General features: G+C 63.8%; 41 protein-coding genes (1 of these 41 cut by a window edge). 16 read left to right on the top strand and 25 right to left on the bottom strand.

Annotated elements, in window-relative coordinates; translation table 11 throughout:
• Positions 1-409 precede the first annotated feature (409 nt).
• On the top strand, positions 410-1,360 hold the full coding sequence (locus B8446_RS10245; RefSeq protein ID WP_048849262.1) for an aldo/keto reductase: 951 nt from the start codon (positions 410-412) through the stop codon (positions 1,358-1,360).
• Positions 1,357-2,604, top strand: a complete 1,248-nt coding sequence (locus B8446_RS10240; RefSeq protein ID WP_048849260.1) for an SMP-30/gluconolactonase/LRE family protein — start codon at positions 1,357-1,359, stop codon at positions 2,602-2,604. The genes B8446_RS10245 and B8446_RS10240 overlap by 4 nt, the downstream gene beginning before the upstream one ends.
• Before the next feature lie 130 nt (positions 2,605-2,734).
• On the opposite strand, the gene B8446_RS10235 is transcribed toward B8446_RS10240, so the two are convergent.
• Positions 2,735-3,616, bottom strand: a complete 882-nt coding sequence (locus B8446_RS10235; RefSeq protein WP_048849258.1) for an SDR family oxidoreductase — start codon at positions 3,614-3,616, stop codon at positions 2,735-2,737.
• Between the two features lie 104 nt (positions 3,617-3,720).
• Between B8446_RS10235 and B8446_RS10230 the strand changes: the two genes are divergently transcribed.
• Positions 3,721-4,644, top strand: coding sequence for an AraC family transcriptional regulator (locus B8446_RS10230; protein ID WP_048849256.1), 924 nt, complete (start codon positions 3,721-3,723; stop codon positions 4,642-4,644).
• A 243-nt stretch (positions 4,645-4,887) separates the two neighbouring features.
• Here B8446_RS10230 and B8446_RS10225 read toward each other — a convergent pair whose 3' ends face one another.
• The 5 genes from B8446_RS10225 to hpnD all read right to left on the bottom strand — a co-directional run bounded on the left by B8446_RS10225 (position 4,888) and on the right by hpnD (position 11,889).
• Positions 4,888-5,883: an MIP/aquaporin family protein gene (locus tag B8446_RS10225; RefSeq protein WP_084712253.1), complete on the bottom strand. Its 996-nt coding sequence runs from the start codon at positions 5,881-5,883 to the stop codon at positions 4,888-4,890.
• A 1,031-nt stretch (positions 5,884-6,914) separates the two neighbouring features.
• Entirely contained in the window at positions 6,915-7,535 is a 621-nt protein-coding gene (locus B8446_RS10220) for a phosphorylase family protein (RefSeq protein WP_048849254.1), read from the bottom strand.
• Between the two features lie 116 nt (positions 7,536-7,651).
• Positions 7,652-9,682: a squalene--hopene cyclase gene (shc, locus tag B8446_RS10215; RefSeq protein ID WP_084712249.1), complete on the bottom strand. Its 2,031-nt coding sequence runs from the start codon at positions 9,680-9,682 to the stop codon at positions 7,652-7,654.
• Positions 9,683-9,749: 67 nt separating this feature from the next.
• Positions 9,750-11,027, bottom strand: a complete 1,278-nt coding sequence (hpnE, locus tag B8446_RS10210) for a hydroxysqualene dehydroxylase HpnE (RefSeq protein ID WP_048849253.1) — start codon at positions 11,025-11,027, stop codon at positions 9,750-9,752.
• 16 nt (positions 11,028-11,043) lie between these two features.
• Complete coding sequence (gene hpnD / locus B8446_RS10205) at positions 11,044-11,889, bottom strand: presqualene diphosphate synthase HpnD (RefSeq protein WP_241767739.1); 846 nt, start codon at positions 11,887-11,889, stop codon at positions 11,044-11,046.
• Between the two features lie 175 nt (positions 11,890-12,064).
• Here hpnD and B8446_RS10200 point away from each other — a divergent pair, with 175 nt between their 5' ends.
• Positions 12,065-12,508, top strand: coding sequence for a cupin domain-containing protein (locus B8446_RS10200; protein ID WP_048849298.1), 444 nt, complete (start codon positions 12,065-12,067; stop codon positions 12,506-12,508).
• Between the two features lie 495 nt (positions 12,509-13,003).
• On the opposite strand, the gene B8446_RS10195 is transcribed toward B8446_RS10200, so the two are convergent.
• Positions 13,004-14,197, bottom strand: a complete 1,194-nt coding sequence (locus B8446_RS10195; protein ID WP_048849251.1) for a pyridoxal phosphate-dependent aminotransferase — start codon at positions 14,195-14,197, stop codon at positions 13,004-13,006.
• Positions 14,198-14,607: 410 nt separating this feature from the next.
• Between B8446_RS10195 and B8446_RS10190 the strand changes: the two genes are divergently transcribed.
• The 3 genes from B8446_RS10190 (at position 14,608) to B8446_RS10180 (ending at position 20,048) form a co-directional block, all read left to right on the top strand.
• Positions 14,608-16,029, top strand: coding sequence for an MFS transporter (locus B8446_RS10190; RefSeq protein WP_048849297.1), 1,422 nt, complete (start codon positions 14,608-14,610; stop codon positions 16,027-16,029).
• A gap of 336 nt (positions 16,030-16,365) precedes the next feature.
• Positions 16,366-18,627 (top strand): PQQ-dependent dehydrogenase, methanol/ethanol family, encoded by a 2,262-nt coding sequence (locus B8446_RS10185; protein ID WP_048849295.1) that lies wholly within the window; start codon positions 16,366-16,368, stop codon positions 18,625-18,627.
• Positions 18,628-18,653: 26 nt separating this feature from the next.
• Positions 18,654-20,048 (top strand): cytochrome c, encoded by a 1,395-nt coding sequence (locus B8446_RS10180; protein ID WP_048849249.1) that lies wholly within the window; start codon positions 18,654-18,656, stop codon positions 20,046-20,048.
• Positions 20,049-20,306: 258 nt separating this feature from the next.
• Here the strand turns inward: B8446_RS10180 and B8446_RS10175 are convergent, their stop codons facing one another.
• From B8446_RS10175 to rfbB, 11 genes are all read right to left on the bottom strand, one after another.
• Complete coding sequence (locus tag B8446_RS10175; protein ID WP_048849246.1) at positions 20,307-21,557, bottom strand: cation:proton antiporter; 1,251 nt, start codon at positions 21,555-21,557, stop codon at positions 20,307-20,309.
• A 299-nt stretch (positions 21,558-21,856) separates the two neighbouring features.
• Entirely contained in the window at positions 21,857-23,029 is a 1,173-nt protein-coding gene (locus tag B8446_RS10170; RefSeq protein ID WP_048849245.1) for a GAF domain-containing sensor histidine kinase, read from the bottom strand.
• A 301-nt stretch (positions 23,030-23,330) separates the two neighbouring features.
• The gene (locus B8446_RS10165) at positions 23,331-24,737 is read right to left on the bottom strand and encodes a carbohydrate porin (protein ID WP_241767738.1); all 1,407 of its coding nucleotides are present in this window, start codon (positions 24,735-24,737) and stop codon (positions 23,331-23,333) included.
• Positions 24,738-24,812: 75 nt separating this feature from the next.
• On the bottom strand, positions 24,813-25,616 hold the full coding sequence (locus B8446_RS10160) for a 2-keto-4-pentenoate hydratase (protein ID WP_048849244.1): 804 nt from the start codon (positions 25,614-25,616) through the stop codon (positions 24,813-24,815).
• Positions 25,617-25,743: 127 nt separating this feature from the next.
• Positions 25,744-26,274 (bottom strand): VOC family protein, encoded by a 531-nt coding sequence (locus tag B8446_RS10155; RefSeq protein WP_048849242.1) that lies wholly within the window; start codon positions 26,272-26,274, stop codon positions 25,744-25,746.
• A gap of 13 nt (positions 26,275-26,287) precedes the next feature.
• Positions 26,288-26,749 carry a cupin domain-containing protein gene (locus B8446_RS10150; protein ID WP_373277144.1) on the bottom strand — a complete coding sequence of 154 codons (462 nt, stop codon included), beginning with the start codon at positions 26,747-26,749 and terminating at the stop codon, positions 26,288-26,290.
• Positions 26,750-26,918: 169 nt separating this feature from the next.
• Entirely contained in the window at positions 26,919-27,869 is a 951-nt protein-coding gene (locus B8446_RS10145; protein WP_048849293.1) for a glycosyltransferase family 2 protein, read from the bottom strand.
• A gap of 87 nt (positions 27,870-27,956) precedes the next feature.
• The gene (rfbD, locus tag B8446_RS10140) at positions 27,957-28,844 is read right to left on the bottom strand and encodes a dTDP-4-dehydrorhamnose reductase (protein ID WP_199484094.1); all 888 of its coding nucleotides are present in this window, start codon (positions 28,842-28,844) and stop codon (positions 27,957-27,959) included.
• A 14-nt stretch (positions 28,845-28,858) separates the two neighbouring features.
• Entirely contained in the window at positions 28,859-29,416 is a 558-nt protein-coding gene (rfbC, locus tag B8446_RS10135) for a dTDP-4-dehydrorhamnose 3,5-epimerase (RefSeq protein WP_048849291.1), read from the bottom strand.
• A 39-nt stretch (positions 29,417-29,455) separates the two neighbouring features.
• Positions 29,456-30,361, bottom strand: a complete 906-nt coding sequence (gene rfbA / locus B8446_RS10130; RefSeq protein ID WP_048849238.1) for a glucose-1-phosphate thymidylyltransferase RfbA — start codon at positions 30,359-30,361, stop codon at positions 29,456-29,458.
• 113 nt (positions 30,362-30,474) lie between these two features.
• Positions 30,475-31,527, bottom strand: coding sequence for a dTDP-glucose 4,6-dehydratase (rfbB, locus tag B8446_RS10125; RefSeq protein ID WP_048849236.1), 1,053 nt, complete (start codon positions 31,525-31,527; stop codon positions 30,475-30,477).
• 200 nt (positions 31,528-31,727) lie between these two features.
• Between rfbB and B8446_RS10120 the strand changes: the two genes are divergently transcribed.
• Positions 31,728-33,845: a hypothetical protein gene (locus B8446_RS10120; protein WP_048849235.1), complete on the top strand. Its 2,118-nt coding sequence runs from the start codon at positions 31,728-31,730 to the stop codon at positions 33,843-33,845.
• A 3-nt stretch (positions 33,846-33,848) separates the two neighbouring features.
• Positions 33,849-34,547, top strand: coding sequence for a histidine phosphatase family protein (locus tag B8446_RS10115; protein ID WP_048849234.1), 699 nt, complete (start codon positions 33,849-33,851; stop codon positions 34,545-34,547).
• 331 nt (positions 34,548-34,878) lie between these two features.
• On the opposite strand, the gene B8446_RS10110 is transcribed toward B8446_RS10115, so the two are convergent.
• Complete coding sequence (locus B8446_RS10110; protein ID WP_048849289.1) at positions 34,879-35,271, bottom strand: nuclear transport factor 2 family protein; 393 nt, start codon at positions 35,269-35,271, stop codon at positions 34,879-34,881.
• 28 nt (positions 35,272-35,299) lie between these two features.
• Here B8446_RS10110 and B8446_RS10105 point away from each other — a divergent pair, with 28 nt between their 5' ends.
• Complete coding sequence (locus B8446_RS10105; RefSeq protein ID WP_084712246.1) at positions 35,300-35,920, top strand: TetR family transcriptional regulator; 621 nt, start codon at positions 35,300-35,302, stop codon at positions 35,918-35,920.
• Positions 35,921-36,082: 162 nt separating this feature from the next.
• On the opposite strand, the gene B8446_RS10100 is transcribed toward B8446_RS10105, so the two are convergent.
• The 5 genes from B8446_RS10100 to B8446_RS10080 form a co-directional block, all read right to left on the bottom strand.
• A complete protein-coding gene (locus tag B8446_RS10100; RefSeq protein WP_048849233.1) occupies positions 36,083-37,732 on the bottom strand; it encodes an electron transfer flavoprotein-ubiquinone oxidoreductase in 1,650 nt (549 codons plus the stop codon).
• Between the two features lie 158 nt (positions 37,733-37,890).
• Complete coding sequence (gene trmB / locus B8446_RS10095; RefSeq protein ID WP_241767737.1) at positions 37,891-38,634, bottom strand: tRNA (guanine(46)-N(7))-methyltransferase TrmB; 744 nt, start codon at positions 38,632-38,634, stop codon at positions 37,891-37,893.
• Positions 38,618-39,802 carry a methionine adenosyltransferase gene (gene metK, locus B8446_RS10090; RefSeq protein ID WP_048849231.1) on the bottom strand — a complete coding sequence of 395 codons (1,185 nt, stop codon included), beginning with the start codon at positions 39,800-39,802 and terminating at the stop codon, positions 38,618-38,620. Before metK ends, trmB begins: the two co-directional genes overlap by 17 nt.
• A gap of 237 nt (positions 39,803-40,039) precedes the next feature.
• Positions 40,040-40,798 carry a 4-hydroxy-tetrahydrodipicolinate reductase gene (gene dapB / locus B8446_RS10085; protein ID WP_084712244.1) on the bottom strand — a complete coding sequence of 253 codons (759 nt, stop codon included), beginning with the start codon at positions 40,796-40,798 and terminating at the stop codon, positions 40,040-40,042.
• Positions 40,799-40,968: 170 nt separating this feature from the next.
• Positions 40,969-41,796, bottom strand: a complete 828-nt coding sequence (locus B8446_RS10080; protein WP_048849285.1) for an oxidoreductase — start codon at positions 41,794-41,796, stop codon at positions 40,969-40,971.
• 95 nt (positions 41,797-41,891) lie between these two features.
• On the opposite strand from B8446_RS10080, the gene B8446_RS10075 reads away from it, so the two are divergent.
• The 6 genes from B8446_RS10075 (at position 41,892) to B8446_RS10050 (ending at position 47,440) form a co-directional block, all read left to right on the top strand.
• A complete protein-coding gene (locus B8446_RS10075; RefSeq protein ID WP_048849230.1) occupies positions 41,892-42,797 on the top strand; it encodes an AraC family transcriptional regulator in 906 nt (301 codons plus the stop codon).
• A 517-nt stretch (positions 42,798-43,314) separates the two neighbouring features.
• Positions 43,315-43,755, top strand: coding sequence for a glycoside hydrolase family protein (locus B8446_RS10070; protein ID WP_048849229.1), 441 nt, complete (start codon positions 43,315-43,317; stop codon positions 43,753-43,755).
• Positions 43,755-44,189, top strand: coding sequence for a hypothetical protein (locus tag B8446_RS10065; RefSeq protein ID WP_048849228.1), 435 nt, complete (start codon positions 43,755-43,757; stop codon positions 44,187-44,189). Before B8446_RS10070 ends, B8446_RS10065 begins: the two co-directional genes overlap by 1 nt.
• A gap of 181 nt (positions 44,190-44,370) precedes the next feature.
• A complete protein-coding gene (locus tag B8446_RS10060; RefSeq protein WP_048849227.1) occupies positions 44,371-44,853 on the top strand; it encodes a GNAT family N-acetyltransferase in 483 nt (160 codons plus the stop codon).
• Between the two features lie 205 nt (positions 44,854-45,058).
• Complete coding sequence (locus B8446_RS10055) at positions 45,059-46,807, top strand: alpha-glucosidase (protein WP_048849226.1); 1,749 nt, start codon at positions 45,059-45,061, stop codon at positions 46,805-46,807.
• A gap of 66 nt (positions 46,808-46,873) precedes the next feature.
• Positions 46,874-47,440: an RBBP9/YdeN family alpha/beta hydrolase gene (locus tag B8446_RS10050; RefSeq protein WP_048849225.1), complete on the top strand. Its 567-nt coding sequence runs from the start codon at positions 46,874-46,876 to the stop codon at positions 47,438-47,440.
• 75 nt (positions 47,441-47,515) lie between these two features.
• Here B8446_RS10050 and dnaJ read toward each other — a convergent pair whose 3' ends face one another.
• On the bottom strand, positions 47,516-48,084 hold the 3' portion of the coding sequence (gene dnaJ / locus B8446_RS10045) for a molecular chaperone DnaJ (RefSeq protein WP_048849224.1). 568 nt of this gene lie beyond the right edge of the window; only the last 569 of its 1,137 coding nucleotides appear in the window; the start codon falls outside the window, past its right edge; its stop codon occupies positions 47,516-47,518.

Here is a 48,084-nt window from a genome sequence, read left to right as displayed (position 1 = left end):
AAGCAGCAGGATATGAACCGGATTAACGTGGAACGGCTCTAGCATGGCCCAACAATACTGCGGCCGAGCCTCTCGCTTTCGATAGTCCGGAAATAAGCCTACCCCCGATATCCGAGCCGTCGGCCGGACCGAAGGCGGTCACCCATTCGAGGTTCAGGTGCATCCACAATAACCTTGCCTGCCTTTCCGCCCCTGATGCTCAAGCCGGATTGATCGGGGCAGCCCCATTCCACCGGCGCTGGACCAGCCTGTGCCGTCCCTCCGCCCGGAACGCCTCGCGCCGACCATGCGTTAGACCCGAACCGACAATCGCTCCGCCCGCGACCCGCCAGACGCCATGACGGCGCTCCGGCGGAACTGCGACGTCATGTCGCATGCCGCGTGGCTGCCAGACAGGAGATGACCCGCGATGCAGTCCCGTCCCCTCGGCCGCTCCGGCCTCAGCATCCCGCCGCTGGTCCTCGGCGGCAACGTCTTCGGCTGGACCGCCGATCGGGCGCAGTCCTTCCGCATTCTGGATGCGGCTCTGGACCACGGCCTGACCGCGATCGACACGGCGGACATGTATTCCGCCTGGGTGCCGGGCAACCAGGGCGGCGAGTCTGAAACCATCATCGGCGAGTGGCTGACCCAGCGCGGCAATCGCGACCGGATCACGCTGTTTACCAAGGTGGGCATGGCCATGGGCGACGGGCGCAAGGGTCTGTCCCCGGACTGGATCCGTCACGAGATCGAGGCGTCGCTTCGCCGGCTCAAGACCGATCACGTCGATCTCTACCAGGCCCATCAAGACGATCCGGACACACCGCTTGAAGAGACGCTCGAGACCTTCGCGGCCCTGATCCGGGAAGGCAAGGTCCGCGCACTGGGCGCGTCGAACTACACCGCCGATCGCCTGCGCGAAGCCCTCGACGTCAGCGAAAAGCACAAGCTGCCGCGCTACGAATCCCTGCAGCCGCATTACAACCTGATCGAACGCAGCGATTACGAATCCGGCCTCGAGAAGGTCGCAGCCGATGCCGGTCTTGGCGTCATCCCCTATTATGCGCTCGCTTCCGGCTTCCTCACCGGCAAATATCGCAGCGAAGCCGACCTGAAGGATCGCGCCCGCGCGGACGGCGTGCGGGCTTATGTCACCAGCGAGCGGGGCCAGAAAATCCTGGGCGCCCTCGATGCGGTTTCCAGCCGTCATGACGTCGACCCGACGCAGGTCGCGCTGGCCTGGGCCATCGCACGACCGAGTATCACGGCACCGATCGTCAGTGCCTCGCGACCGGAACAGATCGCGGACCTTGCCCGCGCCGGCACGCTCTCTCTCACCGCGGACGACATCAAGGCGCTCGACGAGGCCAGCGCATGAGGCGTTCGACACGCGTCTCTTCCGACCTGAAGGCGGACCGTTCCCTTTCCCGCCGCACGGCTCTTGCAAGCCTCGGCGCTGCAGCACTCACACCTGCCTGGGCCGCTCGCGCGGCCCTTCCCGCACCCCCCAGTGTCGTGTCGACACCGGCACGGCAATGGGGACCGATGGCGCCCCCATCCGCCATTCCGGATCCCGACATCATCGTGCTGGATCCGTCGTTCAAGGATCTCCTGTTCCCGAATGCGAATCTCGAGCTCGTCTGGCGCGGCGGAGGCTGGCTCGAAGGGCCGGCATGGTCGACCGAAGGACGCTTCCTGCTGCTGAGCGACACAGTCCGCAGCCAGCAATATCGCTATATTTTCGACGACGCGCCGAATGCCGACCCCGCACGTGGCCCAGACACCGGGATCGTCAGCATTTTCCGGAAGGAAAGCTTCAACGCCAACGGCAACACCTTCGACACCGAAGGCCGCCTCGTCACCTGCGAACATGGGCTACGGCGCGTCATTCGCTGGGAACATGACGGCTCCTGCCGCGTGCTGGCTGACAGCTATCAGGGGCGGCATCTGAATTCGCCCAACGACGTCGTGGCGAGCCCTGACGGCGCCATCTGGTTCACCGACCCGGCCTATGGCGACACAACGGCCGAAGGCCATCCCGATGCCGATGGTCCCGCCAATCCGCGCAAGGCGCTGCGCCCGTTCATCGGCAATGAGGTCACCAGCGAGCATGGTGGCCTGCAGCGTCAGGCCGATCATACGTTCCGCTGGGATCCCCGGAGCGGGACAATCGAGGCCGTTCTGTCGCAGGATCAGGCCCCGGGCCCGAATGGTTTGTGTTTTTCACCGGATGCGAAAACGCTTTACGTCATCTCGTCCGGCAAGGCGCCCGGGCAGCAGGGCCCTGCGGGCGACCGCAAGATCCGCGCCTTCGACATGAGTTCGGGCCGCCCGGCAAACGGGCGGATATTCACCGACTTCACGCTCGACGGGCAGAGCCTGATCCCGGACGGCATGCGCGCGGACGTGTTCGGCAATCTCTGGTGCGGCGCATCCGGCCCCTTGGGTCTGTGCGGCGTGTTTATCTACAATCCCGCAGGCAGGATGATTGGCCGCCTGCGCCTGCCGGTCGGCTGTTCCAACCTCACCTTCGGCGGCGAAAAACGTGACACCCTGTTCGCGTGCTGCGGAACAAGCCTGTTCTCGCTGACGACATCTACGCAGGGCGCAGGATTTTCCTGAAGTCCCCTTCTTCCTGAGCGGATATCCAGAAGTCACCAATTTCCCCCGGCTGGTATGAGCCGCACGGCTCATACCAGCCGAGAGAGAAAACCTGTTTCCCCTCTTCGTCAGACAAGAAGACAGACACGCGTCACCCGAAATATCCCGCATGATCGATATCCGCGATCAGACCCGGCCCGCTCGGCGTCCATTCCAGCACTTCCCGCGTCCACGCGCTTGATGCCCTGTTGTCGATCCCGGCAAACAGTGCAAACCATCCGAAATAATCGGATGCTTCCTCCGGCGAGATGGCCCGCACCGGAACATTCAGGCCTCGTCCGATAGCTGTCGCAATGTCGCGGAACGGCACGCCTTCTTCCGCCGTGGCATGATACCGCATACCGCCGACACCACGCTCCAGCGCCCGCCGATAGACCTGCGCCGCGTCCGTACGATGCACGGCGGGCCAGTGGTTGCCACCTTCCCCGATGTAAGCGGCAAATCCTTTTTCCCGCGCAATCCGGATCAGGATCGGCACGAATCCATGGTCTCCCGCGCCATGCACCGATGGCGGCAACCGGACGACCACACCGCGCACCCCGTCGGCCTCCAGTGCTGCTTCCTCGGACATGCGCGGTATCGGAGATCCTTCGGGTTTGACCGTTTCCTCGGTCGCAATGCCGCCCGGCGCGAGAAGCCCCGTCCCCGACGACACCACAAGTGGCCGCGCCGAACCCGCCAGAGCCGCGCCCATGGCCTCGATGGCCGCGCGATCGATCGCGCAGCTTTGGGCAAAATTCGCGAAATCATGAATGAAGGCCGTGTGAATCACGCCGTCCGACGCATCCGCCCCGCGCCGCAGGCCCTCAAGATCGGTCAGTTCACACCGCAGAACCTGCGCACCCGCATCCTGCAGGGCTCGCGCGCCTGCATCCGAACGCGCCATACCGACGACGTCATGTCTCGCGGCCAGCAGTTCGCTGACCACCGCCGATCCGACGAATCCCGTCGCCCCCGTTACCAGAATACGCATTGTCCGCACTCCCGATCCTTGCATGATGGGCGTGACAATCGGCGATATCTTCCGGACGATCCATGCGCTATCATCCGCATTAGCTTCGCAATCGTCCGGAACTCATGGATCCACTTTCCGACATTCTCGCGCTGCTGAAGCCTGAAAGCACAATCGTCGGCGGATTCAGCGCCGGCGGCGACTGGTCCGTGCTCTTTCCTGCGCCAAGCGGCATCAAATGCTACGCCATCCTTTCCGGCAGCGCCTGGCTTGTTGTGGACGGCGTGCCTGAGCCCGCGCGGCTTCATGCCGGAGACTGCTTTCTCCTGCCGCGCGGCCGCGACTTCACGCTCTGCAGCGACGTCTCGCTGACCCCCGTCGACTATCGAAGCTATCTTTCGCCCGCCGGGCAGACGGAGGAACGACACGGCCGCATGAACGCGATCAACGGCGGCGGCGATTTCGCATTGATCGGCGGCCATTTCCGCCTCACTGCGGCGCACGCCCGCACGCTTCTGGATATCCTGCCACCCATCGTGCATCTGCGTGATGACGCGGACCGTGCCGCCCTGCGCTGGTCACTCGACCGGATGCGTCAGGAGGTCACGGCCCCTCAGCCCGGCAGCGCGCTCGTCATCCAGCACCTTGCCGATATGATGCTAATCCAGGCCCTGCGGCTGCATCTGGCGCAGGATGCGCCGAACCGTACCGGCTGGCTGTTCGCGCTCGCCGACAGGCAGATCGGTGCGACGATTGCCGCCATGCATGAGATACCGGCCCGCAACTGGACCGTCGCCAGCCTTGCCGCAATTGCCAACATGTCCCGCACCACCTTCGCCCAGCGTTTCAGACAGACCGTCGGTACCACGCCCATGACCTATCTAACCAACTGGCGCATGCTGCTGGCCACCAGCCGGCTCCGAACCCTGCCGGTCGGGACAGTCGCGCTGTCGCTTGGCTACGAATCCGAAAGCGCCTTCAGCACGGCATTCAAACGGACAATGGGCTGCTCACCAAGACAGTACGGCCGTCCTGAAGCAGCGGCATAAAGGCCTCCGGATCGGATCTGCAAGCGCTCGTTCGCGGCGAAGCCGAAGCGACTTGCACCGACGAAGAACCTCGCGCTGCCGATATCCTGCAATGTGATCGGATCATGGCCTCCTGACAGACCGTTCCGACGATTGGGGAGACGCGAAAGAATTTTTGAAAACGATCTCGCTTGGCAGGAAGCAGCGCGACCGAAGGCTCCAGATGTGAAAGGAAATTACCTGACATCCAGAGTTCTTTCGCCATCAGATTGGAGATGTCTCAACCCCGGCAGAGGGTGTTTCGGATTCATCAGATTGTGCGCGCGCCGCCATTACGGTCTTCAGGTGTGCGGTATAGGCTTCGTAATGCTCGGGTGCCGCATGCTTGAAATGCGGATCGTCCATGTGGGGCACCCGTCCATGATGACCGAAATTCACCAGCCGCGCTTCCAGAAGATGAAGCTTTCCGAAAATGTCGCTCTGGATCGCGAGAACCGCGAGGGCAGATCCTGCAAACGGGCCCAGAAGATAGATCCAGAGATTGGTCCAGTTGCCCGCAAACAGTGCCGGACCCAGACTGCGAGCGAAATTGGCACTATTTCCGGAAAGCCACGCCGTCAGCGGGTTCATGAGAAAGAAGAAAATGCCGCCGATCCACGGCGTGATGGCCTTGAAGCGCGGATGCGCCGCAAGCCAGTACAATACGACAATCAGAAGCCCCGTCACGCCGATTTCCGACAAAAGCGCATACAGAACCGAAATATCCGTATCCGGAACCGTCGCCCCATAATGGACGGCGGCCGCCATCACACGCCAGGGCGCAAACAGCGCTCCGAGTCCATAGACGATGAGCGTGCCGGACAACGCACCAAGGACCTGGGCGATGGCATAGCCCGCCGCATCGATCCACACGATTTTCCTGGACAGCATGAAGGCCAGGGTCACGGACGGATTGAGATGCGCGCCGCTCACCTTGCCGAACGGGGTCATGGCGGCCGCCGTGCCCGCCAGGCCGAAACACAGTCCGCATAAAGCGGTCTGCAGAACAGGATGGAACGCGAGATGACTCGCCAGAAAGGTTCTCGGCGCCGTCAGCAGAATGACGCACGCCAGGCCAATGATCATGAGCACCGCTGTCGACACGGCCTCACAGGCATAGAGCCTCCAGTGAAACGGCCGGTCCGGATGAGGCTCGCCCGCGAGCGGCCGATCATGGAAGTGAATATGAAAATGCGGCCAGTGAATATGCGGTATTCGCACATGCGGAAGATGGAAGTGAGGAAGATGTGCATGAGGAAAATGAAAATGATGCCTGGCTTCAGGACTTCGTTTATCTTCCCCCGACGGTATCTTTCTCGCTTCCATGATTGTCTCTGCCCATGACCTTGCGCCCGCCATACGAAACTGGGAGCGGGCTTTCATGTCTTTTTATATAGGCCGATCCGGGCGGCAGAACGGTCACGTTTATTTTATTCCGCGTCCGGTCTGTCATCCAGCCATCGAAATGCGGCGGAGATCGGATGGCCAGGATCGTGAAGTGCCATGCATGCATCGCTGGGCGGCTTTACCGAAACCGTGCCAGAACCGGGCTATCGTTTGCGACAGGTCTGGAAGCAGGCTGTCTAAGCCCTGCGTCTCTAGCTTCGCTCTTCATCTCCTTTGATGGCAGCACGATCCTTCCGTTCACCTGACATACGAAGCGTGAGGATGCGTAAGCAGGGATGGCACGTGATACAGATCGAACAGACAAGCCTGCGCGGTTCAGACCGATAATCGGTCTCATGCATCATGGCAGGCGCTCGCCGGTCGCGAAGGCAGAGCACAACGAGAATTTCCGTAAAGCGGACAGCAGGATTCCGGATACAACAATAAAGCAAGGGGGGCGATCAGGGCTCGGCGAAATCTGCCGGTTTTTCATTGAGCATCCGGGAAACACTGTCGTGTGCGGATCCCTTCGTTCAGCAGGCAGTAGTATATCGCCGTATTTTCCCGGATCAGTCCGCCCGGCAGACCCGGAACGCGCATGTCTTTCCACTTCGCAGCGCTGATCGTGTCATCGAACATATCGATCGGTCCGAACGAAATACGGCAGAGAACCGGGCAGCCGCATCAAGGCCAGGGATGTGCAGATTATCGGCAATAAAGGCGGACATGGGTCAGCGATACGAAGTCTGCATCCGATGCTTCATGACCGGAAGATTGGCTCCCCCGATCCTTCCCCTGTCATATTGACCTGTCGCCGCCCGCCGATTTCTTCTCGGGACCAGAAGCAGGCCTGTGACGCGGCCGTATTACAATTGGGCGATTTTCTCACGCGCCCGCGCGGCATCCCGTCCCAATGCAATCAGCGCCGGCACCTGCCCCGGATCCCTCAGCAGCGAACCCAGCAACCGCCGTATGGACAACGCGCCGCCACCCTCGATCGCGACGGCCGCCGCGTGCGGCAGATCGCGCGTGCAGTCGTCGCAGATGACGCGCAAGGCGGCGAACGGCAGCCCTGCGCCGGCAACGAGGCCACTTTCCATATCCAGCGCCGCGCAATCACTCTCTTTGTAAAGACGCGCCTTTTCGACTGCCTCGGTCACCAGAACATCGCTGTGCAGAATGCCGTCATGAAGCACGCCCGGGCGGTCGGCGCCGAAACGGGCGGACAAGGCCGGGTCGGTCGGCAGACGTTCACCCGCGACCATCACGAAAGACGGCACCACGATCGTGCCGGGTCCGGCGCCCGGTTTCAGTCCCGCCGCGACGCCAAAAGAGAGCAGCCCGTCCACGCCTGCATGCAGGAGGGCACCAAGGGCCCGTTCGGCCCCTTCGCGCGTGGCGCCGCTGACGGCAATGGGCAGATCCGGCCAGCGCTTGCGAACGATCCTGGCTTCGGCCTTCAGGCCGACGAGAACACCTGTAGTCATGAAAGAAGGTTAGCGCAGGGGCATCACTCCCGCACCCCACCAAAGACCGAGCGGCTCTGGAAATCTCCAACCAGAAAGGGATCGGCCCCGTTCCGGCTGCGAGCCAGAACCCCGTCTCAGAACCCGTATTCCACGGCGCCGCTGTTGCTCGTCTGCAGGTTGCGGAACCGCGACAGTGCCATCAGCGGGAAGAACTGCCGATACCCGTGGTATTTCAGATAGAACACCTTCGGGAAACCGACTGCGTTATACGGCTGCTCGTCCCACTCACCGTCGTCCTTCTGCCGCGACAGCAGGAACGCGATCCCGCGTTTCACGGCCTCGCTGTCCCGCTGGCCGACCGCCATGAGTCCCAGCACCGCCCATGCGGTCTGCGACGGCAGGCTTTCGTCATAGACGCCCGGCGGCGCGCCCTCAAAGGTGGCGCAATCCTCACCCCAGCCGCCATCCGCTCGCTGCACCGATTCCAGCCACGCCACCGCGCGCCGGACCATCGGATCGTCATGCGGAACACCGGCGGCGTTCAGTGCGCACAGCACCGACCACGTGCCGTAGATGTAGTTCGTGCCCCAGCGCCCGAACCAGCACCCCTCGACCTCCTGCTCGGCCCGGAGATAGGCGAGTCCGCGCTCAATCACCGGACGATCTTCAGGATGTCCGAGCTGTGCGAGGAAGGAGACGCAACGCGCGGACACGTCCGCCGTCGGCGGGTCCAGCAGCGCACCATGATCGGCGAACGGAATGTGGTTGAGCAGATCGAGATCGTTGTCGATGTCGAACGCGCCCCAGCCGCCGTTGGTGCTCTGCATCCCGATGATCCAGATCCGCGCCCGCTCGATGGCCTCCGCGTTCTTCGGATCGCTCTGCCGATGCAGCAGCATGCCGACCACGGCCGTATCGTCCACGTCCGGATAGTAGTCGTTCTCGTACTGGAACGCCCAGCCGCCCGGCGGAAGATCCGGCCGGTTCACCGCCCAGTCGCCCTTCACGTCGAGGATCTGGCGGTCCCGCAACCATTCCGACGCGCCCTGCAGCCGCTCGCGCACGTCGTCCGGCGCGCTCGCATGGGAGCCCGAGCCGGCCTCCATCATGGCAAGTCCGGCAAGGCCCGTATCCCAGACCGGGGACACGCAGGGCTGGCAATAGGTCTCCGGCCCGTCTTCACCCACGTTCTCGACCAGCAGGTCCCGCACGCCGCGCCACGCCTGCTCGGCGCGCGGGTCCGAGTCCGGCACGCCGAGCGCGCGATACATCATCACGACGTTCGCCATGGCGGGATAGATCGCACCCAGGCCACCCTCGCTCAGGCGCGGCTCGATGAAATCCACGGCAGCCTTGATGGCGCGATCGCGCAATGCCTGCGGGAACCGCGCCTCGACGGGCCGCAGCACCTGATCGAGATGCTTGAACACCCGTCCCCAGACGGAGCGATACGGCCCCTTGATCCAGTCCTGCACCTCGGTCGGCGGCTTGACGAACAGTTCCTGCACGTGGACGCCGCGCGGATTGATGGCGCATGGCGCCAGCGCCCGCAGCACCAGAAGCGGCGTCATGACCGTACGCGACCAGTACGACATGTTCCACATCGAGAAGAACGCCGACCGCGGCAGGAGCACGATCTCCACCGGCATCGCGGGCGTCGCGGCCCACGGCACTTCGCCGAACAGCGCGAGCTGGAAACGCGTGAACACGTTGGAGCGCGCAGCCCCGCCATGATCCAGAATGGCCTCGCGCGCGCGGACCATGTGCGGCGCATCGACATCGTCGCCGATGCATTTCAGCGCGAAATAAGCCTTCACCGATGCAGAGAGATCGAACTTGCCGCCGTGATACAGCGGCCAGCCGCCATGCACGCCCTGAATCCGGCGCAGATACACGCCGATGCGGGCCTCGAGCGCGTCGTCGATGCGGTCCAGATAGTGCTCGAGCAGGACATATTCGGCCGGGATCGTCGCATCGGCCTCGAGCTCGAACACCCAGTGGCCGTCGTCACGCTGCCGCTCCGACAGGGCCGCCCGCGCCCGGTCCACACCTGCCGCGACCGTCTCGAGATTCACCGACGCATCCGCAGATGTGGCGGTTTTCCGCCCTTTGCGCCCCGCCTTCGACGGCGCGGGCCGATCCAGCACGTCCGAATAAATCAGCATGGCTCGTCCATTCTCAGCCGGCGGCGCAACGCCGCCTCAAAAAAATACAAAACCTTCATGGAACCGTTTACAGGATGGCGCGCGCCGCCTCCACCCCGGAGCCGATTGCTCCTTCGAGGGTCGCCGGCAGACCGGTCGCGGTCCAGTCTCCCGCCAGCACCAGATTGCCGAACGGCGTCCGCAGGGCCGGCCGTCGCCGCTCCTGCGCAGGCGTTGCGGCAAACGTCGCGCGCTTCTCCACCACGACACGCATCGCAGGCGCAGTCTCGGGCAGCCCGCCCGCAACCGTCGGCCCGACGGCCCGGCGCACCTCGCCCCAGATGCTGTGGCCCAGCGTATCCATGTCCCGGTCGAGATACCGGTTCGCCGCGCTGACCGTCACCGACAGCACGTCTCCCTTCACGAACACCCATTCGGCGATCCCGCCGACAAGCCCGACCAGCCGCGTCTGTGCCAGCACACCGCGCACATCGACGGGGGCCGGCAGACGGTAATGCACGTTCAGGATGCTCTCGAACGCGTCCGGCACGGTGAAGTCCGCCCAGTGCGACGCCAGCAGGCTCTCCGCCACACCCGGCGGCACGGCCAGAATCACCCGGTCCTCCGGCCCGATCGCCACCCGTTCGTCGCCCAGCAGCAGCGCCTGCACGCTGCCATGCTCCACCTCGAGCCCGCTCACCCGCGTCCGCGTGCGCACGTCCGCCCGCATCAGCGACAGATGCGCGAGCGCCGGATCGACCAGCGATTCCGACAGCCCGATAGCCGGAAACCACGGCCGGCACGCCATGCCGCCCTGCATCAGCGACCGGCGCACGACATTGCCGAGCAGCCGCGCGCTGCCCTCGGCGCAGGTCGTGTTGAGAACGGAGACGGCAAACGGCTCCAGCAGACGGCGCGCGAGCTGCCCCGGGCGCAGGCAGTCCGCCACGACCGCATCATCTCCGGCCTGCAACAGCGCAAACAGCGCGCCCAGCTCCGACAGGCGCATGCCGGGCACGCGCGCGCCACCCGGCAGGGCCCAGAACGGCACCCGTCCGCGAGACAGACGCAGCGTCCACGCCAGATCCGCTTCCAGATCGAAATAGGGAAAGATCGGCGACCCCGGACCCGTCAGCGTCTTTTCGGCACCGATCAGGCCGAGATAGCGGAATACGCCCTCATTGGCCGACAGGAGCAGATGGTTGCCGTTGTCGATCCGGCAGCCGAGCTTGCGATCGAAATAGGACCGTGCCCGGCCGCCACAGGCGATTCCGGCCTCATACACGACGACCGAGGCCGTCCCGGCCAGCTCGACCGCCGCCGACAAGCCCGCCATGCCGCCACCGACGATATGGACGACACCCATCAGAACCAGGCCCCCATCAGAACCATGCCCCGAGTGCCGCCACGACCCGGCGCGGCTTCACGCCACGCAACGGAAGATCCGTGTTGCGCCAGCCCCGGCGCTCCAGCGCATCCAGCACGACGCGATAGGACGCAGCCATCATCCGCGAAGGCCGCATCGCAACCCGATCGCATGACGCCATCGCAGCCGTCGCATCGCGAAACCGGTCCCGCGCCCGCGCCGCCAGAACCCGGCAGGCCGGATCGAGCCCATGCGCATAGAGCGCGCCTTCGGGATCGAGCGGCACATCATGCCGCTCCAGCAGTTCGCGCGGCAGGTACAACCGGCCTCGCGCCGCATCCTCCGACAGGTCGCGCAGGATGTTCGTCAGCTGCAATGCCCGGCCCAGATGGTGTGCGACCCGATCACCCGCATCCGACATTTCGCCGAAGGCCCGTACCGACAGGCGCCCGACGGCGGACGCCACCCGGTCGCAATACAGATCGAGCGTTGCCTCGTCGGGCGCCACGATCGGACCGGCGGCATCCATCGCCATGCCGTCGATGACCGCATCGAAATCGGCGAGCCGCAGGTCGTAGCGCGCGATCGCCGCCGAGAGGACCCGGTCCAGCGCATCGTGCGTCTCGCCGCGTGCCGCCGCCCGCACCCGCTCGTGCCAGGCATCGAGGACCGCCGCCTGATCCTCGACCTTCACGTCGCCATCGGCGATGTCGTCCACTTCACGACAGAAGGCATAGATCGCAAACATGGCGAACCGTCGATCTGCCGGCAGAACCCGCATGCCACGCGCAAACGACGTGCCGGCGCCGGTTACGATGGCTTCGACCGCCGCCAGATCCGCAGCCGCACAGCCCAGCGGCACATTTTCATCCCGATTTTTTCGCAAAACGCGCGTCACCCCGTGCCACCAAATCCGACGAAAGGACGTTGTTTAGGAGCAAATGCGCAAACCGGCAAAACCTGCCGTTCGATCATCAGGGACACAGAACAGGGAGACCGATCCGATGCACCAGAGCCCCTCAGATCATCGGGATCGGTTGCCGATCGGAACCCTGGTCGGCGCAGCGCTCGCGACGCTTGCCATTACCGCTGCAGCCGACGCCCAGACAGTCCAGTCCGGCCACAAGGACACGCTGATCGAGGCGACGAAATCGTGGAACGGCAAGCCTTATACCGGGTATCCGAAAGGACAGCCCGAACTCACCCAGATCAGGCTGACAATCGAACCGCACAGCGCCCTGCCGTGGCACACCCATCCCTATCCGAATGTCGGCTATGTGCTCAAAGGCGCACTGACCATTCACGACAAGGCGTCCGGCAAGACCGAAACCTTCCATGAAGGCCAGTCCTTCGCGGAATCGGTGGATGACGCCCATCGCGGAGAGGCCGGCAATCAGGAAACGGTCGTACTGCTGACCTATGCAGGAACGCCGGGCACACCGCCGACCATTCCGCTGCCCGGTCAGAAACCCGAATACTGAGGACATCGTATCAATACGGGATCAGGTAACCACGATGTCTGGTGCAGACTGTTCCCGGAGAGGACGCACCATGCACCAGATGGCCGGAACTCCTGCGGTTCGCGTTTAGCCGCAGCGTGCCGCTGACCCCGTCCATCGCCTTCGTGAAATGGATCATTCTCGTCAGGCAGTTACTGGCGCAGTTGCTGCCCGCCCCCGAGTCTCGACGCGATCCCGTCACGGGGCTGATATTCGAGATGGGCTTATACTGGCGGCAACAGCGGCGACCTTTTTCGCCAGCCGCCTGATCACCCTGCCGGTTTTCTTCGGAGCACTTCTGAGCAGCTGTGGCCGCCATACCCGGCTGGCGTGGATATTCCACCGGCCGAGTGCGGACATCGCATCCTGCTCCATCTGTCGACCGGCCTGACAGCGGCAGCCCTTTTCACCGAGGCCGGCTCTCGCAGGCTCATCGCGATCCGGTCGCGGACCGGATCGCGATGAGCCCGAAACCGCCTAGGCCATCACCTTGTCGAGGGCAGTGCAGAACGCCTGCATGTTCGCCATGGACCCGATGGTGATGCGTGACCGGTTCGGCCAGATCTCCCAGGACCGGCCGATCTCGACCTTCTGCGCCGCGAACGCCGCCTTCACTTCCGCGGCAGGCTTGGACCACTGAACCATGATCATGTTGGCCTGGCTCGGAATGAACGGAATGCCCCGCTTCTTCAGATGCGCGCAGGTGAAGTCACGCGCCGCGATCATCTCGTTCCGCCGCTGGACGATCGCATCCGCCATCAGCAGGCTGTGCGCACCGATGGCCTCCGACGTGACCGGCAGCATGTAGGACAGGTAGTTGCCATCATAGCGGAGCATCTTCGACAGAATGTCCGGACGCGCGAAGCACAGGCCGAGACGAAGCCCCGCCATGCCGAACAGCTTGGAGAAGGTACGCAGGACGATCACGTCCTTGCCCGCCTTCACCATCGGAATCGCACTCGGCGTGCCCGCGAAATGCAGATACGCCTCGTCCACCACAACGATGGAGCCTTTCGGCTTGTTATCCACCAGCCATTCGATGTCCTCGACCGGCGTGATCGTACCGGTCGGGTTGTTGGGCGAGCACACGTAATAGACACCGGCATGCGGATCGGCGGCCAGCATGCCGCGCACGTCCGTCGCCTGATCCCGCGCGCGCAGCGGCACCCGCGTCAGCTTCACGTTGAGCCACTTCGCGACCATCCAGGCCGCCTCGTAGGTCGGATTGGCGGTGACGACACCGCGCCCCGGACCCGCGAACGAGACGATGCTCCGGCACAGCGGATCGGACGAACCGGCCCAGGGCTGGATATGATCGACGGGCACGCCCTCGACCTGCGATGCGTTGAACAGAAGCGTCTGCCGCAGGTCGCTCGGCTCGTAGCGATTGCCCTGCGGAATGACCGCGATACCCGCCTGTGCGGCGTCCGGGAACGGCCCGGTCCAGCACTCGTTCGACCCGATCCGCACCATGTCGGGATGGCCGACGAAAGCTGCCTTGGGCCCGGCGGATGGCGCGGCGCGCGCCAGCAGGGGGGCGGCCGCGGCACCCATGCCCAGCAGCGTCGAAATGCGCCCGAAATGACGACGCGAATATCCGCGCGCCAGAAGATCGGAACGCGCGTCACCCGACAGGGTACAACACGCCTCGTCCGACAAAATGTCGCTCATCGCCCGCTGGCCTCTCACAAAAAACATGCCTGATACGAAACGACAGTAGGGAGCGCCCGGAGCACCTGTCAATTTGACTTTGCGCAGGTGCGCGAACGCACGTCCGCACACAGGATCGTCATCGCGAACACCGGTCCGTAAACCCCTTTGTGAACACGCGACTTCCCGGGACTTGGATATGACAGGACCGGTCAACGGACGTCCGGCCCGGCATGATCCGCCCGGCCCAACGGACACACGCATCGCGCGCCATCTTGGCGCTCGGCTGCCTCTTTCAGGACCAGAACGCACACCATGCCTGTGACCAATCCACTGCGCCGGACCGCGCCGGTCCGGCTCCGACGATGCGATCGTTTCTCGATCACATCCGGCCCCGTCATGATCCCAGACCTGGAAGAGCGCGCAATCCCATGACAGCACAGACTTTCGACAGCACTCTGGTGTCCGGATCCCGCGCATCGGCTGCTGCGGATACCGCCCATCAGGCGGTGGAAATCACGCCCGCGGACCTGCGGCGCGCGGCATGGACCTGTTCGCTCGGCTCGGCGCTCGAATATTACGACTTCGCGCTCTACAGCCTGGCATCGGCCCTCGTGTTCGGCCCGCTGTTCTTTCCCAGCAAATCGCCGGGCCTGGCCCTGATCGCGAGCTTCGCGACCTATTCGATCGGCTTTGCCGTTCGACCGGTCGGGGGTATCTTCTTCGGCGCACTGGGCGACAAATACGGCCGCAAGCGCGTCCTTCTGCTGACCGTGACCCTGATGGGCATCGCCTCGACGGCCATCGGCCTGCTTCCGACCTATCAGCAGGTCGGGATCTGGGCACCGCTCGCCCTCATCGGCATGCGCGTGCTTCAGGGCCTCGGCGCCGGGGCCGAACAGGCCGGGGCCGCCGTCATGATGACGGAATACGCACCACCCGGAAAACGCGGCTTCTACGCCGCCATGCCGTTCCTCGGCATCCAGATCGGCACGATCATCGCAGCCCTCGTCTACTGCGCGCTGCTCTTCGGTGGCCGCGACGTCGTCGTGTCCTGGGTCTGGCGCGTGCCGTTCCTGCTGTCGGCCATCATCCTTGCGGTCGCCCTCTACATGCGCCTGACGCTGAAGGAATCCCCGGCCTTCGCCGTCATGGAAGAGGAACGTGCCCATGAGGAACGGCCCGGCCTGTTCGGCCTGCTGCGTCAGAGCTGGAAGACGATCATCATCGGCATCGGCCTGCGCGCCGGCGAGAATGGCGGCTCGTCGCTCTATCAGGTGCTCGCAATCTCCTACATCGTGCACACCATGGGCCTGCCCGCCTTCTCCGGGACCATCGCGCTGATCTCGGCAGCTCTCGTGGGTGGCATCACCGTTCCGGTCGCCGGACGTATGTCCGACCGATTCGGCCGCGTGAAGACCTATCGGGCCTTCGCGATCCTGGAACTGGTTTCGGCCCTGCCGGTCTGGTGGGCGTTCTCCCAAGGGAATACGACGCTCGCCGCTATCGGCCTGTCGGTCGGCCTGGGGATTTCGGCATGGGGCATGTTCGGCAGTCAGGCCGCGTTCCTGCCGGAGATGTTCGGCGCCCGCCACCGCTATATCGGCGTGTCCCTGACACGAGAGGTTTCAGCCGTGGTCGCAGGCGGAATCACGCCGCTGGTCGGCTCCTTCATCATCGCCATGGTGATTCGCGAGTGGCCGAGCCATGCCGGGTCCCACCCGGGCAGCCTCGCCTGGATCCCGCTTGCCTTCTATGTGATGGCGCTGGCGCTGACGACCATCATCGCGACATTCTTCATTCCCGAATGCCGCAACCGCGATCTGCTCGACACCCGCGACCTCATCCAGTAACGAACTGAATAATCACACAAAGATCGCGCCGTCCGTCACCGGGCGGCGCGATCTTTGCTTGTACGTCATAACGACCATGACAAAAGTGCGGCTATTCCGGCACTCGGTGACACGATATGGTCGAGAAATGGAATTATATAATGCGGCTATTATATTGCCCAAGTAATTAATAGCTCTTATTTGTATAAAATAAATTTCGAAATCACCGATTTGTTAACCCCCAACTCAAAATAAAATATTACAAACCTGATATCGACCGCCATTGGCCGTTGTCCTATGTGCAAGGTACTTCATATCATGGTTTTGCGTCCGCCGACCCTGTCCGATACTTCCCGGATGCGCCCCGGCGCTCTCCTGTCCTTCTCCGCCCTTCGGAAAACACGCCAGGCACTTCTGCTGACCGCCGCACTCGTCGGCATCGCAGGTGCCGACACACGTGCGCAAGCGCAGGGAGCCGACCCGCAGCAGGTCCTCGAGAATGCCGACAGCCACCCGGGTGACTGGCTCACCTATGGCCGGACCTTCTCGGAACAGCGCTTCAGCCCGCTCGACCAGATCAACGCGAACAATGCCGGCCAGCTGAAGCTGGCCTGGCATTACGACCTCGACACGAACCGGGGCCAGGAAGGAACGCCGCTCATCGTCAACGGCGTGATGTATGCCACGACCAACTGGAGCAAGCTCAAGGCGCTCGACGCGGCGACCGGCAAGCTGCTCTGGGCCTACGATCCCCGCGTGCCGGGCAACATCGCCGACCGCGGCTGCTGCGATACGGTCAACCGTGGCGCCGCCTATTATGATGGCAAGATCTACTGGGGCACGTTCGACGGCCGCCTTCTCGCGGTCGATGCCAAGACCGGCAAGCTCGTCTGGAGCGTTAACACCATCCCGGCCGACGCAACGCTCGGCCATCAGCGCTCCTACACGGTCGACGGCGCCCCGCGCATCGCCAAGGGCCGCGTGATCATCGGCAATGGCGGCGCGGAATTCGGCGCCCGCGGCTTCGTCTCAGCCTTCGACGCCGAGACCGGCAAGCTCGACTGGCGCTTCTTCACGGTCCCGAACCCCGAGAACAAGCCGGACGGCGCACCGTCGGACAAGATCCTGATGTCCGCCGCCTATCCGACCTGGAGCCCCACCGGTGCCTGGACGCGCCAAGGCGGCGGCGGCACGGTCTGGGACTCGATCGTCTATGACCCCGTGACCGACCTCATCTATCTCGGCGTCGGCAACGGCTCGCCCTGGAACTACAAGTTCCGCTCGGACGGCAAGGGCGACAACCTCTTCCTCGGCAGCATCGTGGCGATCCGTCCGGAGACAGGCGAATACGTCTGGCACTTCCAGGAAACGCCGATGGACCAGTGGGACTACACCTCGGTCCAGCAGATCATGACGCTCGACATGCCGATCAACGGCGAGATGCGCCACGTCATCGTCCATGCGCCGAAGAACGGATTCTTCTACATCATCGATGCGAAGACCGGTCAGTTCATCTCGGGCAAGAACTATACCTACGTGAACTGGGCCACGGGTCTCGATCCCAAGACCGGCCGCCCGAACTACGTGCCTGACGCGTTGTGGACCCTGACCGGCAAGCCCTGGTACGGAATCCCCGGCGATCTCGGCGGTCACAACTTCGCCGCCATGTCCTACGATCCGCAGACCAAGCTGGTCTACATTCCGCAGCAGCAGGTGCCGTTCCTCTACAAGCCGCAGGTCGGCGGCTTCAAGCCGCACCACGACAGCTGGAACCTCGGCCTCGACATGGCCAAGATCGGCCTGATCAACGACGGCAAGCCTGAAAACACCAACATCAACAAGAAATTCTACGAGGATCTCAAGGGCTCGATCGTCGCCTGGGATCCGCAGAAGCAGGAAGCGGCCTTCACGATCCCGCACAAGGGCCCGTGGAACGGCGGCATCCTGACCACGGCCGGTGGCGTGATCTTCCAGGGCCTCGCCGACGGCACGTTCCATGCCTACAACGCATCGACCGGCCAGGACCTCTACAGCTTCCCAGCCCAAAGCGCGATCATCGCGCCGCCCGTGTCCTATACGGCCAACGGCCACCAGTATGTCGCGGTCGAAGTCGGCTGGGGCGGTATCTATCCGTTCTTCCTTGGTGGCGCCGCACGGACGTCCGGCTGGACCGTCAACCACTCGCGGATCATCGCCTTCTCGCTTGACGGCCACGACACGCTGCCGCCGCAGAACGACAAGGGCTATCTGCCGGTCAAGCCGCCTGCCCAGTATGACGCAAGCAAGACGGAAGACGGCTACTTCCAGTTCCAGACCTACTGCGCAGCCTGCCACGGCGATAACGGCGAATCCGGCGGCGTGCTGCCCGATCTGCGCTGGTCGGGTGCGATCCGCAGTCAGGCGGGCTTCTATAACGTCGTCGGTCGCGGCGCGCTGACGGCCTATGGCATGGATCGCTTCGACACCTCGATGAACCCGGCCCAGATCGAAGAGATCCGCCAGTTCCTCATCAAGCGCGCCAACGACACCTACCAGTCAGAAGTGAACGCACGGCACAACGACAGCCAGATCCCGACCAACACGGTGGCGCCGCCCGAAGCGCCTGAGGTCTCTCACTAATCGGCTGGCATCGAGGAAACGTTGCGATGAAAACCTTCTCACTCGCGCTGGCCGCAACGCTCGCGCTTGCTACCGCCCCCGTCGCGCTGGCCGAAGGGCTGGACGACCCGGACCTTGTCAAACAGGGCGCCTATGTCGCCCGCACGGGCGACTGCGTCGCCTGTCACACGTCCCTTCATGGTCGCGCATTCGCGGGCGGCCTGAAGATCTCGACACCGGTCGGCACGATCTACTCCACCAACATCACGCCTGATCCCCAGACCGGTATCGGCACCTACTCGCTCGAGGACTTCACCCGCGCCATCCGCGCGGGCATCCGCAAGGACGGCGCGACGCTCTATCCGGCGATGCCCTACCCGTCCTTCGCTCATATGTCGGACAGCGATATCCGCGCGCTCTATGCCTACTTCATGCATGGCGTGGCCCCGGTGAACCAGCCGGATCACCCCGTCGACATCTCCTGGCCGATGTCCATGCGCTGGCCGCTGGCCGTCTGGCGCATGGTGTATGCACCGAAGCCCGGCCCCTTCGTGCCGACCCCTGGTGAGGATGCTGTCGCGGCGCGCGGCGAATACCTCGTCACGGCACCCGGTCATTGCGGCGCCTGTCATACGCCGCGCGGCATGGGCATGCAGGAGAAATCCCTTGCCGCCACCGACGCGTCCTATCTCTCGGGCGGCGCACCGATCGACAACTGGGTCGCGCCCAGCCTGCGCAACGATCCCGTGCAGGGCCTCGGCACGTGGTCCGAAGACGACATCGCCCTGTTCCTCAAGACCGGCCGTACCGACCACGCGGCTGTCTTCGGCGGCATGGGCGACGTGGTCGCCTGGAGCACGCAGCATCTGACCGACGAAGATCTGCACGCCATCGCCCACTACCTGAAGACGGCGCCGGGCGTGCCGGCCTCGGGCCATTATACCTATGACCCGTCGACAGCGCAGACACTGGCCTCGACCGCCCCGTCGAACTCGAGCGGTGCGGGCATCTACGTCGCCCAGTGCGCGATCTGCCATCAGAACGACGGCAGCGGCGTCGCCCGCATGTTCCCGCCGCTTGCCGGCAACCCCGTGCTGCAGACCCAGAACCCGGCCTCGATCGTCAACGTCGTGGTCCATGGCGGCGTCCTGCCGCCGACGAACTGGGCGCCCTCGGCCGTCGCCATGCCGGGTTACCAGCATGCCCTGACGCCCGAGCAGGTCGCCATGGTCGTCGACTATGTCCGCCATGCCTGGGGCAACTCGGCAGCCGGCACGGTCAGCACGGGCGATATTCGTCGCTTCGCCAGCGTCACTCCGTCCGAATCGACGGCGGGCTGGAACACGGCCAGCAACGGCTGGGGCTTCCTCCACCCGCAGCCCTACGGCGAAGGCTGGACGTTCTCTCCGGAGACACACACCGGCGCCGACGAGGCCCAGTAACGGTCAACGCTTCGTAACGGCCGACAGGAAAGAGGCTGGCAGGACACCCTGCCAGCCTCTTCTTTTCGGGGGCCTCTCCGAACGGCACCAGCCGCCTCGCCTTCCGGCAACATTCTCTCGATACCGTTCCGTGCTGCGGGTTCCCCGGCAGAAACGCTATGGCCGCCTCCCCGGCATTGCTCCGTGCAAGATACGCGATCCGGGCGCCCTGAAGCGTCCTGCTTCCTTCGGCCTTTGCCGGCCTGAGTATCGCGGCCGTTATTCGACCACGGCCCCGGCGCCCACAGCCGGCATATCCGCCTTCCGTGCGCGCGGCGCCGTCAGCCGGAACAGCGGACCCGTCAGCGTCGTCGAAATGACGGCCAGCACCATCAGCGATGCGAATGCGAAGTCCGACAGCATGCCCTTGCCGTGCAGGATCGTCGCGGCGACGATTTCCATCAGACCCTTGCATTGCAGCAGTGACCCGAGGCCCAGCGCTTGCCGCCGCGACAATCCGGATGCCGGCGGGAACGCGTAGACCGAGCCGATCTTGGTCACGATGGAGATCACGACGAGCGCCAGCGACGCCACGACCGACGGCCAAGTCAACGCATCGCCGTCGATCCGCAGCCCGCTATGGCCGAAGAACATCGGGGCGAGCCAGATGAGCGAGAACGTGCCGACACGCTCCACCGGCAGGCGTCGCACCCAGGACGGCGGCATGATGGCACCCGCGAAATACGCGCCGATCAGTTCGTGCAGCCCAAGCTCGTGGCTCGCCCAGGATCCCGCGATCAGATACACCGGGACGCAGGCCCAGATGACCCACAGGCGCGCATGACGGAAGTGTCGTGCCGCCCAGCTGCCGGCCATTGCGAGCCCGACCAGCAGGAGGATCGCAAGCCCTTCCAGTCCGGTCCAGCCATGCAGCGCCGCCGCTCCCTTGGCCGCGAACTGTAGCAGGGCCAGCCCGATCCACAGCGCGGCATCGTCCACGACAGCCAGCTTGAGGGCGAGCTGCCCGAGGGGACGCTGGCCTGGTTCCAGCTCCCGCACGAGGCCGATCAGCACGGGCAGCGCGCTGACGGCGATGCACAGTCCGATCGAGGCCGCGGCGATCCCGGGCGACGCATGCGCCGGCGCCCAGCCATGCAACGGCAGGAAGAACGTATAGACAAGCACCGAACCGATCAGGAACGGGCCACCCAGCGCGACCGCGGCACCGGCCAGCAGGCGCCCGAGCGACGGCTGCGGCACGGACTGCACGGTACGATCTTCGCCCGGATGCTGCCACATCTCCAGACCGGCCGTGAAAGCCAGCACCAGAACCGCGGCCCAGCCGATATCGTCTCCCCAGACGGACGGTATATGGATCGCCTGCACGGGCGCATGAAGGACCGCAAGAGTAATCCCTACAAGTATAGGAAGAACCGCAATCGGTATTGCACGTCTTGCAAGTCGCCACACTCCCCATGGAAGGAGCACGAACACTGCCGCATCAGCTAGAAGCGCTGCAATATTGGTCATCGTTTTCTCCCTTTTGCGCCATGTCGGAAAAGGGTATCGGAAAGATCAGTCAAGAAGCAAATATGACATGGTGTTTCCGGATTTATAGGGCCGTTCGATCCGGACTATACGATGCAGGATTGAAGGCTGCATGTCGTTCGCGGTGCAAGGGCCATGACATCACAAGCAGTCGTACGGCCCGGCGACGCACGGTCGTTACCGGACGCCGGACGCCAATGCGCGAACAGGCGGCTGTCGAGCCTTACCCGATGGCGTGCCCGATGACACCCCAAGCTCCGACAAGCTGCTTGCGTCGGAGCCTAGACGAGTTGGAGCGGCATCCGGAACGTGAAGCACGTGGCGTCCGCCGTGGAGGCCACGGCGAGCGTCCCTCCATGCGCCTGCGCAATCTCGGCCGCAATGTACAACCCGAGGCCAAGGCCCTGCTGGCTGGCCCGTACCTGCGCGCGGAAGAAGGGCTGGAACAGGCTGCCCATCGCTTCGTCCGGAATCGCCATGCCCTCGTTCGTCACCGACAGCTCGAAGACGGCCTCGTGAATCCGGGCCATGACGTGAACCGGGCGATGAGGCGTGCCGTGGGTTACGGCATTGACCAGAAGATTGGAGAACATCTGCCCGATCCGGGCGGCATCGCACGGCACGACGGACGGCAGGTCGATCGCACAGTCGATCGGATGATCGGGATTCGTGGCCCGAACCTCCGACACGACCTGCTGCAGCAGTGCCTCCAGTGCCACATCGGGATTGATCTCGAGCGACAGGCCTCCGCCGAGGCGGCCGCGCGTGAAATCCATGATGTTGTCGATGAGGCCCGCCATGCGCTGGACACTGCGCTCCATCTGCATGAGGACCATGTCCCCTCGCTCGGGATTGCGGCGCAGAAGGCGCGTCCCGGCCTGGATCGATGCCAGCGGATTGCGCAGGTCATGTCCGAGAACCGCGATGAACTGCTCGCGCAGCTTGGCATCCTCACGCTCCGTCCGCAGCGCGGCCTGCGTCGCCTTGAGGGTCTCGTTCGAGCTGAGATGAAGACCGATCAGCTCGGCGAACAGCGTGAACGCGCCCCTGATTTCAGGTGTGTCCAGCTTGCGCGGCTTGGGATCGATCGCGCAGAGCGTGCCGAAAAAACTGCCATCCGACAGGTAAATCGGCATCGAGATGTAGCTCTGGAATTGATACATCTGCGGCGTTGCATGACCGCAGTAGATTTCGTCTTTTTCGACATGATCGATGATCACGGGGGTCCGATGCTGGCGGACCTCGTGGCAGATCGTCGTCTCGACATCGAGTTCATCGCCGGACTGCACCCCGAAGCCGATCGTGTCCTTCGTGCTGCACGCGATCCAGCGGTCTCCGGCGACCCGGGCAACCGCCACGAATCCCATGCCGGTCATATGGCTGACGACATCAAGGATAGAGACGACAGCCGGGATCCGGCCGATCGCCTCGATATCGATCCCAAGCTCGTGCACGCGTCAGCAACCTCTATCGTCAGCCCCGTACCGACGTCGGCGCTGTTCTAGCCACAAATGCCTAAAAAAGCATCCGCGGCCCTACAATGGCATGCACGGGCGCGAAAACAATGCACCGATATCATTACCATGCGTTTACATCACGCAACCCGGGTCTATGCCGGTAGTGCCTTACCTGTTCGTTCGGGTTTGACAACTGTTTCAGATTCTACCGTGAGACGCGCCTCATCACCTTCCGACGAGGCGGCGCGCGCCGGGCACTCACATCACGACGTGGAGCTTCAGATCCATCGCATCCACGTCATGCTTGTTGCGCTGCAGATTGGGCTGCATGATGTGCTGGAAATCCGGCTGGAACGCGAAGCCGTTCATGACGTGGAAATTTGTAGGTGGCTTCGAACACCTGAACCCATGATTGCGGTGCCGTGGCCGAGTTCGGCAGACTCTTGCGGCCCAGGCCGTATTCGAGATCCTGCAGGGCAATCAGTTCGGGACTTGCCTCAGTGCGCGTGAACATTACGCCGACCGTATCGAGCGGCCGCGCACGGATCACCCCGCGACCGACCAGACCGGCATAGAACTCGTAGCGGTACCCCGATGTCTGCGGTGTGTTACGGACGAATCCCGCCATCGCATAGAGCCCGTTAAGCGGGCCATGCCCATTGCGGATAAGCATCTGATCACCCTCGATCCAGAGCTGCGTCTTGCCCTGGTCCATGCGCGCCGGTTTTTTGGTCAGATAGGCGATGCCGCCCCCGTTATCGCGCAGCCAGTCGGCGTAAGGCGAGCTGTCGTATCCGACGCCAAGCTTGTAATGCCCGACCAGATGGTTGGGACCGAACGACGGGATGATTCCGACTTCGGCCGGTACGTAAAAACCCGTATAGAGATTAGTGGAAAAATTGAAGCCCGTCCGGTCATACTGGTTGGTGTTGAGATCCGGGTTCGCCCCATAGACACCGACCTGCGCATAGAACCCGTCAGCCGGCCATGTCCGGACGCGACCGCCCCAGACCGAACCCGGATAGGTTGCAAAGCCCGCAGCTCCGCGTGTGAGTGCCTTCGGATTGCCGCAGATCGATTTCGTCATGAAAGTGCAATAAAGCGGCGATGCCGAGAAATCGATGTTGACCGGCATCTTGCCCGCGGCGATCTGAACGCGGCCGCCTGCCAAATCCTGCGTGCCATAGACGTACACGAGATGCACGCCGACATTGCCGCCGCCGCCATAGATTTCCTGGATTCCGGCCAGCGACTTGTCGCCGTAATCGGCGCTCAGATTATGGCCTGCGCGATTGACGACGACAGCATGCGTGCGAAAGCCCTGCCAGCCGATCAGCTTCCCCCAGTCGATATCCAGTTCAGCGCCGACCTGATGGGCGTAGCCGGCATCGCTACCGTGGCCGCCATCCAGCAGGATTGCGCTTTCGCTGGTATAATCGATGACAACGCCAACCCCATGGCTGTTCAGCCACGGCAGGATGCCGTCCCATGTGCCGAGCACATGTTCCACCTTCGGCGTGAAGGGCGTGTTTTCGTAGGCGGTCGGCGTGTCGAGCGCGAACGATGGGCCGGTAATGGACACAGGCCCGCGTACCTGCGCTTCGGCCCTGGAAGCACAGATAACGACCGCGCCGAATGCGAGCGCGCAGGCCATCGGCAGGCGCACACGAAGCGCCTGCGTAACGATACTATTTCGTGATGACATAACGAGACCGATCCCGAACGGGGAATTCCTCTCAGCCCGCAGAGTCTGGCCGGACAACCGGCCAAGCCGACCTGTTCAGGCGAGGAACGCCGAAACTTCCGAAAAGCCCGGAAAGCGCACAGTGATGTTCGACTTGCTTCCGACGAATGTCGTTCCGGTTGTCGACCCGGAAATCACGACCGCACCGGCCGCGATGCCATATCCTCGCCTTGACGCCTCGTTCGCGAGCCAGACCAGAAGCCGCCGCGTATCCCCCGCGGAATTTCCGCCCTTATGCGAAAAAACCGTCTCCCCATTGATGATTTCGACCACGTCCTGCTCGACCGGAACCAGGGATTGCCACGACGTCACCGCAGGCCCGATCATCATCGCGCCATGGCTGCCCTGATCGGCCAGATGCGCAAGCCAGTCCTGCGAGTGCGGCTTGGCAAAGCGCGTGTCGTAGATCTCGATCGCTGCATGCGCCGAAGCGATCGCGCCCAGAACCTCGCCTTCGGTATACGGCAGGTCCCGCGGCGAAAGGGCATGCCCGAAACGATAGGCGATTTCCGCCTCCACACCGGGATGCGCGAACATCTCGGCCGGAACCGTGACATTGTCCCCGTAGATCGTGGCCTGGTGAATTGGCGAGCAGAACGGTTCGGCTGTGACCGTCTGCGCGCCGACCTTCCAGCCCCCGATCGGACCAAGCTCGGGCGTGAGCGCGGTTACAACCGCATCCTGAACGGCATAGGCCGCGTCCCGATCCGGCGGCACGAGGTCCGGCGGAGTCTGCTCGATCGGCTGACGCGTGTGACGTGCCGACAGGAACATGTCGGCAAGCCGCTGCACCGCGTCGGTCCGACGAGAAGACTGGGAGGATGGCTGAGTATCGTTCATGGCCAGCCCATCTAGGACAGCGCGCTCAAACTTCGCAAAACACGGATTCGCGACTTTGATGCGTCGCGAATCACAGTCCCGTCAGAGCGTCTAACCTGCTTCTATTACTCGACAATTTGACGATCCGTCAGGCTGGCGGAACATAGCGCGGAACAGGCTCGATATCCTCGAAACCGCTGCGGTCGGGCGTGCAGAGCAGCTCGATGGTCGTGCCCCATGGCGTCCGTCCGTAACAGAAGAAATTGCCCTGGCCTTCCTCGATGCCGAGCTGCTCTCCGGGCTCGGTCAGCAGCACACCGCCGGCCTCGATGAAGCGGGAGGCCGCCGCGTGGATATCGTCCACATACAGCGCGAAATGCTGCAGGCCGATGTCACTGGTACGGGCCGCTTTCGCCTGTTCCGGCGCGCGCATTTCGAAAAGTTCGATCCCGGGGCCATTGCCGAGCTTCAACATGCGCATGGCCACCACCTCGCCCCCCCGCACGACGCCCAGCACCCGCTGCGCCTCGATCCCGCCAAATGGCGGCTTGTCCCGCGTCATGTTGTCATAAAGCGGCACAGCGCCGAACGCCTGTACCAGGAACGCGGATGCCGCTTCCAGATCCGGCACGGTAATTCCCAGATGATCGACACCCCGTGGCAGTCCGTTGTTTCTCATCGGATGCCTCCTCTTACTTGAACCGGCAGGGCTGATCGACGGTCGGTGCCTCCGCCAACTGAATGACCATCAGCGTGACCGGGCCTGACGTCACGTTGCCCGCAAGATGTCCCTTGTGCCCTTGCGCATCAGGCGTTGTGCGCTGGTCCTCGCCCAGCGATACGTCTCCGGGACCCATTTCCACGCGGGTGCCGTCCATCGCCTGCACGAACCACGTGCCCTTCAACGGAATGATCCATTGCACCTTCGGATCGGGATGCCACGCACCGTTCCAGTGATCGGGCTGCACGGTCGAGATGACCTGCGCCACGCCCTTGGGCTGCGGGTCGGACCATTGCGGCGCCGCCGGCTTGTTCATGGTCTTCAGCGTATATTTGTGAAACGGGCATTTCGTCATGTGGCTGACACCATGGCTGTCCGCCCAATTGTGCCAGTAATATGCCGTCGGCGGATCCTTGGGATCATCCTGGGCCATCGCGCCGTGCGCGCCGAATGTCAAAAGCCCCAAGGCAATTCCGGCCAATAGCTGACGCATGCCCTCTTCTCCGCTGTCTGTCCTGTTCAGGGAGAACAACAGCGAAAGAACACGGGGGTTCCTGTCCCGGCGGTTCAGCACCTTAGGTGGCAGCGACCGTCGGCTCGTGTCAGCGCAGGAACCACAGGCGGAAAATCAGCGTCTCCCATGCCGACTGACGCACCATGCCCGGTAACGCCCGCAGAAGCTTCAGTCGCGACAGGCGCCCGGCCCGGAGCGCCTGTGCCAGGCGACGCAGCACCGCACGGTTATCCACGCTCAGGCGTTCCGGCCGGCTGGAAAGCCGTGCCACGTTGGCCGCGAAAATCGTCATGAACACCCGCGGACCACGCTGCAGTGCCGCAAGGCCCCGCAGGACGAGAGACGAGCGCGCACCAATCGCATTGCGCCTGTGCTGCCGGTAATACGTCACGCAGCGATCGTCGAATATGACGTCGCCGCCCGCCCCGGAAACGACGAGATACGACCACCAGTCATGCAGAACCGACGCGGGCGGCGCGAATTCGCGCAAGGCCGCATGCGCCTGCGAATTCAGCATGATCGTATGCCCGGTCGCGACATTCTGCGTCAGTGCCGAAAGAAAGCTCGGCGCATGATGCAGCGGCTGCGAACGGCCCGTTACCCGCAGATCGGAATCCGTCAGATACTGGCGCGCGCAATAGAGCGCCGGTCTCCGGCCCCGTGCGCGCAGGGCAGCCACCCCCCAGGCCAGTTTCTCCGGCAGCCAGACATCATCCTGGTCGGAAAAGGCGATTGCCTGATATTCGGGAATTTCCGACAGCAACAGCCAGTAGGAGCCCGCAATTCCGAGGCGCCCCTCGATGGACGTCACTTCCACGCATCGACCGCGCCCGCGATTGGCCTCGAACGAGAGCATGATCGCGCGGGACGCATCGGTCGAGCCGTCGTCACGCCAGTACAGGATCCAGTCGTCGTGTGTCTGGCCCAGGAAACTGTCGAGCTGCTGATTGAGGTAGGCTTCGCCATTATAGACGGACAGAAGGATCGCAACGGTTTGCGATCGGTCTCCGGCTGCCGCGTGATCGGAACCTCCGACCATGCGCGGCTGCCATCGTGCACTGGCCTTCCGATCCTGTACGACCGCTCCGATCACGTTTCCCTCGCGCAATGAGGTGGCCGTCAGGTCTCAGCCGGCGTCCTTGCCGAACAGACGCGCCACCGTCTTTTCGACGCTGTCACGCCAGTGTGGCAGAACCACGCCGAACACGTGTTCGAGCTTGCTCGAATCCAGGCGTGAATCCTGCGGCCGCTTTGCCGGCGTCGGCCAGTCCGTCGTCGCGATCGCCGTCACGTCGGGCATGGCCTGTCCATGACGCTGCGCCTGCTGCAGAGCTTCGACGGCAAGACCATGCCAGGTGGCGTCGCCCGTGCCCGCGGCATGGAAAATGCCGGCGTATTCGTCCCGCCAGCCTGTCTCCTCGATCCGGCCGATGATGGCGACGATCGCCGTCGCCAGATCGTCCGAACTCGTCGGATTGCCATGCTGGTCGCCGACCACGCGCAATGCGGGGTTCTTGGCGCCCGCGTTGATCATGGTGCGAACGAAGTTCTTGCCATGCGCGGAATAGACCCATGCCGTGCGCAGGACGACCGTCTTCGGATTGGCGGCCAGAACCGCCTGCTCGCCTTCAGCCTTGGTCCGGCCATAGACCGTCTCCGGCGTGACGGGATCGCTTTCGACATAGGGGCGCCCCGCATCGCCCGAGAACACGTAATCCGTCGAGACGTGAATCAGCGGTATGCCCGCCTGCGCGCACGCCTTCGCCAGTGCCTCGGGCCCGTCGCGGTTGGCGGCTTCCGCACCTGCAATTTCCTGCTCAGCCAGATCGACCGCCGTCCAAGCCGCCGCGTTGACCACGACAGCCGGGCGGATCTTCTTCATGACGGCCGCAATGGTATCCGGCTCCGCCAGATCGAATTCGGGCCGACCGACCCGCACGACCCGGGCGCCGCCCAGATTCGCCAGTGACGTGGCCAGCTGGCCGGTGCCGCCTGTAACCAGTATCGGACCCATGACCGTATCCTCGCTCAATAGCTGAACCAGCCGCGCGCTTCGGAGAAATGCGGCGCCACCTTGTCCTTGTCCGACAGGACGGCTTCGTTTTCGGCGATCGGCCATTTGATGCCGATTTCCGGACAGTTCCAGATCACGGCGCGCTCGGACGCCTTGTCATACACATCGGTGCATTTGTATTGCACCTCGGCGTTCTCCGTCAGCGTCACGAACCCGTGCAGGAAACCCGGCGGCACCCAGAGCTGCGACCAGTTTTCTTCCGACAGCTCGGCCGCCACCCACTTGCCGTAGGTCGGCGAGCCGGTGCGTGCATCGACCGCGACATCCCAGATCGCGCCACGCGTGCAGCGAACGAGCTTGCCCTGAACCTTCGGCGCAACCTGGCAGTGAAGGCCGCGCACGACGCCCTTCGCAACAGACAGGGACTGGTTGTCCTGCACGAACGCAGGTTCGATCCCCGCCTTGCGCATGCTGTCGTAATTGTAGGTTTCCGAGAAGAAACCCCGGTTATCGGTGAAACGCGACGGCGTCACCAGAATAACCTCGGGAATATCCAGCCGTTCGACCTTCATCATACCGCCTTTTTGTTGTCTCGCGCCGATCGGCCTGCGTCAGGTGTGCAGACCGTGGTCGGCCAGTTCCATCAGTGCACGGCCCAGATCGGTCTTGGCCATCTTGCTGGCCAGCGCGCGGAGCTGGTCCTCGTCAATGAACTGCATCCGGAAGGCCACCTCTTCCGGCGAGCCGACCAGAAGCCCCTGGCGGGACTGGATCGTCTGCACGAACGTCCCGGCCTGCATCAGGCTGTCGGGCATGCCCGCATCCAGCCAGGCGCAACCGCGACCCAGCTTGTCCACCTGAAGCGAGCCTTCCTGAAGATACATGCGATTGAGATCGGTGATCTCAAGCTCCCCACGTGGACTCGGTTTCACGCGCTTGGCGAATTCGAGAACGCGCGAGTCATAGAAATACAGCCCGGTGATCGCCCAGTTCGAGCGCGGCTCCACGGGCTTTTCCTCGACTTCCAGAGCACGGCCCGTCTCGTCGAACATGACGACGCCATAACGCTCCGGATCGCGCACCTGATAGGCGAACACCGTCGCTCCCTGCGGCCGGGACGATGCGGCCCGGAGCAGGACGCCGAGATGATCGGCGAAGATCAGGTTGTCGCCGAGCGCCAGCGCGCAGGGCTGACCCTCCAGCCAGTCGCCGGCGATCAGGAACGCCTGCGCCAAGCCGTCGGGCGATGGCTGCTCGCGATAGGTGAACTTCACGCCGAACTGGGTTCCATCGCCCAGCAGCCGCTGGAAATGCGGCAGGTCATGCGGCGTCGTGATGATCATGATATCGCGGATCCCCGCCAGCATCAGCGTGGACAGCGGGTAGTAGATCATCGGCTTGTCGTAGACCGGCAGAAGCTGCTTCGAGGCCGCCAGCGTCATGGGATAGAGCCGGGTTCCGGATCCGCCCGCGAGAATGATTCCCTTCATCGCGGTTTCAACGTGCTTCGTCGTCATGTGCGCTCGGCGTCCTTCGACTGTAATCGGCCGGGCCATGCTCGCTCGCCCGGAACCGTGTGGTCACGTTACTGAGGGTGCCTTGGGCGACCCTGTTTTCCCGCAAGGAAATCTCAGCCCTGGCCGAGCCGCTGTCCGGTATACCGCTTGGCCCGGATCCCTTCCCACCATGCACGGTTGTCGAGATACCACTGGACCGTCCGGCGGATGCCGGTCTCGAAGTCGTGCTTTGCCTTCCAGTCGAGCGCGGATTCCGCATGGCTCGGATCGATCTCGTACCGGAAATCATGACCCGGACGATCCGACACGTACTTGATGAGACGCTCGCGCGGTCCGGCCGCATCCGGCACGAGTTCGTCGAGCGTGCTGCAGATCGCCTTGACCACATCGATGTTCCGGCGCGGCTGTCGCGCGCCGATGGCATAGGTCTCGCCCGGCTCGCCCCGTTCGACCGCCAGCACCAGCGCCTCCGCATGGTCGGCCACGAACAGCCAGTCGCGGACGTTGTCCCCCTTGCCGTAGACCGGCAGGTCGCGGCCTTCGATGGCGTTGATCGTGACCAGCGGGATCAGCTTCTCGGGGAAATGCCAGAAACCGTAGTTGTTGGTCGTGTTCGTCACGAATGTCGGCAGGCCGTAGGTGTGATACCATGCGCGCACCAGATGGTCGGAGGCCGCCTTGGACGCCGAATACGGGCTGCGCGGATCATACGGGGTGGTTTCGGTGAACGGCGGATCGGACGGCTCGAGATGGCCGAACACCTCGTCCGTCGAGATGTGATGGAAACGAAACGCGGACTGCGCTTCCCGCGGCAGGCCCTGCCAGTATTTCCGCGCGGCTTCAAGCAGCGCATACGTGCCGACCACGTTGGTCTGCACGAACACGCCCGGACCGTCGATGGACCGGTCCACGTGGCTCTCGGCCGCCAGATGCATCACGGCATCCGGCTTGTACTCGTCGAACAGGCGCGCAAGCTCGGCGCCGTTGACGATGTTCGCGCGTGCGAAAGCATATCGCCCATCCTGCGCAACCTCGGCCACGACGTCCTCGGACGCGGCATAGGTCATGCAATCCACGTTGAGAACACTATGCTCCGTGTGCCGGATCAGGTGGCGCACCACAGCCGAACCGATGAAACCGCAACCGCCGGTCAGAAGAATACGCATCGAACACACCTCGATTCGAACTGAGAACCGACGCCACTTGCCGGTCGCTCACCAGATCGGGGCCGTATCTTAAGGGGTTTTCACGCTCCGGCAACCACCGTGAATTCAGTCCCGTAACAGCTCCCGGACGGCAAGTCTCGCCAGTTCCACCCTGATCCTTTAAGCCTTGCCGGATTACCCGCCTTGGAGACGCAAGCCCGGTGCTCGCCGACAACCTGACCGCCGACCTGATCGCAACCCTCCACCGCCCCGATCTGAGTGCGATCGCGTCTCCCCTCGCCATCCGGCTCGATCCGGATCTCGGCGCACCGTTCCGCGTCACCGAAGCCGCCGTCATTCTCGGGCACCCGTTCGATCCCCGTCACGATACTCCCCATACCGCGACGCTGATCCGGCAGGCCATCGAACTCCACCGCCTCCTCCATGGCAGCAGTGTCGCCAGACCGTCCGCGAGCAGAACCGCCGCCGCTCTCTTTGCCTCGGCGCGCATCGCGGCCCTCTTTCACCGCCTTGAACACACCGGATGCAACCGCTCCCCCATGCCGGGATGGCTCGCACCCTTTGCCGACAACCCACCGCAGGCCGAGGCGCTGGCACGGGTCTGGCCGGATCTTGCCCAGATGGTTCCCACCAGCCTTGGCTCTCCCGATTTTGCACACGCGGCCGAGACGCTTGCGACGATCTGGCCGGCGCTCGCGCCTGCCGAGTGGCTGATGGCCGAAGGCGGAGACGCCCGGCTTGCGAATGATCCCGAAACAGGCCTGAACCGCTACGGGTGTTCCCATCGTCCGCGCCCCTGGGCCATCACCTTCGCCTCCACGACCGCATCATCGGTTTCGGAACGCGGCTTTGCCGGTGCCGAGGCCGCGCGCCGCACCCTGATCGACGCCGTAATCGACGCCTGGGCTGAAGGCCATGATCCGGTTCCCGCGACACATGCGGCCGCCACGTCCATTCTGACCGACGCCCGCACGCGGATCGCGCGCGCCTATCACCTCGACGCTCCGGCCCAGGTCCTGCTCTGCGCGTCCGGCACCGATTGCGAACTCGCAGCGCTTGCAATCGCCATCGATCATGCCCATCGCAATGCCGGCTCACGCGCACCGCGCCCGATCGCCAATATCGTAATCGCGCCTGACGAGACCGGCAGCGGCGTGCCGCTCGCTGCCGAAGGGCGGCATTTCGCAGGCGACACGGCGTCCGATGCCCGCGTCGCCAAGGGCATGCCGATCGCGGGCTTCCCGAGCGAGACCGTGCTCATCGGCATCCCGCTCCGCACGCCCGACGGTACCGTCCGGACACCGGATGCGATCGATGCGGAATGTCTGGAGACAGCCCGCGCCGCCGCAGCGCAAGGCCAGCATGTCCTGCTGCATGTGCTCGACATGTCGAAAACCGGACTCATCGGCCCGTCGAACGACGCGGTCGCACGTCTCGTCCGCGAACTCTCGCCCCATATCGATATCGTCATCGACGCCTGTCAGGCCCGGATCATTCCCGCGCGCCTGGGACAGGCAGTTCGCAACGGCGCCATGGCGCTCATCACCGGATCGAAGTTTTTCACCGGTCCGCCCTTCTGCGGCGCCGTGCTCCTGCCGCCCGAGACGGCGGACAGCCTGCCCCATGCCGTCCTGCCCGCGGGCTTGCGCGATTACGCCAATGCATCCGAGTGGCCGCGTCTGGACATCCCGGTCCTCGGCAACGGGGCGAATACCGGCCTCGCCCTGCGCTGGCATGCAAGCCTTGCCGAGATGGACGCGCTTCTCGCCCGGCGCGACACCCATGCGACGCTCACGCGCTTCACCAGCGCGCTGCGCGGCGCGATCGAGGCCCATCCGGATCTCGACCTGCTGCCGGTCTTTCCGCTCGACCGGCCCCGACTTTCGGACAGTGGTCCAGACTGGGACACCGTGCCCACGATCCTGTCATTTCTGGTCCGGGCACGCGGCGGGACCGCGCCTCTCGCGCTGCTGGACACGCGCAACCTATATCACTGGCTCAATGCCGACCTGTCGGGCGTCCTGCCCGCGACCGCCACGGCGGCGGAACGCGCCCTGGCAGCCACGCTGTGCCACATCGGCCAGCCGGTACCCGTCATTCATCCTGACTGCCCGACGCCCGATCGCATTGCAGGCGCCCTGCGCCTTTCGGCGGGTGCGCGCCTGGTCTCCGGCGAACCCTCCCATGACGGCATCGGCCACGAACACCGCATCGCACGGGAAATCCGGGACGCCCTGCATGTGCTCGACAAGATCTCCCTGATCCTGAAGCACCGGGATACGATCAGCCACCATGATCCCAAACCCACCTATAACTGAGTCATGACCATCACAACCGCTCCCTCGCCCAAGCCCCACGGACATTTCCTCGACGCCCCGCGCCTGCCACGCGGCATCACGCGCTTCTGGCTCATCCGGCATGCCCTGGTGAATCCGACGGACCGCCAGTTCGTCTACGGATCGCAGGATGTCGTGATCTGCCCCGATGACGTCATTCGCAGCCGGCCGACCTATGAAGCCATCGCGGAGCGCCTGCCGCAGGACGCCGCCTGGTACGCGTCCCCGCTCTCCCGCACGCACCAGACCGCACAAGCCATCTTCGATGCCGGATACGGCCAGCGTTCGATCGAGATCGATCCGCGCCTGTCCGAGCAGTCGATGGGCGACTGGCACGGCCTGCCGCACGGAGACCTGCCCGCGCGCCTGACCCGCATCGCTCACCGTTTCTGGTCGATCGCCGCCGCCGAACGTCCGCCGCAGGGCGAGAGCATGCTCGATGTCTGCGCCCGCGTGGCGCACGCACTGGACGATCTCGCCGATCGTCACCCGGGCTCCGACACCGTCATCGTCAGTCACGGCGGCGCCATCCGCGCGGCTCTCGCCCATGCGCTCGATATCCATCCGGACACGGCCCTGCGCTTCTCGATCCAGAACCTGGCGCTCTCGATCATCGAACGCATCGACGGCCACTGGCGCGTCGTCGGCGTGAACGAACTCCCCCTGCCGCGCGCGCCGCTCTGAAGAAAGCCGCCTCACGCGGACAAAAGCCGGAAAGGCGCCGGGGATAGCGGTCTTTTCCGGCCGCAATGATAGGCGGCAGTCTCGGGGCAAGCCGGCTCGCCGCCGGTGCGACAGCCTAGACGATGGGTCATCGGCCAGAATCAGGGCTCATCCTGCGACGTGGCGGCGGACCGGCCCATGTCTCGGCCAAGCGAGCAAGCGTCTGCCAAGACAACCCGGTGATAGCCTTGTTCCGCTTTCATGGCCTCACAGACGAGACCTCGGTTCTTCGGTTCTTCGCTTCGTCGCGCATCTTCATCCATCCGGCCGATCCGCCTGACCGGACGGCGCGCTAAAGCGCCATGAGCTGCAACGGGTTCATGTAATCGCGGATCCGCGTGACCCGACCATCCCGCCGGGTGATGAACCATACGTAGCTGATGTCCCGCGGGGCACCGTCCGACACGCGATGATGATGACCGGTGGCCTCGACGATCACCTCGTCACGCGTCTCGCGAACGCGAACGTCGCTGAGCGACCCGAAACGGATACGTGCGGGAAGTGCGCGCATATACGCCGCGATGATGTCGTGGCCTGCGAGGCTGCGGACGGCACCCTCAGGGGCGAACGGAAATTCGTGAACGGCGTCCGGCGCGTAAACCGACATCCAGCCGTCGATGTCTCCGGCCTGGAGCGACTCCAGAGCCCTGGCGAGCCAGCCGGGCAAGACAGATGTGGATGACATGAAAGCGACCTTCCAGATATGACGGACCATGAGTCCAGATAGCGCTATCATATCGGACCGAGAGTCCGAAATAAAAAATGTCCGGCGTGGGCGCCCTCCTGTCGCGCCCGCCCTCATCCTCGCGGCCGCAGACGCCCTGTTCGCTGCCGCCGATGCACCACGCACGGTCACCATGGAAGCGATCGCCGCAGCAGCGGGTATCGGAAAGGGCACGCTGTTCCGGGCCTTCGGCACCCGCGATGGTCTTCTCGACGCGCTATGGAACGCGAGGCTCGCCGTGCTGCGTGAGGCCGTGGAGACCGGCGAGCCTCCGCTTGGCCCTGGGGCTCTCCCGCGCGAGCGGGCCGTTGCATTTCCCGACGCGCTACTGACCTTCAAGCTGGAGAACCGTCACCTCATCCGGGCGCGCGAAGTGGCGCCCGGACTGATGCAGTCCGATCATTACATCTGGATGCACACCGTGCTGCGGGACTTCATCAGGGAAGCTGCCTCGGCCATGGCCGAGGCACGCGCCGGGTATGCCGCACATGTGCTGCTTGCGGCCCTGCATATCGATCTGGTCGAGGAATTGCTGGCCGGCGGCCTGTCGATCCCGGCCCTCCGGGCGGTTCAGGCGGCCCATGTCCGCGCGGTCCTCGACGGAAGCTGACAAATCCTTCGCAAACCGGAATTTCTTTTCGAAGTCGATATAAACGTCTTCATCCTGAAACCACGTACGTTGGTTTCAAGCCAGAAGCGCTGCCCTTTCAGACGGGAACCGCACCGCAATGCATGACAGCGGGCACCGATCAGCCGGCGCGCCGCTTGGCCGTCACATCCCTGACGGATAATTCGGGCCGCCGCCGCCTTCCGGTGTCGCCCAGTCGATGTTCTGTGTCGGATCCTTGATATCGCAGGTCTTGCAGTGCACGCAGTTCTGCGCGTTGATCTGCAGACGCATCGCCGTCTCGCCCGCCGAAGGATCGGGGACCGCCTCATAAACGCCTGCTGGGCAATACCGGCTTTCCGGGCTGCGGAACACGTCCCAGTTCACCGTGTTCCACAACGCCGCCTTGCGCAGGCGCAGATGAACGGGCTGGTCTTCCTCGTGATTGGTGCCCGAGAGCGCCAGCGAGGACAGCCTGTCGAACGTCAGCACATTGTCCGGCTTGGGATAGTCGATCTTAGGCGAGAGGGAGGCAGGCTCCAGCGTCTCGTTGTCCGCATGGTCGAAATGCAGGGTCCACGGCGCGCGGCCGCGCAGCACCGCCGCATCGAAACCGGCGTACAACGCGCCCAGACGGTTGCCGAATTTCGCGAACGCAGGCCGAACGTTCCGCACCGATCGCAGCTCGTCCCACAGCCACGAGCCACGTACCAGCTTCGTATAGGAACCCGCTTCCGCCCGGTCTGATGCCAGCGCCTCCGCCACGGCTTCCGCCGCCAGCATTCCGGATTTCATCGCCGTATGCGTGCCCTTGATTTTCGGCACGTTCAGGAATCCGGCCGAATCCCCGGTCAGCACACCACCCGGGAACGACAGACGCGGGATCGACTGGATACCACCTTCGCTCAGTGCACGCGCACCATAGGCGATGCGGCGACCACCCTTGAACGTCTCCGCGAAGGCCGGATGCGTCTTCGTGCGCTGCATCTCGTCGAACGGGGAAAGCCAGGTATTGGCGTAGTCCAGTCCGGTAACGAACCCGTAGCTGACGAGGTTCTTGCCGAAATGGTAAAGCCACGCGCCGCCATAGGTCTGGTCGTCCAGCGGCCAGCCGAAACTGTGCTGCACGAGGCCCGGCCTGTGCTGCTCGGCCGGAATTTCCCAGACTTCCTTGATGCCGAGACCATAGGTCTGCGGATCGACGCCACGGCGCAGGTCGAACAGCGCCATGACCTTCTTGCTCAGCGATCCACGGCACCCTTCGGCGAAAATCACCTGCTTCGTGCGCAGGATCATGCCGGGCGCGAAATTCGGCCCTTCCGTCCCGTCACGCGAGATGCCCATGTCGCCGGTGACGATGCCCGCAACGCGTCCGTCCTCGATCAGAACGTCGGCTCCCGCGAAACCGGGATAGACCTCGATCTCCATCGCTTCGGCCTGAATGGCCAGCCACCGGCACACATCACCCAGCGACACCACGTAATTCCCGTGATTGGCCATGTGCGGCATCACGCGGTCCAGATACGGCACCTGGAACGCCCGGCTCTCCGTCATATACAGCACGCGCTCTTCCGAGACTTCCGTCTCGAGCGGCGCGCCGCGCTCCCGCCAGTCCGGCAGCAGCTCCTCAAGCGCCCTCGGTTCGATCACAGCGCCCGAAACGATATGCGCGCCGACCTCTCCACCCTTCTCGACCACGCAGATCGTGGCGTCCGGCGCCAGTTGCCGCAGCCGGATGGCCGCCGCCAGACCCGCCGGGCCCGCGCCCACCACGACGGCATCGAATTCCATTTCCTCGCGGGGGATGTCGGACATTGGGGGTTCCTGGGTTGAAGTGGACACGGGTTCTTTCCGGAGAAAAAGAACCGGATAATTCTCGAGACTTCAGGGTGCCGTCGCAGATGGGATCGTGCGGCACCCGGAGCGGAGAAACGCCTTCCTGCCTCCTGTCCCGCGAGACAGAAGGACGCGTGTCACCGCCGCATGAACGTCCAGTAAAACGGCACACGCTCCTCGCGTATCGCCTTCGCCTCATATCGTGTCGGCGACCAGCCCTCCGGCCGCACGCCTTCCGACAGGTCAACGCGGGCAAAGAGGTCCTGCGCCTCCATGACGTCGTTCACCCAGGCCTGATATGTCGGATCGTCACTGGCGATGCGCCAGATCCCGCCCGGACGCAGAACCCGCGCGACCTCGCCAAGATTGGCCGGATGCACGAAGCGGCGCTTGGCGTGGCGCGCCTTCGGCCACGGATCGGGAAACATGAGATAGACCCGACCAAGAGAGGCATCGGGCAGCTGACGCAGCAGGACGCGCGCGTCCTCGCCCCAGATACGGAACCGGAGCGGCGGAGAAGCAGTCTCCTCCTCCCCTTCCGGCACCAGCCGCGACAGGAGCGAGCACAGACCGTTCTCGAAAACCTCGGACGCGATGTACCCGACCTGCGGGTTCAGCGCCGCCTGGCCTTCGGCATGTTCGCCGCCGCCGAAACCGATCTCGAGGAAGACATCAGACACATCCGCGCCGAACGCCGCCCGCAGCGGCAGCGCGGGGTCGAGCGACAGACGCGGCAGGGCCGCCTCCAGCAGGCGCTGCTGGCGCGCCCGCAGCGGATGGCCGCGCTGACGGCCATACAACCGGTCCGGCTGCGGCTTGACGTCGATCGGGGCGGCATCCGCCACCCCGGTTACGGAGAGAGGCTTATCGGTTGAGGGCACTCTTGAGCGCCTCGGCCAGATCCGTCTGCTCCCACGTGAAGTTGTCCAGCGCCGGGTCGGGCACGCGCCCGAAATGCCCATAAGCCGACGTCTTCACGTAGATCGGGCGGTTCAGACGCAGATGCTTGCGAATGCCGCGCGGGCTCAGATCCATGACATCGTTCAGAAGCGCGCCAAGGCGCATTTCGTCCACGTCGTGGCCCGAACCGTCGAGATCGACATAGACCGACAGCGGCTTGGACACGCCGATCGCGTAGGACAGCTGAATCGTGCAGCGATCGGCGAGACCCGCCGCCACGACGTTCTTCGCCAGATAGCGCGCGGCATAGGCGGCCGAGCGATCGACCTTGGTCGGGTCCTTGCCCGAGAACGCGCCGCCGCCATGGGGTGCTGCGCCACCATAGGTGTCGACGATGATCTTGCGACCCGTCAGACCCGCATCGCCGTCCGGTCCGCCGATCACGAAGTTGCCGGTCGGGTTCACATAGAACTCGTGCTCGGGGCACATCCAGCCCTCGGGCAGGACCTCGCGCACGACTTCGCGCATCATCTCGCGGATGGTGTTCTGGCGCATGCCCTCGGCATGCTGCGTCGAGATCACGACCGACGTCGTGCCGACCGGCTTGCCGTCGACATAACGCAGCGTGACCTGGCTCTTGGCATCCGGCAGCAGGCCGACACCACGGGCATCGCCCGACTTGCGGTAGTCACGCACGCGCTCGAGGATCGTCTGCGCGTAATACAGCGGCGCCGGCATCAGTTCGGGCGTCTCGCGCGTCGCGAAGCCGAACATGATGCCCTGGTCGCCTGCGCCTTCGTCCTTCTCGCCGGCGCTGTCCACGCCCTGCGCGATGTCGGCCGACTGCTCGTGCAGGTAGGACGTGATGTCCGCCGTCTTCCAGGAGAAGCCGGCCTGATCGTAGCCGATGTCCTCGATCGCGGCGCGCGCACGGTCGATCAGCGTATCGGCCACACCTGCGGGACCACGGACCTCGCCCGCCAGGATCACGCGGTTCGTCGTCACCATCGTCTCGCAGGCGACCCGGGCCTCGGGCTCGACTTCGAGATAGGCGTCAAGAACCGTGTCGGAGATCCGGTCTGCCACCTTGTCGGGATGGCCCTCGGATACGGACTCGGATGTGAACAGGAAATCGCCGTGATTGCGCACTCAGGGACCTCTCAGGGAATGAGTGGAATGGAGCCGGCTCTACAGGCGCGGCAAAGAACGCCCGGATGTGACGGAATTGAACGGAGGGGTCAAGGCCTGCGTGGAATTCAGGCCGGATGTCGAAAACATGTCACATCGCGACAGTTCCGGATCGCCGCGCCGGACACCCCGTTTGGAAGCCCGCGCATCTGCCGGCGACCCGGCCTCAGGACAACCGGCTCCCCTCTCTGATCAACGTCAGTCCGGAAATCCGCCGCCCACCACATCTTCCATCCCGTACAACCCGGGCGAACGTCCTGCCGCCCAGCGTACGGCCAGCAACGCGCCACGGGCGAACAGCCGCCGGTCGAAAGCGCGATGACCGAGCGTGATCTGCTCGAACGCGTCGGTGAACGACAACTGATGCTCGCCCACGATCTGCCCGGCCCGCAGGGACGCGAAACCGATCTCGCCCTCCGCCCGGACGCGGTTCCGATCCACCTGCATGACATCCGCGAGCCGCACGCCGCGCCCGGTCGCCACAGCCTCGCCGATCGCCAGCGCCGTGCCCGACGGCGCGTCGCGCTTCTGCCGATGATGCGTCTCGACGATCTCCGCGTCGAAACCCGGCAGCCGCCCGGCCAGCATCTTCGCGGCCAGCAGCATCAGATTCAGCGCGGGCGAGAAATTCGCGGCCCGCACGACCGGGATCACGCCCGATGCCCGGCGCAACGCCGCCTCCTGCGCAGGCCCGAGCCCCGTTGTCCCGGTCACGAGCGCACATCCGGCCTTCATTGCGGCCTCGGCCACGGCCTCGACAGCATCCGCCGAACTGACATCCAGCAGCACGTCGCACCCCGCAGCGAGCACGCCCGGATCGGTCACGATCGCCCGTCCCGGATCGGCCACGCGCGCAAGCCCGCCCGTCAGCGTGATGTCGGAGGCGCTACGAGCCTCGTCTGCACACAGCGCACCCAACCGGCCGGTAATCCCGGCAATACCCAAGGAAATCGTCATGACCGTAACGTTAGGGCATCAGCCACCGGATGAAAACGGGCCGGGCTTTCCCGCCGTCCTGACCGATAATGCGCATTCCTTACATGCGTTGCGTGGTCGCCTTTCGCTTCATGCCGGACGTCTGGCTCGGAAAGTCAGATTCCCGATCTGCCGCCTGTGAATGTGACTGATCAACCGTCCGTCGACCGGGTCAATTCCTCCCAATCGGCGATTTCTCTTTCCATGCGAGAAATACGCTCACGAACCAGACGCAGAGCGTCGCTGCCCAGGAGGAGCTGCGGTGGCGGCGTGTCCGACGCAACAAGCTGAAGCACTGCGGCGGCGAGTTTTGCAGGATCACCCAACTGCTTGCCGTCTTTCTCATGCCGCGCGGCGCGGATCGGATCGAACAGCGCGTCGTAATCTGCAATCGAGCGCTCGGTCCTGACCATCGAACGGCCGGCCCAGTCTGTGCGGAACGATCCGGGGCACAACGCCGTGACATGAACGCCGAAAGGCGCCATTTCCGCGCGCATGACTTCAGAAATGCCCTGCAAAGCGAATTTGCTGCCACAGTAATACGCGATACCCGGCATCGTGATCAGCCCACCCATCGATGTCACGTTCACGATGAACCCACTGCGACGTTCGCGAAAACGCGGCAGGAAGGCTTTGGCGACCGCAACAGCCCCGAAGACATTGACGTCGAACTGGCGGCGCATTTCCTCGAGAGGAGATTCTTCCAGGATGCCTTCATGCCCATAGCCGGCATTGTTGATGAGCACGTCGACCGGACCGTGGTCTTCTTCTGCCTGTGCAACGATGGCGGGCATGCGGTCAAACGCGGTGACGTCACACAGGACTACGCGAACATCCGGCAGTTGCTCCAGCAATGACGCACTTGCGGTTTGCGACCGGACTGTACCGATCACCCGATGCCCTGCTTCAAGGGCAGCCCGCGCAATGGCCAACCCAAACCCCGAATTGGCGCCCGTGATGAAAAAAGTCTGCTCAGGCATGGCTCTGCTCTGCTTGATTGCATTCATGCCTTGACCAATAATATCGTACCGGTGCGTGCTCTATCGCACTTCCTCTGATTTTCTTGCTCGATCCTATGAAGTCCCCACCCGTACCATCTCCGCTCGTCGCGCTGGCCGCCGAACTTGCCCCCCGACCTGGCTACAACGCCACGCTCTTGCCGGGTATCCGCATCCTACGTTCCGAAACCATCCTCGAAGATGTGCCGGTCCTTTATCGCCCTGGTGCGGTTTTCGTATTGCAGGGAGCCAAGCAGGGTTTCCTCAATGGCGAGGTTTATCGCTATGACGCCGACCATTATCTTGCCGTTTCGGTTCCCGTGCCGTTTCGAATGGCGTCGCAGGCCAGTCTCGAGCAACCTCTGCTCGCCATCTATTTCGATTTTGACCTGCATCTTGCCGCTGAAATCGTGACCGCACTGGAGGGCCAGGTCCATCATGACGAAAGGGCGCGGGCGAGAAGCCTGGTTTCAAGTCGGATGGTAACTTCCATCGCTGATGTGCTCCAACGTCTGCTTCAGGCTCTCCGTCATCCGCAGGAACTTGCCATTCTGGGCCAGGGATTGTTGCGCGAGTTGCATTACCGCGTCCTGGTAGGTCCTCAGGGCGGTTCGCTGATGGCGGCGCTGCGTCGCAACAAGACGACAGACAGGATCGTGCAGAGCCTGACGCTGATCCGCGAACGCTACAATGAAGGATTATCGGTACCGGAACTCGCCGCGACGGCCGGTATGAGCGTTCCTTCCTATCACGCCGGTTTTAAGCTTCTTACCGGGAACACCCCAATTCAGTACATCAAGGCCTTGCGACTGCACGAAGCCAGGCTGATGGTCGCACGGCGTCAGGGGTCAATGGCCGTTATTGCTGCCGAGGTCGGCTATGCCAGCCCTGCCCAGTTCAGTCGCGACTTCAAACGCCATTTCCACCGCAGCCCCCGTGAAGAAGCCAGATGGATGCGGGAACATCTGGGAGAACCAGCGTAGGCTCGACGCGAAAATTTCGTTCCTAAACCGTCTGTCTGGCTGACGACAGACAGCAGACCGACAGTAGTCGCCGTCATCTCGGACATTTTTATGATTTGGCCGAATGCGATAAGCGGACGAATATGCAAGGCAGCCTATTGTCACGAACCCCAAACAACTGGCTTGACATTTGAGAAAAGATATGGCATTTTGCCACTAAGTTTATTCGGGATTGCTTAATGTCCGGGTCGAACAATTGGCCGTTTGAACACGATCTCTCCCACGAAAGATGGCTCCCTCCGCAGGGGCCATGCAGCCGTCAGCAGGCGGCCACGTTAGATCCGTTAGTAGAACAAATCGCCCCTGCAACCTATCCTACATCCCGTCGCCGTCGGGATCGTCACATCCTCCCAACGCGATAACGACGTCGGTGCGAGGACGCAGCTTCATCGAGCGCCATGAGGAGCAGAGGGGCGTCAGCAATCACCTGCACTGGCCGGGCGGAGCGTCAGGCGTAACCCTTGGGCCCGGCTATGACATGCGCGATCGTTCCCAGGCGGAGATCGAGCAAAAATTGCGGGATGTCGGAATCAATTCCAATCTGGCATCTCGCGTAGCGGCGGGGGGCGGCCTGCGGGGTGACGCGGCGAGGAGGTTTACCGAGGATAACCGAAACCTCATCACTCTCACGGGCGATCAGCAGAGACGCCTCCTGGAGGTCAATCTGCCAAGCTATGAGGCGATCGTTCGTCGAGGCATCCATGTCTACCTGACGCAGGACGAATTCAACGCTCTCGTTTCGTTCGTCTACAATCCCGGAGGTGGCTGGCAGGGCGTCCGTGCCGCAATCAACAGCAGCGACAAGCGTGAAGCTGTCAGAATCATCGAGGAGCAGGTGCGCTCGAGAGGCAAGGTCATGCCTGGCCTGATCAGGCGGCGGCACGACGAGGCCATGCTTCTGCTGGAAGGACGCTATTGATGATCCGCGCCGTGCTGAGCCTGGTCTGCGCCATCTGCATCTGCAGCGCCGCGCGTGCCGCCGCCAAGCCGGAATCCCTCGAGGAGCTGACCTATAATCTCAACATAGTGCTCAACGAGGAGCTCGATGGGAAGGCGCTCCTTAACGGACGTCCGATCGTGCGCGTCGAGCGTGTTTCGTCCTGCGGCTCGGCGATCTGGACCCGAAGCGGCGGCGTCGGGTCGACATTGCGGCGCGACCTGCTGGAATGGAACAGAATGCTCGACGGCGATCCTCGATCCGACGACCGTTTCTATGTCATGACGTTCGTCTATGCGGACCATCGCAGCGACGATATCGTCTCTATCCCACTTACAGAGCATCCGGAGCGTTTCGAAGACTCGGCCAGCATCAACCTCTTGTCGTGCCAGCCGAAACGGCATCATCACAGGTGACGGTCTCCGCGCCGGGCGACCCGGCCGGGATTACTCACTCCCCTGCGTCCGCTACAGACCGTCTATCTCCCAAAGCCGACATTCCGTTCTCCCCCCTTTCCAGACAACGTGCACACCGGACCATCCGCGGAAGCCCCCTTCCATCTGGCGCCAGAACGCTGCAACGTTCACACTGAGCACCATGCTGATCCGCGCTGCCACCGAAGACGATCACGACGCCGTCTGGGCCATTCTCGAACCCACGATCCGCGGCGGAGAGACCTATGCGCTCGACCGGGACATGTCGCGCGAAAACGCGCTCGCCTACTGGTTCGCCCCTGACCGCGAGACCTTCGTCGCGGAAACGCCGGACGGTATCCTCGGCACCTACTATCTTCGCCCCAACCAGGCTGGCGGTGGCAACCATGTCTGCAACTGCGGCTATATGACCCGCCCCGATGCGACGGGCCGCGGCATCGCCCGCGCCATGGTCGCGCATTCGCTGGATCATGCCCGCGCGCGCGGCTATCGCGCCATGCAGTTCAACTTCGTCGTCAGCACCAATACCCGCGCCATTCGCCTGTGGGAGCAGCACGGCTTCGAAACCCTCACGCGGCTTCCGCAGGCCTTCCTGCATCCGGCGGCCGGGTATGTCGACGCTCTGGTGATGTTCCGCACCCTCTAGAAACGGGAGCCGAGCACGCGGCACCGTCACCGGACGCGACAGCTTTTCCGGCCCGTCATCAAGTCCGCGCGCAACACCATGAGCGCCCCCGCCTGTCTGGCGACAGGAAATGCACGGTATCGACCGACAAACCCGGCACATGCCCGCTGGACACCCCCGCCGCATGCGTTGATCATCATCACCGAAACGATACGGAAGGCCGACCATGAGGATCACCCGGCGCACGATGCTGGCTCTCACCGCAGGGGCCGCGGCCTCTCCCCGCCTCGCGAACGCCGCGTCAGGAACCGTGCCGGAAAAGGCGCCCTGGTGGCAGGATTCCGTCTTCTATGAAATCTACCCGCGTTCGTTTCAGGATGGGAACGGTGACGGGGTTGGCGATTTCATCGGCATGGGCGATCGCGTCGATCACCTCGTCGACCTGGGCGTGGATGCGGTCTGGGTCGCGGCCTGTTTTGACAGTCCCAACGCCGACAACGGCTATGACGTGCGCGACTATCGCAAGATCATGCCGGATTTCGGCACGATGCAGGATTTCGAATATTTCCTCGGACGCGCGAAGAAGCGCGGCATCCGTGTCATTCTCGACATGGTGTTCAACCACACCAGCGACGAACACCCCTGGTTCGTCCAGAGCCGCTCCTCGCGCGACAATCCCTATCGCGACTTCTATCACTGGCACGACGGGCATGATAATGGGCCGCCGACCAACTGGCCGTCCGCGTTCGGCGGCCCTGCCTGGACGCTGGATCCCGGGACCGGCCAGTATTACCTGCACACCTTCGTTGCAAAACAGCCCGACCTGAACTGGGAAAATCCGAAGGTCCGTGACGAGCTCTATGCCATCCTGAAGTTCTGGACCGACAAGGGCGTCGACGGTTTCCGCTTCGATGCCATCACGAGCATCGCCAAGCCCGCGAAATTGCAGGATCTGTCCGCCCAGGATCTCGCCGCAGGCCATCCGTTTGCCGAGCACGGCAAGCGCCTGAACAGCTACCTGCACGACATGAACATGCACTGTTTTGCCGGCACGGACCTCTATGCCGTCGGCGAGACATGGGGCGCCGACCATACGCTATTCATGGCGATTGCCGATGCCCGTCGCCATGAACTGTCGTCAGGCTTCCGCTTCGATTTCCAGATGAAGGACATCCAGAGCAACTGGCGCAAACTGCCGTTCAGGCTCGAGGATCTGCGCGCGTTCAATGCCGACAATGCCTTCGACGACCATCCGACGACCTGGCCGGTCGTCTGGCTCGAGGATCACGATTTCCCGCGCTCGGCCTCGCGTTTCGGATCTCAGAGGCCCGAACTCCAGACTCGCTCCGCCAAGCTTCTGGCCACGATGATCCTCTCCCTGCGTGGCACGCCCTTCATCTATCAGGGTCAGGAAATCGGCATGCGGAATTATCCGTTCACGTCCATCGAACAGTTCAACGACGTCACCGCCCATAACGCCTGGGCCGAGCAGGTCGGCGGCCAGAAAATGTCACCGGCCGACATGCTGGCCAATCTGACCGCCTCGACACGTGACAATGCCCGCACGCCGATGCAGTGGAGCATGGCCCACAATGCAGGCTTCTCGACCGGGAAGCTCTGGATGCCGGTCAATCCGGATTACCGCACGATCAATGTCGTGGCCGAAAGTCACGACCCGAACTCGGTCCTCGCGTATTACAAGGCCATGATCGCGGTGCGCAAAGCCCATCCGGCGCTTGTGCATGGCCGTTATCGCGACGTCTCGCCGGACAGCAGCACGATCTATGCCTACCGGCGCGACCATGCTTCGGGAAACGTGCTGGTCATCATGAACTTTTCCGATTCGGAAGCGGATTTTCCGATTCCTCACAAGGTCACGCCCGGAAAGATCCTGATCTCCAACATGCCCGGAAAGACCATTACGGGTCCCGATCTGACCCTTGCGCCATGGGAAAGCGTGATTGTGACGATCTGAAGCCCCGTTCCTGTCGACCGAAGAGGTTTGGCGATGAATACGGACCCTGCAGGAGAGTTGAAATCCATGTCACTGAACGTCGCCGGACAACACTATCTGATCGTCCATGGTTATCGCGGCGCCCCGTCCGCGCACTGGTTTCCATGGCTCGCCGAGGCCCTGCGGCAGGACGGGGCTACGGTCAGCGTGCCTGCGATGCCTGATCCGCTGGCCCCCGATCCGGACGCATGGGCGCAGACACTGGAGCAGACTCTGCCGGTCATGGACAGCCGAACGACGCTGATCGGACACAGCCTCGGCTGCATCACGGTGCTCAAGCACCTGCAACGTGTCGGCGCGTCAATCGGGGCTTATGTGCTTGTTTCGGGATTTGATCGGGCACTTCCGGGATTGCCTGAACTGGATGCCTTCACGGCTGCGCCAATCGATCATGGGCGCCTGCGCGCGCAGGCGCCGCAGCGGGCCTCGATCATGTCGGACAACGACACCATTGTCGATCCGGCAGCGTCCCGCGATCTCGCGACCCATCTTCAGGCCGAGATCCGGGAAATCAGGGGCGGCGGCCATTTCCTGGATCGTGAGGGTTTCACCCAGCTTCCTCCACTGCTCGACCTGCTGCGAAAGTTCCGGTAGCACCCCCCGACCTGACCCGCCCGAAACCGATACCTTGGAAAAAGAAAGGGCTCCCCGACTCGGGGAGCCCTGAACTCAGGCCTTGCCTTCGAAGAAATCCCGAACCTTCGAGAAAAACCCAGCGTTTTCCGGGCTCGCGGTTGCATGGTCGGCTCCCGCTTCCGCCTCGAATTCCTCGAGCAGTTCGCGCTGACGCTTCGTCAGACGCTGAGGCGTCTCGACGGCAACCTGGATATACATGTCGCCCCGCGCCGCCGACCGAAGGACGGAAAAACCCTTGCCGCGCAGACGGAAGTTCTCGCCCGTCTGGGTCGCGGGCGGAATTTTCACCTTCGCGCGCGAACCGTCGATCACCGGCACTTCGACCTCGGTCCCCAGCGCCGCCTGCGTCATTCGCAGCGGAACGCGGCAGTAGATGTTGGCCCCATCACGCTGGAAGATCTCATGCGCCAGAACGCCGACATGCACGTAGAGGTCGCCCGGCTGTACGCCCTGCCCGCCGGCTTCGCCCGCACCCGGCATACGGATACGGGTACCGTCCTCGACACCGGCAGGGATCTGCACGTCGAGCGTGCGCGTCTCCTGCGTCGTGCCGGCTCCATGACAGACACGGCACGGATTGCGCACGACCTTGCCCGCGCCAT

The sequence above is a fragment of the Tanticharoenia sakaeratensis NBRC 103193 genome (assembly GCF_000963885.1).
In the GTDB taxonomy this organism is placed as follows: domain Bacteria; phylum Pseudomonadota; class Alphaproteobacteria; order Acetobacterales; family Acetobacteraceae; genus Tanticharoenia; species Tanticharoenia sakaeratensis.
Note: the sequence above shows the minus strand (reverse complement) of the source record. Positions and strands in the feature narration are given on the sequence as shown.

Bases quoted from the DNA above. Each gene is read 5' to 3' on its own strand.
- B8446_RS10245 (WP_048849262.1), top strand. From the start codon at position 410: ATGCAGTCCCGTCCCCTCGGCCGCTCCGGCCTCAGCATCCCGCCGCTG.
- B8446_RS10240 (WP_048849260.1), top strand. From the start codon at position 1,357: ATGAGGCGTTCGACACGCGTCTCTTCCGACCTGAAGGCGGACCGTTCC.
- B8446_RS10235 (WP_048849258.1), bottom strand. From the start codon at position 3,616: ATGCGTATTCTGGTAACGGGGGCGACGGGATTCGTCGGATCGGCGGTG.
- B8446_RS10230 (WP_048849256.1), top strand. From the start codon at position 3,721: ATGGATCCACTTTCCGACATTCTCGCGCTGCTGAAGCCTGAAAGCACA.
- B8446_RS10220 (WP_048849254.1), bottom strand. From the start codon at position 7,535: ATGACTACAGGTGTTCTCGTCGGCCTGAAGGCCGAAGCCAGGATCGTT.
- shc (WP_084712249.1), bottom strand. From the start codon at position 9,682: ATGCTGATTTATTCGGACGTGCTGGATCGGCCCGCGCCGTCGAAGGCG.
- hpnE (WP_048849253.1), bottom strand. From the start codon at position 11,027: ATGGGTGTCGTCCATATCGTCGGTGGCGGCATGGCGGGCTTGTCGGCG.
- B8446_RS10195 (WP_048849251.1), bottom strand. From the start codon at position 14,197: ATGAGCGACATTTTGTCGGACGAGGCGTGTTGTACCCTGTCGGGTGAC.
- B8446_RS10190 (WP_048849297.1), top strand. From the start codon at position 14,608: ATGACAGCACAGACTTTCGACAGCACTCTGGTGTCCGGATCCCGCGCA.
- B8446_RS10185 (WP_048849295.1), top strand. From the start codon at position 16,366: ATGCGCCCCGGCGCTCTCCTGTCCTTCTCCGCCCTTCGGAAAACACGC.
- B8446_RS10180 (WP_048849249.1), top strand. From the start codon at position 18,654: ATGAAAACCTTCTCACTCGCGCTGGCCGCAACGCTCGCGCTTGCTACC.
- B8446_RS10175 (WP_048849246.1), bottom strand. From the start codon at position 21,557: ATGACCAATATTGCAGCGCTTCTAGCTGATGCGGCAGTGTTCGTGCTC.
- B8446_RS10165 (WP_241767738.1), bottom strand. From the start codon at position 24,737: ATGTCATCACGAAATAGTATCGTTACGCAGGCGCTTCGTGTGCGCCTG.
- B8446_RS10160 (WP_048849244.1), bottom strand. From the start codon at position 25,616: ATGAACGATACTCAGCCATCCTCCCAGTCTTCTCGTCGGACCGACGCG.
- B8446_RS10155 (WP_048849242.1), bottom strand. From the start codon at position 26,274: ATGAGAAACAACGGACTGCCACGGGGTGTCGATCATCTGGGAATTACC.
- B8446_RS10150 (WP_373277144.1), bottom strand. From the start codon at position 26,749: ATGGCCCAGGATGATCCCAAGGATCCGCCGACGGCATATTACTGGCAC.
- B8446_RS10145 (WP_048849293.1), bottom strand. From the start codon at position 27,869: ATGGTCGGAGGTTCCGATCACGCGGCAGCCGGAGACCGATCGCAAACC.
- rfbD (WP_199484094.1), bottom strand. From the start codon at position 28,844: ATGGGTCCGATACTGGTTACAGGCGGCACCGGCCAGCTGGCCACGTCA.
- rfbC (WP_048849291.1), bottom strand. From the start codon at position 29,416: ATGAAGGTCGAACGGCTGGATATTCCCGAGGTTATTCTGGTGACGCCG.
- rfbA (WP_048849238.1), bottom strand. From the start codon at position 30,361: ATGACGACGAAGCACGTTGAAACCGCGATGAAGGGAATCATTCTCGCG.
- rfbB (WP_048849236.1), bottom strand. From the start codon at position 31,527: ATGCGTATTCTTCTGACCGGCGGTTGCGGTTTCATCGGTTCGGCTGTG.
- B8446_RS10115 (WP_048849234.1), top strand. From the start codon at position 33,849: ATGACCATCACAACCGCTCCCTCGCCCAAGCCCCACGGACATTTCCTC.
- B8446_RS10110 (WP_048849289.1), bottom strand. From the start codon at position 35,271: ATGTCATCCACATCTGTCTTGCCCGGCTGGCTCGCCAGGGCTCTGGAG.
- B8446_RS10105 (WP_084712246.1), top strand. From the start codon at position 35,300: ATGAGTCCAGATAGCGCTATCATATCGGACCGAGAGTCCGAAATAAAA.
- B8446_RS10100 (WP_048849233.1), bottom strand. From the start codon at position 37,732: ATGTCCGACATCCCCCGCGAGGAAATGGAATTCGATGCCGTCGTGGTG.
- dapB (WP_084712244.1), bottom strand. From the start codon at position 40,798: ATGACGATTTCCTTGGGTATTGCCGGGATTACCGGCCGGTTGGGTGCG.
- B8446_RS10080 (WP_048849285.1), bottom strand. From the start codon at position 41,796: ATGCCTGAGCAGACTTTTTTCATCACGGGCGCCAATTCGGGGTTTGGG.
- B8446_RS10075 (WP_048849230.1), top strand. From the start codon at position 41,892: ATGAAGTCCCCACCCGTACCATCTCCGCTCGTCGCGCTGGCCGCCGAA.
- B8446_RS10070 (WP_048849229.1), top strand. From the start codon at position 43,315: ATGCGCGATCGTTCCCAGGCGGAGATCGAGCAAAAATTGCGGGATGTC.
- B8446_RS10065 (WP_048849228.1), top strand. From the start codon at position 43,755: ATGATCCGCGCCGTGCTGAGCCTGGTCTGCGCCATCTGCATCTGCAGC.
- B8446_RS10060 (WP_048849227.1), top strand. From the start codon at position 44,371: ATGCTGATCCGCGCTGCCACCGAAGACGATCACGACGCCGTCTGGGCC.
- B8446_RS10055 (WP_048849226.1), top strand. From the start codon at position 45,059: ATGAGGATCACCCGGCGCACGATGCTGGCTCTCACCGCAGGGGCCGCG.
- B8446_RS10050 (WP_048849225.1), top strand. From the start codon at position 46,874: ATGTCACTGAACGTCGCCGGACAACACTATCTGATCGTCCATGGTTAT.